The organism is Aquitalea sp. ASV15, from assembly GCF_016429115.1.
Lineage (GTDB): Bacteria > Pseudomonadota > Gammaproteobacteria > Burkholderiales > Chromobacteriaceae > Aquitalea > Aquitalea magnusonii.
Genome location: NZ_JAELTZ010000035.1, coordinates 1 through 43845 on the forward strand (window position 1 = coordinate 1; position 43845 = coordinate 43845).

38 protein-coding genes, 5 tRNA genes and 1 pseudogene are annotated in these 43845 nt (G+C 59.9%); 23 read left to right on the plus strand and 21 right to left on the minus strand.

Annotation, left to right across the window (positions count from 1 at the left end; genetic code table 11):
• The 3 genes and pseudogenes from JHD64_RS14845 to tgt all read right to left on the minus strand — a co-directional run.
• Window positions 1–397: pseudogene (locus JHD64_RS14845) on the minus strand (protein translocase subunit SecD); the annotation flags it as partial.
• A 67-nt stretch (window positions 398–464) separates the two neighbouring features.
• Window positions 465–788 carry a preprotein translocase subunit YajC gene (yajC, locus tag JHD64_RS14850; RefSeq protein WP_059285961.1) on the minus strand — a complete coding sequence of 108 codons (324 nt, stop codon included), beginning with the start codon at window positions 786–788 and terminating at the stop codon, window positions 465–467.
• A gap of 130 nt (window positions 789–918) precedes the next feature.
• Complete coding sequence (tgt, locus tag JHD64_RS14855; RefSeq protein ID WP_199053829.1) at window positions 919–2034, minus strand: tRNA guanosine(34) transglycosylase Tgt; 1116 nt, start codon at window positions 2032–2034, stop codon at window positions 919–921.
• A gap of 122 nt (window positions 2035–2156) precedes the next feature.
• Between tgt and JHD64_RS14860 the strand changes: the two genes are divergently transcribed.
• The 11 genes from JHD64_RS14860 to JHD64_RS14910 all read left to right on the plus strand — a co-directional run bounded on the left by JHD64_RS14860 (window position 2157) and on the right by JHD64_RS14910 (window position 12119).
• Window positions 2157–2233 (plus strand) — tRNA-Val (locus JHD64_RS14860).
• A gap of 165 nt (window positions 2234–2398) precedes the next feature.
• Window positions 2399–4300: a threonine--tRNA ligase gene (thrS, locus tag JHD64_RS14865; RefSeq protein ID WP_199053831.1), complete on the plus strand. Its 1902-nt coding sequence runs from the start codon at window positions 2399–2401 to the stop codon at window positions 4298–4300.
• Window positions 4301–4338: 38 nt separating this feature from the next.
• On the plus strand, window positions 4339–4863 hold the full coding sequence (infC, locus tag JHD64_RS14870) for a translation initiation factor IF-3 (protein ID WP_082693440.1): 525 nt from the start codon (window positions 4339–4341) through the stop codon (window positions 4861–4863).
• A 156-nt stretch (window positions 4864–5019) separates the two neighbouring features.
• A complete protein-coding gene (gene rpmI, locus JHD64_RS14875; protein ID WP_045845173.1) occupies window positions 5020–5217 on the plus strand; it encodes a 50S ribosomal protein L35 in 198 nt (65 codons plus the stop codon).
• Window positions 5218–5229: 12 nt separating this feature from the next.
• A complete protein-coding gene (gene rplT / locus JHD64_RS14880) occupies window positions 5230–5586 on the plus strand; it encodes a 50S ribosomal protein L20 (RefSeq protein ID WP_059285958.1) in 357 nt (118 codons plus the stop codon).
• Window positions 5587–5796: 210 nt separating this feature from the next.
• Complete coding sequence (gene pheS / locus JHD64_RS14885; RefSeq protein WP_181835896.1) at window positions 5797–6780, plus strand: phenylalanine--tRNA ligase subunit alpha; 984 nt, start codon at window positions 5797–5799, stop codon at window positions 6778–6780.
• Window positions 6781–6800: 20 nt separating this feature from the next.
• On the plus strand, window positions 6801–9173 hold the full coding sequence (gene pheT, locus JHD64_RS14890; RefSeq protein ID WP_199053833.1) for a phenylalanine--tRNA ligase subunit beta: 2373 nt from the start codon (window positions 6801–6803) through the stop codon (window positions 9171–9173).
• Window positions 9174–9242: 69 nt separating this feature from the next.
• Window positions 9243–9545, plus strand: coding sequence for an integration host factor subunit alpha (locus JHD64_RS14895; protein ID WP_045845169.1), 303 nt, complete (start codon window positions 9243–9245; stop codon window positions 9543–9545).
• Window positions 9526–9879 carry a MerR family transcriptional regulator gene (locus tag JHD64_RS14900; RefSeq protein WP_059285955.1) on the plus strand — a complete coding sequence of 118 codons (354 nt, stop codon included), beginning with the start codon at window positions 9526–9528 and terminating at the stop codon, window positions 9877–9879. The genes JHD64_RS14895 and JHD64_RS14900 overlap by 20 nt, the downstream gene beginning before the upstream one ends.
• 30 nt (window positions 9880–9909) lie before the next feature.
• Window positions 9910–9986 (plus strand) — tRNA-Pro (locus JHD64_RS14905).
• 504 nt (window positions 9987–10490) lie between these two features.
• Complete coding sequence (locus tag JHD64_RS14910) at window positions 10491–12119, plus strand: methyl-accepting chemotaxis protein (RefSeq protein ID WP_199053835.1); 1629 nt, start codon at window positions 10491–10493, stop codon at window positions 12117–12119.
• Window positions 12120–12221: 102 nt separating this feature from the next.
• Here the strand turns inward: JHD64_RS14910 and JHD64_RS14915 are convergent, their stop codons facing one another.
• Both JHD64_RS14915 and JHD64_RS14920 read right to left on the minus strand, forming a co-directional pair.
• Entirely contained in the window at window positions 12222–12548 is a 327-nt protein-coding gene (locus JHD64_RS14915) for an HdeA/HdeB family chaperone (RefSeq protein WP_059285952.1), read from the minus strand.
• 418 nt (window positions 12549–12966) lie between these two features.
• Window positions 12967–13620, minus strand: a complete 654-nt coding sequence (locus tag JHD64_RS14920; RefSeq protein ID WP_233170517.1) for a response regulator transcription factor — start codon at window positions 13618–13620, stop codon at window positions 12967–12969.
• Window positions 13621–13940: 320 nt separating this feature from the next.
• On the opposite strand from JHD64_RS14920, the gene nosP reads away from it, so the two are divergent.
• The 4 genes from nosP to JHD64_RS14940 all read left to right on the plus strand — a co-directional run bounded on the left by nosP (window position 13941) and on the right by JHD64_RS14940 (window position 19971).
• On the plus strand, window positions 13941–15107 hold the full coding sequence (nosP, locus tag JHD64_RS14925) for a nitric oxide-sensing protein NosP (RefSeq protein WP_233170518.1): 1167 nt from the start codon (window positions 13941–13943) through the stop codon (window positions 15105–15107).
• The gene (locus JHD64_RS14930; RefSeq protein ID WP_233170519.1) at window positions 15104–17707 is read left to right on the plus strand and encodes a PAS domain-containing hybrid sensor histidine kinase/response regulator; all 2604 of its coding nucleotides are present in this window, start codon (window positions 15104–15106) and stop codon (window positions 17705–17707) included. Before nosP ends, JHD64_RS14930 begins: the two co-directional genes overlap by 4 nt.
• A 188-nt stretch (window positions 17708–17895) precedes the next feature.
• Entirely contained in the window at window positions 17896–19416 is a 1521-nt protein-coding gene (gene adh, locus JHD64_RS14935) for an aldehyde dehydrogenase (RefSeq protein ID WP_199053839.1), read from the plus strand.
• Between the two features lie 198 nt (window positions 19417–19614).
• Complete coding sequence (locus JHD64_RS14940; protein ID WP_233170520.1) at window positions 19615–19971, plus strand: DUF779 domain-containing protein; 357 nt, start codon at window positions 19615–19617, stop codon at window positions 19969–19971.
• Window positions 19972–20117: 146 nt separating this feature from the next.
• Here the strand turns inward: JHD64_RS14940 and JHD64_RS14945 are convergent, their stop codons facing one another.
• Complete coding sequence (locus tag JHD64_RS14945; RefSeq protein WP_059286011.1) at window positions 20118–20366, minus strand: hypothetical protein; 249 nt, start codon at window positions 20364–20366, stop codon at window positions 20118–20120.
• A 96-nt stretch (window positions 20367–20462) separates the two neighbouring features.
• Here JHD64_RS14945 and JHD64_RS14950 point away from each other — a divergent pair, with 96 nt between their 5' ends.
• From JHD64_RS14950 to JHD64_RS14960, 3 genes are all read left to right on the plus strand, one after another.
• A complete protein-coding gene (locus tag JHD64_RS14950) occupies window positions 20463–20858 on the plus strand; it encodes a DUF1289 domain-containing protein (protein WP_059286012.1) in 396 nt (131 codons plus the stop codon).
• An 18-nt stretch (window positions 20859–20876) separates the two neighbouring features.
• Window positions 20877–21488, plus strand: coding sequence for a methyltransferase domain-containing protein (locus JHD64_RS14955; protein ID WP_110313505.1), 612 nt, complete (start codon window positions 20877–20879; stop codon window positions 21486–21488).
• Window positions 21489–21767: 279 nt separating this feature from the next.
• Window positions 21768–23486 (plus strand): methyl-accepting chemotaxis protein, encoded by a 1719-nt coding sequence (locus JHD64_RS14960; RefSeq protein ID WP_233170521.1) that lies wholly within the window; start codon window positions 21768–21770, stop codon window positions 23484–23486.
• Between the two features lie 71 nt (window positions 23487–23557).
• Here JHD64_RS14960 and mscL read toward each other — a convergent pair whose 3' ends face one another.
• The 4 genes from mscL to JHD64_RS14980 form a co-directional block, all read right to left on the minus strand.
• Window positions 23558–24019 carry a large conductance mechanosensitive channel protein MscL gene (gene mscL / locus JHD64_RS14965; protein WP_199053841.1) on the minus strand — a complete coding sequence of 154 codons (462 nt, stop codon included), beginning with the start codon at window positions 24017–24019 and terminating at the stop codon, window positions 23558–23560.
• Between the two features lie 164 nt (window positions 24020–24183).
• A tRNA-Asn gene (locus tag JHD64_RS14970) sits at window positions 24184–24259 on the minus strand.
• Between the two features lie 25 nt (window positions 24260–24284).
• Window positions 24285–24360: transfer RNA gene (locus JHD64_RS14975), tRNA-Asn, on the minus strand.
• Between the two features lie 33 nt (window positions 24361–24393).
• Window positions 24394–24469 (minus strand) — tRNA-Asn (locus tag JHD64_RS14980).
• Window positions 24470–24699: 230 nt separating this feature from the next.
• Between JHD64_RS14980 and JHD64_RS14985 the strand changes: the two genes are divergently transcribed.
• The 3 genes from JHD64_RS14985 to JHD64_RS14995 all read left to right on the plus strand — a co-directional run bounded on the left by JHD64_RS14985 (window position 24700) and on the right by JHD64_RS14995 (window position 28041).
• Window positions 24700–25728 (plus strand): folate-binding protein YgfZ, encoded by a 1029-nt coding sequence (locus tag JHD64_RS14985; RefSeq protein WP_199053843.1) that lies wholly within the window; start codon window positions 24700–24702, stop codon window positions 25726–25728.
• A gap of 106 nt (window positions 25729–25834) precedes the next feature.
• Window positions 25835–26143 (plus strand): H-NS family nucleoid-associated regulatory protein, encoded by a 309-nt coding sequence (locus JHD64_RS14990; RefSeq protein ID WP_059286015.1) that lies wholly within the window; start codon window positions 25835–25837, stop codon window positions 26141–26143.
• 218 nt (window positions 26144–26361) lie between these two features.
• Complete coding sequence (locus JHD64_RS14995) at window positions 26362–28041, plus strand: hypothetical protein (protein ID WP_233170522.1); 1680 nt, start codon at window positions 26362–26364, stop codon at window positions 28039–28041.
• A 67-nt stretch (window positions 28042–28108) separates the two neighbouring features.
• On the opposite strand, the gene JHD64_RS15000 is transcribed toward JHD64_RS14995, so the two are convergent.
• A complete protein-coding gene (locus JHD64_RS15000; RefSeq protein WP_059286017.1) occupies window positions 28109–29236 on the minus strand; it encodes a M14-type cytosolic carboxypeptidase in 1128 nt (375 codons plus the stop codon).
• Between the two features lie 124 nt (window positions 29237–29360).
• Window positions 29361–29906, minus strand: coding sequence for a phasin family protein (locus JHD64_RS15005; RefSeq protein ID WP_059286018.1), 546 nt, complete (start codon window positions 29904–29906; stop codon window positions 29361–29363).
• Window positions 29907–30115: 209 nt separating this feature from the next.
• On the opposite strand from JHD64_RS15005, the gene phaR reads away from it, so the two are divergent.
• The gene (gene phaR, locus JHD64_RS15010; protein ID WP_059286019.1) at window positions 30116–30682 is read left to right on the plus strand and encodes a polyhydroxyalkanoate synthesis repressor PhaR; all 567 of its coding nucleotides are present in this window, start codon (window positions 30116–30118) and stop codon (window positions 30680–30682) included.
• Between the two features lie 225 nt (window positions 30683–30907).
• Here phaR and JHD64_RS15015 read toward each other — a convergent pair whose 3' ends face one another.
• The 4 genes from JHD64_RS15015 to JHD64_RS15030 all read right to left on the minus strand — a co-directional run bounded on the left by JHD64_RS15015 (window position 30908) and on the right by JHD64_RS15030 (window position 35810).
• A complete protein-coding gene (locus JHD64_RS15015; protein ID WP_199053847.1) occupies window positions 30908–32200 on the minus strand; it encodes an MFS transporter in 1293 nt (430 codons plus the stop codon).
• A 68-nt stretch (window positions 32201–32268) separates the two neighbouring features.
• A complete protein-coding gene (gene tcuB, locus JHD64_RS15020) occupies window positions 32269–33402 on the minus strand; it encodes a tricarballylate utilization 4Fe-4S protein TcuB (RefSeq protein WP_199053855.1) in 1134 nt (377 codons plus the stop codon).
• A gap of 1 nt (window position 33403) precedes the next feature.
• On the minus strand, window positions 33404–34804 hold the full coding sequence (gene tcuA, locus JHD64_RS15025; protein ID WP_199053857.1) for an FAD-dependent tricarballylate dehydrogenase TcuA: 1401 nt from the start codon (window positions 34802–34804) through the stop codon (window positions 33404–33406).
• Window positions 34805–34883: 79 nt separating this feature from the next.
• Window positions 34884–35810 (minus strand): LysR substrate-binding domain-containing protein, encoded by a 927-nt coding sequence (locus JHD64_RS15030; RefSeq protein WP_199053859.1) that lies wholly within the window; start codon window positions 35808–35810, stop codon window positions 34884–34886.
• A gap of 323 nt (window positions 35811–36133) precedes the next feature.
• On the opposite strand from JHD64_RS15030, the gene rimO reads away from it, so the two are divergent.
• A complete protein-coding gene (gene rimO / locus JHD64_RS15035; protein ID WP_199053861.1) occupies window positions 36134–37456 on the plus strand; it encodes a 30S ribosomal protein S12 methylthiotransferase RimO in 1323 nt (440 codons plus the stop codon).
• Between the two features lie 68 nt (window positions 37457–37524).
• On the opposite strand, the gene JHD64_RS15040 is transcribed toward rimO, so the two are convergent.
• The 5 genes from JHD64_RS15040 to hypE all read right to left on the minus strand — a co-directional run.
• Window positions 37525–38886 carry a sensor histidine kinase gene (locus JHD64_RS15040; protein ID WP_199053863.1) on the minus strand — a complete coding sequence of 454 codons (1362 nt, stop codon included), beginning with the start codon at window positions 38884–38886 and terminating at the stop codon, window positions 37525–37527.
• Window positions 38862–40301: a nickel-dependent hydrogenase large subunit gene (locus JHD64_RS15045; protein ID WP_199053864.1), complete on the minus strand. Its 1440-nt coding sequence runs from the start codon at window positions 40299–40301 to the stop codon at window positions 38862–38864. Before JHD64_RS15045 ends, JHD64_RS15040 begins: the two co-directional genes overlap by 25 nt.
• Entirely contained in the window at window positions 40298–41299 is a 1002-nt protein-coding gene (locus tag JHD64_RS15050) for a hypothetical protein (RefSeq protein WP_199053866.1), read from the minus strand. The genes JHD64_RS15045 and JHD64_RS15050 overlap by 4 nt, the downstream gene beginning before the upstream one ends.
• A complete protein-coding gene (locus JHD64_RS15055; protein WP_110313510.1) occupies window positions 41283–42722 on the minus strand; it encodes a sigma-54 dependent transcriptional regulator in 1440 nt (479 codons plus the stop codon). The genes JHD64_RS15050 and JHD64_RS15055 overlap by 17 nt, the downstream gene beginning before the upstream one ends.
• Window positions 42723–42818: 96 nt before the next feature.
• Window positions 42819–43845: hydrogenase expression/formation protein HypE (gene hypE / locus JHD64_RS15060; protein ID WP_233170523.1), on the minus strand; the 1027-nt coding region annotated here is incomplete at its 5' end.

The following is a 43845-nucleotide window of genomic DNA, read 5'->3' on the forward strand; positions in this document are numbered from 1 at the left end:
AGTGCACGCCACCGCGCAAGTCCAGACCCAGGAACATGGGGTAGGCTTTCAGGTCGGCCAGCCACTGCGGCGAGGCCGGCAGCAGGTTGAGCGCAATGATGTAGCTGTCACCCAGCGCATGCTGGATGGCGTCGCGGGCCTTGATCTGGGTGTCGGCATCCTTGAAGCGGATTTTCAGGCTGCTGCCGTCCAGATAAAGACCGTCCGGGCTGATGTTCTGGGTTTTCAGAGCCTCTTCCACGCGGCCCATCAGGGCGGTGTCCACCGGAATGGACTGGCGGGTGCTGGAGACCTGTACCGCGGGAGTCTCGCCGTAGAAGTTGGGTAGCGTGTAGATCGTGGCAATGATCAGTGCTACCACAATGACGAGGTATTTCCAGAGAGGATAGCGGTTCATGAGTGATATCGGAGGTAGGAAACGAAACTGACCGCCCGGCTTGCAGGCCGGGCGGCCGTCCTGGGGATTACAGGGACTTCAGCGTGCCCTTTTCCACCTTGCCGGTAACGGCCGGGCGCTGCACATTGATTTCCACGCCATTGGCGATTTCTACGGTCAGGAACTGTTCGCCGGTCTTGACGACGCGGCCCAGAATGCCACCCTGGGTAATGACTTCATCGCCCTTCTGGATTTCCGACAACATCTTCTGGTGCTCTTTCATTTTCTTCTGCTGCGGGCGAACCATCAGGAACCAGAACAGCACGAAAATGACGATCATCGGCAGGAAAGACATGATGTCAAAACCGCCCGGTGCGGCGCCAGCGGCGAAAGCCTTGTCAATAAAGGGCATGGATTTGCTCCCTTGTTATAGTGTTGATGGTGAAACAAACGGGCCATTGTAGCCACGCTGCGTGTCTTTTCCAACCTTCCGGCCTGAACGCAGGCTCAGACCGGCCGGCCAGCTGGCAGGTTCCCGCGCTTTACGACACGCCGCGTGCGCGCTTGTCGGCAAACTCCAGGCGGAAGTCCTCGAAGCGGTCTTCCTCGATGGCCTTGCGCATTTCACGCATCAGCTCCTGGTAGTAGTGCAGGTTGTGGATGGTGTTCAGGCGCGCACCCAGGATCTCGCCCACGCGATGCAGGTGATGCAGATAGGCACGGCTGAAGTTGCGGCAGGCATAGCAGCTGCATTCTTCGTCCAGTGGCTTCTTGTCATCCTTGTAGCGCGCATTCTTGATCTTGATGTCGCCATGCTGGGTGAAAATCCAGCCATTGCGCGCATTGCGGGTGGGCATCACGCAGTCGAACATGTCGATGCCGTTGGCCACGCCGTGCACCAGGTCTTCCGGTGTGCCCACGCCCATCAGGTAGTGCGGCTTGTCGGCCGGCAGCATGCCATTCAGCTCGTTCAGCATGCGGTACATTTCCGGCTTGGGCTCACCCACCGACAGGCCGCCAATGGCGTAACCGTCAAAGCCCACCTGCAACAGCCCCTCCAGGGATTCCTGGCGCAGATCGGTATACAGATTGCCCTGCACGATGCCAAACAGCGCATTGGGGTTTTTCAGGTCGTCAAAGGCGCGGCGCGAGCGTTCGGCCCAGCGCAGGCTCATCTGTAGCGACTTTTGCGCGGTGTTGTGGTCTACCTGGCCCGGCGTGCATTCATCCAGCTGCATCACGATGTCCGAATTGAGCACGGTCTGGATTTTCATCGAGATTTCCGGGCTCAGAAACAGCTTGTCGCCGTTGATCGGGCTCTGGAAAGTGCAGCCTTCCTCGGTCAGCTTGCGCATGTCGGACAGGCTGAATACCTGGAAGCCGCCGGAGTCGGTCAGGATGGGTTTGTCCCAGCCGATGAAATCATGCAGGCCGCCGAATTGTTCGATGACCTCCAGGCCGGGGCGCAGCCACAGGTGAAAGGTGTTGCCCAGAATGATCTGGGCGCCGATATCGTTGAGCTCCACCGGGCTCATGGCCTTGACCGAGCCATAGGTGCCCACCGGCTGGAAAACCGGGGTTTCCACGGTGCCGTGGTTGAGCTGCAGAGTCCCGCGGCGGGCACCGCCGGAGGTTTTGTGTACGGTAAACTTCAGCATGGAGTGTATTTGTTATGCAAAATCAGCGCGCTAGTATACAGCAAGCGGGTCGCTGCGGTGTTTTTACGAAAAATGGCCTTGCATTTTCAGGATGTGTACTTTAGTATTGCCAACTCGACGACAGGCACGTAGCTCAGCTGGTTAGAGCACCACCTTGACATGGTGGGGGTCGTTGGTTCGAGTCCAATCGTGCCTACCAATACTTAGCATGGAGTTATCCCAGGTGAAACACTGGCGAACTACCACAACCCGACATTCTCACGCTAGCTGAGCCTTGCGGGTTGTCCCATGCAAAAAAAGAGCGGCTCAGGCCGCTCTTTTTTTTTACCCTTCGCAATGAAATTTCGCCCTGTTTGGAGTTGACATGCCTGACATTCGCCTGCCTGACGGCTCGGTTCGATCCTTCGACAAGCCGGTAACGGTTCATGAAGTGGCTGCGTCCATCGGTACCGGTCTGGCGCGTGCTGCGCTGGCGGGTCGCGTTGACGGCGTGCTGGTGGATACCTCGTACAGCATCGACCGCGATGCTGATCTGGCCATTGTGACCGACAAGGATGCCGATGGCCTTGGCATCATTCGTCACTCGACTGCCCACTTGCTGGCTTATGCAGTGAAAGAGCTGTTTCCGGAAGCCCAGGTCACCATCGGCCCGGAAATCGAAAACGGCTTCTATTACGACTTCGCCTACAAGCGCCCGTTTACGCCGGAAGACCTGACTGCCATCGAAAAGAAGATGAGCGAACTGGCCAAGAAGGATATTCCGGTCGAGCGTTACGAGCTGCCGCGCGATGAGGCCATTGCCTACTTCAAGAACATCGGCGAAGCCTACAAGGCCGAAATCATCGAATCCATTCCGCAAGGCGAGGTGCTGAGCCTGTACCGCGAGGGTGAATTCACCGACCTGTGTCGTGGTCCGCACGTGCCGTCCACCGGCAAGCTGAAAGTGTTCAAGCTGATGAAGGTGGCTGGTGCTTACTGGCGCGGCGACAGCAAGAACGAAATGCTGCAGCGCATTTACGGCACGGCCTGGGCCAAGAAAGAGGAGCTGGAAGCCTACCTCTACATGCTGGAAGAGGCGGAAAAGCGCGACCACCGCAAGCTGGGCGTGCAGCTGGACCTGTTCCACCTGCAGGACGAGGCGCCGGGCATGGTGTTCTGGCATCCCAAGGGCTGGCAGCTGTGGCAGAACGTCGAGCAATACATGCGCGGCAAACTGGTGAAAGAGGGTTATCAGGAAGTCCGCACGCCGATGATGATGGATGTGGAATTGTGGAAGAAGTCGGGTCACTGGCAGAACTACAAGGAAAACATGTTCATCACCGAATCGGAAAAGCGCGACTATGCCGTCAAGCCGATGAACTGTCCGGGGCATATCCAGATTTTCAACAGCGGCCTGCGTTCCTACCGTGACCTGCCGCTGCGCTATGCCGAGTTTGGCTCCTGTCACCGTAACGAGCCGGGCGGTGCGCTGCACGGCATCATGCGCGTGCGTGGCTTTGTGCAGGATGACGGTCATATTTTCTGCACCGAAGACCAGATCAACCAGGAAGCCAAGGCTTTCCATCGTCTGGTGATGGAAGTGTATGAACGCTTCGGTTTTGACAAGGTGTCGATCAAGCTGGCACTGCGTCCGGAAAAACGCCTGGGTGCGGAAGAAACCTGGGACAAGGCCGAGCAGGGCATGCGCGAAGCGCTGCAGGCTTGTGGCGTCGCCTGGGAAGAGCTGCCGGGCGAGGGGGCTTTTTATGGTCCCAAGATCGAATACCACGTCAAGGATGCGCTGGGTCGCTCCTGGCAGTGTGGTACCCTGCAGCTCGACTTCATGCTGCCGGAAAGTCTGGGTGCTGAATACGTGGCCGATGACAACAGCCGCAAGCGTCCGGTGATGCTGCACCGCGCAGCGCTGGGTTCGCTGGAGCGCTTCCTGGGCATTCTGATTGAAAACCATGCCGGGGCCTTCCCGCTGTGGCTGGCGCCGGTGCAGATGGTGGTGATGAATATCACCGAAGCACAGGCCGATTATGCTGCGGAAATTGCAGGAGCTTTGCAGAAACAAGGCTTCCGCGTTGATCTTGACTTGAGAAACGAGAAGATCGGCTATAAAATCCGCGAGCATAGCCTGCAAAAGCTGCCGTACCAGATTATCGTGGGCGACAAGGAAAAAGCAGGTGAACTGGTTGCCGTGCGCGCCCGGGGTGAAGATCTCGGTCAGCTCACGCTGGATGCATTCATTGCCCGCCTCAAGGCTGAGATGCCCGAGGCCTGATCCGGCAACGGCAGGCATTTGATAGATTAATAGGAGATTTGGCTATAGCTCAGGAACGCGAAGCACGGATCAACGGCGAGATTACCGCTCGCGAGATTCGTCTGGTAGGCATGGAAGGTGAGCAGATCGGTGTTGTCGGTCTGCGTGAGGCAATGGCTCTGGCCGAGGAAAATGATGTGGATCTGGTGGAAATTTCGCCGACCGCACAACCCCCGGTGTGCAAGCTGATGGACTACGGCAAGTTCAAGTACGAACAGTCGAAGAAACGTCACGAAGCCAAGCAGAAGCAGAAGCAGGTCCAGATCAAGGAAATCAAGTTCCGTCCGGGCACTGACGATGGCGATTACAACGTGAAACTGCGTAATCTGGCCCGCTTCCTCAATGATGGCGACAAGGCCAAGATCACCCTGCGTTTCCGTGGTCGTGAAATGGCTCACCAGGACATCGGCCTGGCCCTGCTCAAGCGTGTCGAGGCCGATCTGGCTGAAATTGCGACAGTCGAGCAGTTCCCCAAGCTGGAAGGTCGCCAAATGGTGATGATGATTGCCCCGAAAAAGAAATAATCGGGTATAATCGTTTCCTCAATACGGCAGGGTCATCCCTGCCGTGTTGATTTTGTGGGGTGGCAACACCCCGCGCAAAAGCGTGACGCAGTGGTATCAAGCGCCTTCGGGCCACCCTGTGTCTAATCTAACTCAGAAATTCTGCAGGAGTTTTCCATGCCGAAAATGAAGACCAAGTCGAGCGCGAAAAAGCGTCTCAACGTGCTGGGCAATGGCGGTGTAAAGCGCTCTTATGCGTTCAAGCGTCACATCCTGACCAAGAAAACCACCAAGAACAAGCGCCAGTTGCGCGGTACCACCATGGTACACGCCACCAACATGGCTTCTGTTCGCGCCATGATGCCCTACGCATAAGGAGACTGAATAATGCCACGCGTTAAACGCGGTGTAACCGCACGTGCTCGTCACAAGAAAATCCTTGCCCTGGCGAAAGGCTATCGCGGCCGTCGCAAGAACGTCTATCGCATCGCCAAACAGGCGGTGATGAAAGCCGGTCAATATGCCTACCGCGACCGTCGTCAGAAAAAGCGTCAGTTCCGCCAGCTGTGGATTGCCCGTATCAACGCCGCTGCGCGTGAAAACGGTCTGCCGTACAGCAAGTTCATGAACGGCCTGAAAAAAGCTGCCATCGAAATCGACCGTAAGGTCCTGGCCGACCTGGCCGTGTTCGACAAGCCGGCTTTTGCTCAGATCGTTGAAAAGGCGAAAGCTAGCCTCGCTTGATAGCAAGACTGTAAAAGGGGAGGCTGATGCCTCCCTTTTTTTTCATTTGCCTGTGGTAGTGAAGTAGCAAGAGCGCTGACCAGACTGCCATGAGTGTGGTCAGCCTTTTTGTTTCGACCAGCCGGTCGATGCAGGATGCCGATGTTGTGATGCAGCGGCTGTCGCATCGCCTGCCGGGTGGCCGGAAAGACGCATACGGTGTGAGACCCAATGACTAACGTTGACGCGATTCTCCAAGCTGGTCTGGCTGCCATCGAGGCCGCCGCCGACCTGATCGAACTGGAGCAGGTCAAGGCGCGCTATCTCGGCAAGAGTGGCGAGCTGACCGAACTCCTCAAGCAACTGGGCAAGCTCCCGCCGGAGGAGCGCAAGGCTGCCGGTGCCACCATCAATGTGGCCAAGCAGGCTTTTGAAACCGCCCATAACACCCGCCGTGACCTGATCAATGCCCAGAAGCTGGAAGCCCAGCTGGCAGCCGAGTCGCTGGATGTCACCCTGCCGGGTCGTGGCCTGTCCACCGGCGGCCTGCATCCGGTGGCGCTGACGCTGGAGCGCATTGCCACCCTGTTCCGCTCCATGGGTTTCCAGGTGGCGGATGGTCCGGAAATCGAAACCGATTTCCACAATTTCCAGGCGCTCAATATCCCGGAAAATCACCCGGCGCGTGCCATGGCCGACACTTTCTATGTAGAAGGTGGCGATGTGCTGCGTACCCATACCAGTCCGATCCAGGTGCGCTACATGTTGAACAACGAGCCGCCGATCAAGATCGTGGCACCGGGGCGCGTGTACCGTGTGGATTCTGATGCTACCCACTCGCCGATGTTCCACCAGATGGAAGGCCTGTGGGTGGAAGAGGGCGTGTCCTTTGCCGACCTCAAGGCCGTGGTGACCGACTTCCTGCGCCGCTTCTTCGAGCGCGATGACCTGCAAGTGCGTTTCCGTCCGTCCTTCTTCCCCTTCACCGAGCCATCTGCCGAAATCGACGTGCTGGGCGAGCGTGGCTGGCTGGAAGTGGGTGGCTGCGGCATGGTGCACCCGAATGTGCTGCGCAATGTGAATATCGATCCGGAAAAGTACAGCGGCTTTGCCTTCGGCATCGGTCTGGACCGTTTCGCCATGCTGCGCTATGGCGTGAATGACCTGCGACTGTTCTTCGAGAACGATCTCAATTTCCTCAAACAGTTCAATTGATCGCAGGCAGGGGATAAACAATGCAATTTTCCGAACAGTGGCTGAGAAGCTGGGTTAATCCTTCCCTTTCCAGCGAGGAATTGTCCAATCTGCTGACCATGGCAGGTCTGGAAGTGGAAGAAACCACCGCGGCGGCGCCGGCCTTTACTGGCGTGGTGATTGGCGAAGTCAAGGAATGCGTCAAGCACGAAAACGCCGACCGCCTGCGCGTGACCAAGGTGGATGTCGGTACCGGTGAGCTGGTACAAATTGTCTGTGGTGCCCCGAACGTGGCCGTAGGTGTGCGCGTACCGTGCGCGCTGCCAGGCGCGGTATTGCCGGGCGACTTCAAGATCAAGCCCACCAAGATGCGTGGCGTGGAATCCGGCGGCATGCTGTGTTCCGGCAAGGAACTGGGCGTACCGGAAGATGTGGATGGCCTGATGCTGCTGCCGGCTGATGCCCCTGTTGGCCAGAACATCCGCGATTATCTGGGTCTGGACGATCAGTTGTTCACGCTGAAAATCACCCCCAATCGTGCCGACTGCCTGTCGATCAAGGGCATTGCCCGCGAAGTGGCCGCGCTGACTGGTGCTGCGCTGCAGCCGCAAGCCATTACCGCCGTCGCCCCGCAAATCGACGATGTGGTGCCGGTGGCCATCGCTGCCCCGCAAGCCTGCGGTCGCTATATCGGCCGTGTCATCCGCAATGTCAATGCCGCTGCGCCGACCCCGGACTGGATGAAACGTCGTCTGGAGCGTTCCGGTCTGCGCTCTATCTCGGCCATCGTTGATGTCACCAATTATGTGCTGCTGGAACAAGGGCAGCCGATGCACGCCTTTGATCTGGCCAAGCTGGATGGCGGCATCACCGTGCGCATGGCCAAGGCAGGCGAGCAGCTGCTGTGCCTGAATGAAAAAACCGTCACCCTCAGCGACGAGCATCTGGTGATCGCCGATGATGCCAAGGTGCTGGCCATCGCCGGCATCATGGGTGGTGAAGAAAGCGGTGTCACAACCGCCAGCACCGACATCATGCTGGAAAGCGCCTTTTTCGCTCCGGCAGCGATTGCCGGCAAGGCCCGTGCCTGGGGTTTCGGTTCTGACTCTTCCTTCCGCTTTGAGCGCGGGGTGGATTTCCAGCTGCAAAGCGAAGCCATGGAGCGTGCTACCGAGCTGGTGCTGTCCATCTGTGGTGGCGAAGCCGGCCCGCTGAACGAAAAGGTGGCCGAACTGCCGGCGCGCGGTGGTGTCAAGCTGCGTACCGCCCGTGTGGCGCGCCTGTTGGGTATCAGCCTGACTGCCGAACAGATTGCCACCATTCTGGCTCGCCTGAGCTTGTCCTTCGATACGCTGGAAGACGGCTTCCTGGTACATGCACCGTCCTTCCGCTACGACATCGAAATCGAAGAAGACCTGATCGAGGAAGTAGCCCGCGTACATGGTTACGATGCCATCCCTTACGCCGCCCCGGCTGCCCGCCTGCGCATGCTGGCGCTGCCGGAAGAGCGTCGCCCGCGTGAAGACATCCGCCATTTCCTGGCAGGCCGCGACTATCAGGAAGTGGTCAGCTACGCCTTTGTCGAAGAAGCCTGGGAACGTGATTTCGCCGGCAATACCGACCCGGTACGCCTGATCAACCCGATTGCCTCGCAAATGAGTGTGATGCGTTCGTCGCTGATCGGTGGGCTGGTGAACGTGCTGCAAGGCAACCTCAACCGCAAGCAGCCGCGCGTGCGTGTATTCGAAGTAGCCCGCGTATTTGGCAAGAACGCTGCTGGTGTGGCCGATGAAAGCACCCAGCCGGAAAAAGTGGCTGGTCTCGCCTGGGGCCCGCGTGTCGCCGAGCAGTGGGGTGCCAAGGCCGAGCGCATCGATTTTTACGATGTGAAAGCCGATGTGGAAGCCCTGTTGCTGCCGGCACAAGCCAGCTTTGCCAAGGCGGCACACCCGGCCTTCCATCCAGGCCGTTGCGCCGAGATCAGCCTGAACGGCAAGGTGATTGGCGTGATGGGTGAGCTGCACCCCAAGTGGGCGCAGCAGTATGGCCTGCCAACGCCGCCGGTGCTGTTTGAACTGGACCTGGCTGCTGTTGAACAACGCGCTGCCATCAAGGCCCAGCCGGTCAGCAAATTGCAGCCGGTACGCCGTGATCTGGCGCTGGTGGTTGACGAGCAGGTAACGGTTGCTGCTATGCTGGATACCTTCAGCAGCAAGGCAACGTCCTTGGTCAAGGAAGTGGCCTTGTTCGACGTGTATCGTGGCAAGGGTGTGGAAGAGGGCAAGAAGAGCCTGGCCTTCCGCGTGGTGCTGCAGGATGAGGCGCGCACCCTGACCGATGAAGATGTCGAGCCGGTGATTCAGGCCTTGCTGGATGGCGTTGCTGCCGCCCATGCCGCACAATTGCGTCTGTAAGACTTTTGCCGGAGGGCGTGGCTGCAGGCCCGTCCTCCATGTTTCAGTTCAAGAAGTTAAGGGGTAGTCATGACTTTGACCAAAGCTGAGTTGGCCGACCTGCTGTTTGACCAGGTTGGTCTGAACAAGCGTGAAGCCAAGGACATGGTTGAAACGTTTTTCGAGGAAATCCGTATCGCGCTGGAGGCTGGTGATTCGGTAAAACTGTCCGGTTTCGGCAATTTCCAGCTGCGTGACAAACCGCAACGTCCGGGTCGCAATCCCAAGACCGGGGAAGAAATCCCCATCACGGCACGCCGGGTGGTCACCTTCCATGCCAGTCAGAAACTCAAAGGAATGGTTGAGCAATACCATGCTAACAAGCAAGGCTGATCTGCCGGCAATCCCGTCCAAGCGCTACTTCACCATTAGCGAAGTCAGCGAGCTGACCGGGGTCAAGCCGCACGTGCTGCGATACTGGGAGCAGGAATTCTCCCAGTTGCGCCTGGTCAAGCGCCGTGGCAATCGTCGCTACTACCAGCACCACGAAGTGCTGCTGGTGCGGCGCATTCGTGGTTTGCTGTATGACGACGGTTTCACCATTCATGGTGCGCGTCAGCGCCTTGGTGCCGGCGGTGAGATGGAGCGCCCGATTACTGCGCAGGAAGTTCGCGCAGAATTGGAAACGATTCTGGCCTGGCTGGATTCAGGTATTGGCAAATCGTAAATAAACAGTTACAATGCGTTTCTCTTGAGTCGGGGTGTAGCGCAGCCTGGTAGCGCACCTGCATGGGGTGCAGGGGGTCGGAAGTTCGAATCTTCTCACCCCGACCACAAGACCACAGCAATACCAACATTAAGCCATCCTGCGGGGTGGCTTTTTTGTTTTCTATCCATTCATTGACAGATGCTGCAGCGGTTTTATTCCGGGCATCTGCAGCTCAGTTGCTCTGTCGTTTCTATTCTCTCCTCGCTTGTTTGTCTCTATCAAATTCATTTCGCCGGGCGCCTGCGGCAATCGCTGGCGTCACTGACTCGGCACATCGGCCATAGTGCTGGCTTTGCCGATTCTTATTCCGCGCTCGGCAAAAAAGCCTGTAAGCCAAGCTCTGCATCAGTTTTGGCTAAAGTGCAAAAACCATACAGTTATTATTGTTTTTGTTCTGAATCAGTGTCTCTTTACATTTGCTCTGGTTTAATCAGCTTATTATTCGCCATCGTCCGATTGCAATAGGGCTCGATCTCTTGTACGCCAGAAAGTCTGCCGGATGAGCGGGCGATACTCTTCTGATTGCAGCATGACTTTTCCCTGATAAAAACCAAATAAAACAAAAAGATATGAGAAATAATCAACCCGTTAACCAGCAGGAAACCATCGTTCCGGATGGCGTGTTCATTTATTCGCGTACTGATACCCAGGGCAATATCGTCGAGGCTAATAAAGCCTTTGCCCAGATCAGTGGCTTTGAGCAGGAGGAAATGATTGGCCAGCCGCATAATATGATCCGGCACCCGGACATGCCGGTCGAGGCATTTGCCGATATGTGGCGCAATCTGAAGGAGGGGCGGCCATGGCGTGGGCTGGTGAAAAACCGGCGCAAGGATGGCGGTTTTTATTGGGTAAGAGCCAATGCCTCGCCGGTGCGTGAGCATGGGCAGATCGTCGGCTACCAGTCGGTACGGACGCCTCCCGGTCGCGATGAGGTGGCTGCCGCCGAACTGCTATACCGCCGCATCCGCCAGGGCGACCGTTCCCTGGTCATCGAAAATGGCCGTGTGGTAAAAAAACGCTCGCAACTGCTGCAAGCGTTGAGCGGTTTTGTTTTCCAGCTTTACGCGGTGCAGGTGCTGGCCGCATTCGCCTTGTTGCTGGGCCTGGTGGCCAGCAGCCAGAGCAGCTTCATGCCCTGGTTTCAGGGGGCCGCGGTGCTGGCCTTGCTGTCCTGCGTGTTGGCTGTGGTGTTCATCCTGCCGGGTGTGGTCGGTAGGCTGGGCCGCATCCACCAGTTTTTGCTGGACTTGCTGAAGACAGGCAATCTGCGTGCCAATCTGCAACCCACGCACAATGATTTGATCAGCAAGATTGCGGCGGCGCTGGACAATCAGACTGCGGCGGTCAGCGCCACCATCCAGGTGATGATGAATTCGGCCAATAATGTGCAGGATACCTCGGGCAATCTCAACCAAAGCGTGGTGTCGCTGGTTTCCTCCGCATCATTGCAAACCGAAAAGACCACGGCTTCGGCGGCTACCATCGAGCAGCTGGCGGCATCGATAGGCTTGATCGCTCAGCACGCGCATGACACCGAAACCGTGACGCGGGATGTCGGCAGCAAGGCCGGCGAGGCGGCACGCTTGTCGGAGCGGGCCAGTGAGACCATACGCGAGCTGGCGGCTACGGTTGCCAGCTCGGCGGAAACCGTGGAGAAGCTGGGGCAGCGTACCGAAGACATCGGCAAGGTGGCCAGTGTGATCAAGGATATTGCCGATCAGACCAATCTGCTGGCGCTCAATGCCGCGATCGAGGCCGCCCGCGCCGGTGAAACCGGGCGTGGCTTTGCCGTGGTGGCCGATGAAGTACGCAAGCTGGCGGAGCGCACGGCCAATGCCACTCAGGAAATCGACAAGATGATTTCGCGCATCCAGGCCGATACCGTGGGCTCGGTCAGCGGCATGCGCCAGAGTGCGGCGCAAGTCGGGACCAGTGTCGAGCTGGTGCATCAGGCGCATGCGGTGCTGGACGAAATCAGCGTGCAAATGGACAGGGCAGTCAGCATGGTGGCGGAAATCAGTCACTCTGCCGATGAACAGAAAACGGGCATGGACCTGATGGGCCAGGGACTGGAGTCGGTGGCCGCGCTGACTGGCAAAAACCTGGAAGTGGCACATGCCACCGAAGCCGCATCGACCCGTTTGCAGCTTAATGTGGAGCGCATGGGCAAGGCGGTGGCACAGTATCAGGTCTGATCGTGCCGGATGCATGAACATGGCCCCGTCGCATGCGGATGCGACGGGGCCTTGTCATTTACCACGAGCCCAGGCTGAGTGGAGGCGGTTTAATGCGCCGGCTCAGAGCACGCTCTTGATCTTTTGCCACATGGTTTTTTCTTTGTGCACCTTGCAGTATTCATCAATCTCCGGGCGAACTTTTTCGACATCAGCAATGATTTCGGTGGCGCTTACCTTGCCACTTTTGTGCTTGCTGATTTCGTAGCCAAGGATGATGGGCTTGTCTGTTTCCTTGAGAATGAGATAGTCGTTACACGTGATGGCGTATTTGGCACTCGATTTGTTGCCGGAAGCATTCTGTTTGCCAGTGTTGCTGCTGGCAGCAGCGGCAAAGGCAGAGCTGCCGAGCAATGTGATCAGGACCATGATTTTCAGTTTTGCAGACATGCTTGGATTCCTTTGTGAAGGTAATTGCCGAAACAAAACGCAAGTGCTTCGGGTGTTGCCATCCTCCAATTCTGCATTTTTCTGGTCAAGGCAAGCTGCTGTCGATATTTCCGTTCGGTTTTGTGAATTTTCTCTATAGGTAGGGATTATTCAGCGCTGAATAAGAGGAAATATCTATGTGTCTGAATTTATTATCATTATTTACTGCGTGTGCCAGCGCGCGTTTTGGCTCGGTGAGCAGGCCTGGATAGCGGACTCGCGGTGTTTTCCGGGCTGAACAGGGTGCCGCCGGCGCCAGGCCCGGATGGGCCCGCTTCATGTCCTGCGACCAGGACTGGCTCACGCAACTGCGCCGCTGCCCCGGATAGGATGCACCGATGACTGCAGGCGACTGCAAGGTCGGTGCTGCGGGCCGGGCTTAGCCCGCCAGGAGCGGACCGGCCTTGATTACCGCCTGGGTGCGGCTGCTGACTTCCAGTTTGCGCAGGATGGCGGAAACATGCGCCTTGACCGTGCTCTCGGCAATATTCAGTTCGTGCGCCACAATCTTGTTGGGTTTGCCGGCGACGATGGCTTCCAGCACGCAACGTTCCTGACGGGTCAGGCTGCCAAGCCGGGTTTGCATGGCTTGTTGTTCCGCCGTGAGCGGGAGGGGTGTCGGGCTATTGGTATCGTGGCCGGCGAGGGTGGGGGGCTGATAGATTTCGCCGTCGGCGCTGATGCGGCGTACCGCTTCGGCCATTTGCTGGCGCGGGGTGGATTTGGGAATGAAACCGCAGACGCCCAGTGCCAGCGCGGCCTGCACCACTTCGCTGCGCTCGTCGGCCGACACCACCACCAGCGGCACGACCGGTGCGCTGCGGCGCAGGCTGGCGACGCCGTTCAGACCCTGCATGCCTGGCATGTTGAGGTCGAGCAGTGCCAGTTCCAGGCTGTCGTCGTGGATGGCAGCGCTGACTTCCGCCAGCGTGGTGCATTCGATCAGGCGGATGTCCGGGCCAAACACTTCCCGCACCACGTCCTTCAAGGCTTCGCGAAATAGCGGGTGGTCGTCGGCAATCAGTACACTCATTTCCATATCGATTCAGTCTCGCAAAAATGGCGCGGCCGGCAGCGGCGGCGTCCAAGACTATAGCTTGAATCGGCCAATGCTGGCAGCATGTCCGCTGCATGGCAGCTCCCCCATTTTGCCACCTGCGGCAGATTGAGCGCGGGCATGGGCGATCTGGCCGGCTGCTCACGCTAGAATGAAGCTGCCTGTCAGTCGCTGTCATGCCTCAGCCCCGTCTGGTGCATGGCAGCGGCCGGGGCATGGTCCAAGCCGGCAACAGACCGGCCAATAGCATGACAAGGTCGCCGCCCGCCGTGGCGCGGCGGCAAGGTGGAGACAAGATGGACAATAACCTGGTGTTGCTGGGCAGTACCCAGCAGCAGGATCCCGCACTGGCTGCCGCCGAGCTGTTTCAGCAGCTGCATCAGCCAGATCTCGCACTGGTATTGCTGTTCATTTCGCCGGCCTACGATCTGGCCCGCCTCGGCCCCTGCCTGCACCGGCATTTTGGCGATGCGCTGGTGGTGGGGTGTACCACGGCGGGCGAAATCGGCTGCCATGGCTACCAGCAAGGCAGCATCAGCGGGGTGAGTTTTGCCGAGCCCGACTTTTTTGCCGTGGCGGCGCGGCTGGACAATCTGCACACATTCGAACTGGCCGATGCCTTCGAGGCGGTGATGAGCTCGCGCCATGAGCTGGCGCGCAAGAGCGGCCAGGCCATCGACCGCAACAGCTTTGCCCTGATGCTGATCGACGGGCTGGCGGCCTGCGAGGAACGGGTGGCCAGCCGGCTGTCGTCGGCGCTGGGGCATATTCCCTTGCTGGGCGGATCCGCCGGCGACAATATGCGTTTCGAAAACACCGCCATCCTGCTGGGCGGGCGCTTTCACAGCAATAGCGCGGCTTTTGTGATGGTGGCCAGCCGTCATCCCTTCGAGATGTTCAAGTCCGAGCATGCCGCCCGCAGTGGCGAGCGCATGGTGATTACCGAAGCCGATGCCGACAGCCGGCTGGTGACCGAGATCAATGCCGAACCGGCGGCGGCGGAATACTGCCGGCTGCTGGGGCTGGATCCCGATCAGCTGGACCCGCACACCTTTGCCGCCCACCCGCTGGTCTTGCAAGTGGGCGGCGTGCCTTATGCGCGCTCCATCCAGCGCGTCAACGATGACTTGTCGCTATCCTTTTTCTGCAGTGTGGACGAGGGCGTGGTGCTGTCCGGGACCGAAGCGCAGGATCTGGTCGCCAGCCTGGCCCACACTTTTTCCCAGGTCCGTGACAAGCTGGGCCGCTTGCAGCTGGTGCTGGGCTGTGACTGCATCTTGCGGCGCATCATGATCAGCAATACCGCCGCGCAGAGCCGTCTGTCCGCTTTGCTGGTGCAAAACCGGGTCGTGGGTTTCAACACCTATGGCGAGCAGTTCAATGCCATGCATGTCAACCAGACCTTCACCGGCATTGCCATCGGCTATGCCGCCGGGCCGTCTGCAACACACGGAGCGGGATGATGGAGCAGGAGATCGATTTAGCCCTGGCCGACCGATCACAGCTGCTGCAGCACATTGCCCGGCTGGAAAAGGACAATGCCAAGCTGCGCAAGATCAACAAGGCGCTGATCTACCGCGTGGAAAGCGGCATGGCCGACAATGGCAATTCCTTTACCATCTTCCAGGTATCGGCCGAGCTGGAAAAACGCATACAGGAGCGTACCCACGCACTGGAGCGGGCCATGAATGACCTTAAAACCAGCAATATTGCACTGGAAGAAGCCCGGCTGGCGGCCGAGCAAGCCAATAACCGGCTGGTGGTGGCGGTGGATACCATCGCCGACGGCTTTGCCCAGTGGGACCAGCACGACCGGCTGGTGCGTTTCAACCAGCGTTTTGTCGAGCTGCAGCCGGCATTGCGGCGGCATGTGCGCAGCGGCATGCAGTTTGCCGAATACCTCGACCATCTGGCCGATTCCGGCAGCGCGCTGGAGGCGCTGGGTCAGGTCGACCGCTGGCGCGAGCAGCGTATCCAGCTGCACCGCGACAGCAGTGGCAGCTATCTGGAGGCGCTCAGCGACGGCCGCTATTTGCGCATCAGCGAACGCCAGACTGCCGACGGTGGCCGGGTGGCCATTTATACCGATATCAGCGAAATCAAACGGCAGGAGCAGCGCCTGCGCCAGCAGGATCAGGCGGCTCACCGCCAGTTGCTGGAGGCCACCGTCAACAGCCTGCGCCAGGGTATTGCGGTGTTTGATCACCATTCTTTGCTGCTGGCCTGGAATCACCGTTTTTGCGAGCTGGCCGGGCTGCCGCCGGCAGCCTTGCGCGTGGGGCAGGCCTTGCCGGCCAGCGCGGAAATACCGCTGCTCTGCCCGGTCAATGGCAGCTACGAGGTGGAAACCGCCAGCGGCCTGGTGCTGGAAATCGAATCCTGCCCCATGCCCAATGCCGGCTTTGTGATTACCTGCAGCGATGTCACGGCCCGCAAGCGTGACGAGCTGGCCCTGCGCGAAAGCGAGTCCAAGCTGCGGCTGATTACCGATGCGCTGCCGGCACTGATTTCCTATGTCGATAAAGACCAAGTTTACCGCTTCACCAACAAGGGTTACGAGGACTGGTTTGGCCTGCCGGTGCAGGAAATCAATGGCCGTACCCTGCGCGAGGTGCTGGGGCCGGACTTGTACGATCCGCGCCGGCATTTTGTCGAACGTGCGCTGGCCGGGGTGTCGTCGGTATTCGAACTGAAAATGCCGGCTCCCAAGCGGGCGGTGGAGTACGCCCAGGCGGCCTTTATTCCGCATATTGGCGAAGATGGCGTGGTACATGGCTTCTACGCGCTGATCCAGGACATTACCCAGACCCGCCGTGCCGAGCAGCTGCTGACGCAGGCCAAGCAGGAACTGGAGCTGCGGGTCACCGCCCGCACAAGCGAACTGCGCCGTGCCAATAGCCGCTTGCAGGAGGCCATTGTTGCCGCCGAAGAAGCCAACCGCAGCAAGACGCGCTTTTTTGCCGCCGCCAGCCACGACCTGCTGCAGCCACTGAATGCCGCGCGGCTGTTTGTGGCCAGCCTGGCCGAACGCGAGGTCAGCAGTGAGAACATGCGGCTGGTGCAGCATGCGGCCACTTCGCTGGAGGCAGTGGATGATCTGATCAACACCTTGCTGGAATTGTCACGCATCGATGCCGGTGCCATCGAGGTGGAGCGCAGCCACTTTCATATCGACCAGCTGCTGCGTCAGCTCAGCATCGAATTCAGCCCGCTGGTGGCCGAGCGCGGGCTGAGCCTGCGCAGTCATCTGTGTGCTGCCGTGGTGTACAGCGATTGGGTCTTGCTCAGCCGCATCCTGCGTAATTTTCTCAGCAATGCCTTGCGCTACAGCGAGCATGGTCGCTTATTGCTGGCCGCCCGCCGTACCGCCGAAGGTGTGCTGGTTGGCGTGTGGGACCAGGGGCAGGGCATTCCGGCCGACAAGCTGGCGCAGGTTTTTGAGGAATTCCAGCGCCTGCCCGAGCACCGCGCCATGTGCAGCAAGGGCCTGGGGCTGGGGCTGGCCATCGTCAAGCGGCTGGCCACACGCTTGCAACACCGGTTGGTGGTGCGCTCACAGCATGGGCGCGGTTCTTTTTTCGGCATTGTCCTGCCCTATGGCGAGCAGGCGGCTGCCAGCGCCATGCCACGACAGCAGGAAGGGATCAGTACCGTGCTGCCATCGGAATTGCAGGGCCTGACCATCTTGCTGATCGACAACGAAGCGGCGATCCTGGCCGGCATGACCACCTTGCTCTCCGGCTGGGGTTGCCTGCCGCTGGCGGCGGCTGGCCTGGACGAGGCTCGGGCCTTGCTCGCGCAGCTGAGTCGCCCGCCAGATGTGATTCTGGCCGACTACCACCTGGATCATGGCGTCAGTGGGCCGCAAGTCATCCTGGCCTTATGTCGCCAGCTGCAGCTGAAGATTCCCGCCGCCATCATCACGGCCGACCGCAGCCCGGAAGTGGCTGCCGAAATCGCAGGCGAAGGCTGGTCCTTGCTTAGCAAACCGGTACGGCCGGCCAGGCTGCGTGCGCTGATCGGCCATCTGGGCAAGCTGGCGGTGCCACAGCGTGCGGGCTGAGCGGGCGGGCGCCAGTCACCGCTGCGCAGTGCGGCGACGTGATCACGCCGTTTCGGCGCAAGGCTGCCGGCTAGGTGCCGCGTCTAAGACCAAAGTCGAATAGAGGAGGGCAGGGTAATTTCGCACAATGACCTGGCTGCCGGTTGCAATTGCCGGCGCTCCGATTCTAATAGCCAGGAGGCAACGTCATGTATCAGCAAGCACTCGCCGCACTCAGCAAGAAGATCCCGCTGAAGTCCCGTTATGAAAATTTTATCGGTGGCCGCTGGGTGGCGCCGGTACAAGGGCAGTATTTCACCAATATCAGCCCGATAGACGGCAAGCCGCTGTGCGACATTGCCCGTTCCACCGCGGCAGACATCGAACTGGCACTGGATGCCGCCCATGCCGCGGCTGACCGCTGGGGGCGCACTGCTCCCGCCGTGCGTGCCAATGTGCTGCTGAAAATTGCCGACCGCATGGAGGAATACCTGCCTTTCCTCGCGCTGGTGGAAACACTGGACAATGGCAAGCCCATTCGCGAAACCAACGCGGCCGACCTGCCGCTGGCTGTTGATCACTTCCGCTACTTTGCCGCCTGCCTGCGTGCCCAGGAAGGCTCGCTGTCCGAGCTGGACGAAGACACCGTGGCCTATCACTACCACGAACCGCTGGGCGTGGTGGGGCAGATCATTCCCTGGAACTTCCCGCTGCTGATGGCCGCCTGGAAGCTGGCACCGGCCTTGGCTGCCGGCAACTGCATCGTGCTCAAGCCGGCCGAGCAGACCCCGATGGCGATTCTGGTGCTGATGGAGGTGATTGCCGACTTGCTGCCGGACGGCGTGCTCAATGTGGTGAACGGTTTTGGTGTGGAAGCCGGCAAGCCGCTGGCTACCAACCCGCGCATTGCCAAGGTAGCCTTTACCGGTGAAACCGGCACCGGCCGCCTGATCATGCAGTACGCCGCCGAAAACATCATCCCGGTAACGCTGGAGCTGGGTGGCAAGTCGCCCAATATCTTCTTCGAAGACGTGATGCGTGAGGACGACGATTACTTCGACAAGGCGCTGGAAGGCTTCGCCATGTTTGCCCTCAATCAGGGGGAAGTATGTACCTGCCCGTCGCGCGTGCTGGTGCAGGAATCCATCTACGAGGCCTTCATGGAACGCGCCGTGGCCCGTGTCAAGGCCATCAGGCAGGGCAATCCGCTGGACATGGCCACCATGATCGGTGCCCAGGCTTCGCGCGAGCAGCTGGACAAGATTCTGTCCTACATCGACATTGGCCGCGCCGAAGGCGCCCAGGTGCTGACCGGTGGTGGTCAGGCCCATCTGGGTGGTCAGCTGGCCGAGGGCTTCTATGTGCAGCCCACCATCCTGGCCGGCCACAACAAGATGCGCGTGTTCCAGGAGGAGATCTTCGGGCCGGTGGTGGCTGTCACCACCTTCAAGGACAAGGAAGAAGCCCTGCATATTGCCAATGACAGCGCCTTCGGCCTGGGGGCCGGTGTGTGGACGCGTGATGGCAATACCGCCTACCGCATGGGTCGCGAGATCAAGGCGGGCCGTGTCTGGACCAACTGCTACCACCTGTATCCGGCGCATGCAGCCTTTGGTGGTTACAAGAAGTCCGGTATCGGTCGTGAAACCCACAAGATGATGCTCGACCACTACCAGCAAACCAAGAACCTGCTGGTGAGCTACAGCCCGAAAGCCCTGGGCTTCTTCTAAGCAGCTCTTGTCGGCCGCTGAGCGCTGGCGCGGCCGGATGCGCGCCAGCAGCTTGCCGGCAGCGGTTTTTTACGGTCATGCCCGCGGGCGCATGGCCGCTTGCAAGCAGCGGTCCTCCTTGGGGGTGGCGTGAGCCGCTCTCGCTTTGGCGCCGCCGGTATCTCGCAAAAAAGGGGTGACATGATTTCCCGAGTCAACATGACAGAGCGTGCTGCGGAACTATTGTCGGTGTTGTGCCAGCGCCATGGTTCCTTGCTGTTCCACCAGTCTGGTGGATGTTGCGACGGCAGTGCGCCACTGTGTTTTACCCAGCAGGAATTCCGTGTTGGCGATCATGACATCCTGTTGGGAGAAATCGGCGGCTGCCCTTTTTACATCAGCGAATTTCTGTATGGCTATTGGCAGAACTGCGTCCTGACCATCGATGCCTTGCCGGGGCGTGGCAGTGGCTTTTCCCTGGAGTCGGCCGAAGGGATGCGCTTTGTCACGCTGTCGCGCTTGCTAAGCGAGGAGGAACTGGCTGCGGATGGGCAACAATGCAGCGCACCGCCCTGACTGGCGGTTACAATACGGCCATCCTTGTGATGACCGGGTAGGAATGTGCAGGCCACTTGTCCATGAGCCGAAAAACCCCGCTAGCCGGGGTTTTTGCTTTGTATCGCACTGGTGGGCTGAGTTGGCCCGCGAGCGGCCAGGCTGGTTCAGGATGCGTCCAGATAGTCGTAGCCGGCCCAGTCCAGTGCATAGCCATTGATCCGGCGCAGATTGACCGGTTTGAGCAGGCCATGCTGCTGCATGTGGCGCAGATGCTCATGGATGGTCTGGTCGTTGAACTCATCACCCGTTTCGCGGCGAATGGCGGCGATCAGCTGGCGCTCGTCCAGATATTGCACCTGTTTCAGCCGCAAAATGCGTAGTATCCGGAACACCAATAGTTCGTTGCGTGGCATTTGTGTCTTTATTGTTGCAGCGACCTTTCATTTATCTGACAGTTTTATTGAGAAAGTCAAGAAATATGACAGAAGTGTTTCAGGCAGGAGTGGCGCATGGCGCTTGAGCGTCCCGATTCCCCTTGCATTGCCCGCTGCACGACTGCCGTGGGAGACAATGTCTGCCGCGGCTGCGGTCGCAGCTTTGCCGAAATATCCAACTGGTGCTTCATGGATGAATCCGCACGCGAACAGGTATGGCAGCAGTTGCCACAGCGGCAAGCTTTGCTGGATATCGCAGAGCGGCTGGGGGTACTGCTCGACCTGCAGCTGCTGGATGGCGAAGAGTGGGGGACCTTGTCGCTGAATGGGCGGCCACTGTTCATCCGCATGCAGTCCGCCACCGTGCAGCTGCGCTTGCCCGATGGCCGCTCGCTGCCACTGGATGTGCAGCAAGGCGTGGATGGCGTTGCGGCGCAATTGCGTCAGTATGTGGCGCTGATCAATCAGTAGTTAATGGAGAACTGAAATATGGCGCAGGACAGTTCCTTGCCCGACTTCTGGGATGTGCGCTACCAGCAGGGCGTCACCCCATGGGAGGGGGCGCAGCCGGATGTGCTGATGCAGCGTTTCATCGCCAGCCTGCCGCCGGGAAGCCGGGTCTTGCTACCGGGCTGTGGCTCGGCGGCAGATGTGCGCTGGCTGTTGCAGGCCGGCATGCAGGTGGATGCCATCGATTTCAGCCACGAAGCGATCAGGCGGGCGGCGGCCGCACTGCAGGATAGTCCGGTGCGCTTGTGGCAGGCCGACTTCTTTGCCCTGGATGCCGCAGCGCACTACGACCTGGTATTTGAACGAGCCTTCTTGTGCGCCTTGCCGCCGAGGCGGTGGAAGGACTATACCCAGAAGATGATGCAACTGATTCCTAGTGGCGCATATCTGGCCGGGGTGTTCTTTCTGGCGGATAAAGCCAAAGGTCCCCCTTTTGGCACGAGCCGCGAGGCCTTGCAGCAACTGTTGGCCGAGGGCTTTGAATTGATGGATTGCCAGCCGGCTGGCGCGACTTTGCCGGTGTTTGCCGGGCAGGAGTTCTGGATGGTATGGCAGCGCAAGCCTGCTGCTGACGGCAGGCCCGCGGAATAATCTTTCATATTCTGTCGTGACTGTTTGTGCTTGCTGTGAAATGGCTGAGTGAGGAGCTTGATAATGGTCATTTTTATTGCAATTGGGATTGGTTATTTCACAGATTTCAGGTAAAAATGTAGCGCCCGCTTTAAACATATAACAAGCAATATCAGCAGGTCGTAAGGAGAGAGCATGGATTGGTTCTGGCGCGTATATGCCTTGGTCGAAAAAACGTTTTTCAATACCCTGACCAGGAAATTGTGCAGTTTCTTTTGTTTGAGCCTGTTCCAGTTGATCATGCTGGCTTATTCATATCTGGTGTTGACCGACATTCGTGGCCAGCTGAATAATCCGGCGGTCCCCAGTACCGTCTCCACCCACATCCTGTCCAGTATCGACAGCGCCATTTTCTGGGGCAGCTGTCTGTGGGTGCTGGGTTTGGCCTTTACCAGCTTCATGGTCTGGTATCTGCGCTACCTTATCGTGCGGCCGCTGAAAATGATTATCGGCATCTTCAATGAGATTGGCGCCGGCGAGGGGGATCTGTCACGCGATATCCCGGCCATCACCTATGATGAAATCCGCGATGTTTCCGTCTCCTATAATCGCTTCCAACTGAAAATGCGCGAAATCATCAGCAATGTGCGGCTGATGACCGTGCGTATCGCCATGGATTCCGCGCGTACGCGCAAGAATGTCAGTGAATCCCTGGGGAGTGCGGTACGCCAGGATGAATTCGCCACCCGCGTGCGCGATGCCAGCGATCAGACCACCACCGGCATCAATCAGGTCACCGGTCAGACGCAAAGCATTTCCGTGTCCACCCTGTCCAATCTGGACGTGGCACGCGAGTCTTACGATGAGCTGAAAACGGTGGCCGACCGCATCTATGACATCAGCCAGAAAGTCGGTCACTTCAACGAAACGGTAGAGGACCTGAGTCAGCGCTCGGCCAGCATCAAGACCATTGTCGATCTGATCAAGGATATTTCCGACCAGACCAATCTATTGGCACTGAATGCGGCCATCGAAGCAGCACGGGCCGGCGAGAGCGGTCGTGGTTTTGCGGTGGTGGCCGACGAAGTGCGCAAGCTGGCGGAAAAGGTGAAAAAGGCTACCGACGAAATATCCAGCAATATCGACGGCATGCTCGGGCTGGTGTCGGATACCCAGGTGGAAACCAACGAAATCACGGCCGGAACCCATCAGGCGCGCGAAGTGGTATCGCGTGCCTCGCAGCACTTTGGCCGCATGATGGGTGATTTCGAAGCCACGGCCAGCAGTCTGACGCAAATCGCCGGCACCATGGAAGATTTCGCCGAAACCAATCGCCAGGTAAACCGCCATGTATCGGAAATTCACGATCTGGGCCAGCAGGTAACCGAACGCCTCAACCATACCGAGCAGGTTGCCGACGAATTGTCCGGCGTGGCCGAGCAGGTGCAGGAAATGGTATCGCGCTTCGTGATTGGCGAAGGTGAGTTTGACCGCATGATAGGCTTGGCGCGCAATATGCGCGATCAGTTGCAGGGCGTGTTGCAGCAGCAGCAAAAAGCCGGCGTCAATGTGTTTGATCAGCGCTACCAGCCCATCCCCGGCAGCAAACCCAGCAAATACCATACGGCCTATGACGAGAAGCTGGCCGGTCTGGTACAGCCGCATTACGACAGTCTGGTGCGGGATGTGGTGGGAGGGCGCTTCTGCCTGCTGGTCGACAACAATGGCTATGCGCCTACCCATAACAGCTGGTATAGCCAGCCCCTGACTGGTGATGAGCAAAAAGATCTGGTCAACAGTCGTGACAAGCGCATTTTTGCTGATCCGGCCGGCCTCAAGTCGGCGCGCAATACCGAGCCCTTCCTGCTGCATACCTATATGCGCGATACCGGCGAGATTTTGTCTGAACTGACGCTGCCGGTGTTTATCGATGGCAGGCACTGGGGTGCGCTGCGCCTGGGCTTTGATCCCGGCAGTCTGCTGGAGGCAGCAGGTCTGGAGAAAAAAGGCCGGCGCTAAAGCCAGTCAGGCAGTAAATAAAAAAGAGGCCATACGGCCTCTTTTTTTTTATCGGAACCTGCACCAGTGCATCAATCCAGCTGCGAGGTGCAGCAAGGGCAGCGGCTGGCCTTCTCCGGCACGGAGGACAGGCAGTAGCGGCATTCCTTGGTGGCTGCTGCCGGGGCTGCTTCAACCGGCGCCTCGCGCTTGAGCTTGTTGATGGCCTTCACCAGCATGAAGATGGCGAAGGCCACAATGGTAAAGCTGACCAGCGAATTGATGAAAAGGCCGATATTCATGGTCACCGCACCTGCCTGCTTGGCAGCGGCCACCGAAGCGTAAGGCCCGGCTTGCTTGGCGCCTTCCTTTAATACAAAGAACAGGTTGGCAAAATCGACATTGCCGACCAGCAGACCAATGGGGGGCATGATGACATCGTCGACTAGCGATTTGACGATGGAGCCGAACGCACCGCCAATGACCACACCGACGGCCAGATCGATGACATTGCCTTTAACAGCAAATTCCTTGAATTCCTTCAGAATGGACATGGCTGATCCTATGGTTATTGTTTAATACAGAGTTAATCAATGCTTATTTTAGCACGAATAAACCGCTGTGATAGTCAGACGATTCTTTGCGAGAAAGCGAGGTCTTGTCAAAAGGAAGCGGCAATGGCAATGCAAAAAGCCCGCTATCAAAGCGGGCTTTTGTCTGGCTCCCCGAGCAGGGCTCGAACCTGCGACCTGCGGATTAACAGTCCGTCGCTCTACCGACTGAGCTATCAGGGAATAAACTGGCTTGGCATTGTAGGAGTGGCTCCCCGAGCAGGGCTCGAACCTGCGACCTGCGGATTAACAGTCCGTCGCTCTACCGACTGAGCTATCAGGGAATAACCGGCAATGCACAACAAATTGTAGGGTCTTGGCTCCCCGAGCAGGGCTCGAACCTGCGACCTGCGGATTAACAGTCCGTCGCTCTACCGACTGAGCTATCAGGGAACATCCAAGAGAGTGCGAACTATACCGATGGTAATCAGGCCTGTCAACGCTTTGCCCATGGAAAATGCCAGCTTTTTAAACCGCTGCAGAGCGTGTGTTGGTTAAGTGCATGAGGCAAAAAGAATATCACCGCAGCATGTATTCCCGGCATGTGGTGGTGCTGGCAGTAATCAGCTGAAAAAAGTAAAATTCTTGACTAATTTAGTGTGCTTAATCACAGGTATCGCAACATGAACCAGCTGTGGCAGTCGTGGGTAGACAAGAATCAGGGACAGATCGACCAGGAAGGGCGGCTGTCGTTTTCCGATTTTCTGGCGCAAGTCGCTGCCGTGCGTACCGGCAATGCGCTTGCACTGCTGGATAACCTGGCAATCATCCGGGTGACGGGCGAGGATGCGCAAAGCTTTCTGCAGGGGCAGTTTTCTGCCGATATCCGGGACGTGACGGCAAGCCATGCGCAATTCAGCACCTATTCCACCGCCAAGGGCCGCATGCTGGCCAGCTTTCTTATCTGGCAGCATGAGGACAGTTATTTCCTGCTGCTGTCGGCGGATATTGCTGCTGCCATTGCCAAGCGTCTGACCATGTTTGTCATGCGTTCCAAAGTAAAAGTCGCTTTGCTGGATGCACCAGAGGTGCAAGTGGCTGGTGTGCGCGGGGCAAGGCTGGAGCAAGTAGTGGAAGCCCATTTCACGCTGCGACAGCCGCAGCCGCTCACGGTGATGCAGCAGGGTGGAGATATTGCGATAGCCTTGCCGGAGGGTGGTTATCTTGTCTATCCGGTGATTGATTCAACATTGCCGGCATTGCTGCAGGCGGTGGATGCGGTTGCCGTGTCTGCTGCTGCCTGGGCGATTCGGGATATTGATGCGGGCATTGCCTGGGTGACGCTGGCCACCCAAGAACAGTTCGTGCCGCAAATGGCAAATATGGAAGTCATTGGCGCCGTCAGCTTTAAAAAGGGCTGTTATCCAGGCCAGGAAATTGTGGCGCGTACCCAATATCTGGGTAAGCTCAAGCGGCGCTTATACAAAGCCCGGCTGGCCCGATTTGCTGCGGTTGGCAGCAAGTTATTCAGCCCGGAGCTGCCTGAACAGTCCATCGGGATGGTGGCGGCTATTTGTCAGGTGGCAGAGTGCGAGTATGAGGCTTTGGTCGTGGTGCAGTCGGCATGCTGGGATAAGGGTATTTATCTGGAGGCTGAATATATCAATGCGCTGGAGCCTCTGGCATTGCCATATCCTACTCAGGATGAATAAACTGTTGCCTTGTTTGCTGAAATTTAACCACATTGCCTTGACTAGTCGATGGGCTTTTGGCTAAATTGAATCAGTGGTTCTCCAACTGAATAATAAGGGCGGCAAAATGGATATCAGCAATCTGAGTTTTACTGAACTGGTAGCATTGAAAGGCGACGTTGAAAACGAAATCAAGCGTCGTGAATCTGAAGAAAAATCCAAGGCTAAGAAGCAGATCATCGAGCTGGCAAAAGCTTATGGTCTGAGCGTGGAAGAGGTGCTGGGCAAGGTGGGTGCCACCGTACGCAAGCCGGTTGAAGCCAAGTATCGTCATCCGGAAAATGCCGAACTGACCTGGACTGGTCGCGGCCGCAAGCCGGTTTGGGTACAAGAACTGCTGAATGCTGGCAAAACGCTTGAAGATCTCGCTATCTGATGTGACACTGTCTTCCAAGTGCCTGACAAAAAGCGCCTGCACGGGCGCTTTTTGTTTTGTGGCACAAGTTCTTCTTGCTGATTTGCCGGCTTGTATAAATACTGGTAGGGCCGACTAGCGCAAGCTCCGGGTTCGCCTTGATCCCGTCATGATGACAGACTGAAAGTTACGCCATGTTGGACTTTTTCTCCCGAGGCTCAAAGAACAAGTCAGATCCTTTGGCCAATGCTGCTGCTGCCAAGGTTTATGCCGATACTCTCAAGCAAGAGTATGGCGCGGCTGCGCACGAGAGAATTACCGAGATGCTGGCCGAGGTCAATGCGCTGTCTCCCCATGTGACGGCGGATTTGCTGGATGCCGTGTTGACGCTCAATCTGGAAATCCAGCCGCTGCATGAAAACCTGTGCACGCAATATTTCATGAATTCCCGTATGCCCAAGGTGCTGGAAGGGCAGTTGCGTTCGCAGATACTGGCTTATGGCAAGCAGTTTCTCGAGTTTTATCAGCGGGCCTTGTCGGTTGATACCGACATGCAGCAAGAAGAGCGGATCCGTGCCATGCTGCCCCTGGTATTGGTACGCATGATGCATTTTTTTGGTGAGTTCGCCCGTTGGCAATACCTGCGGCATTTCACTCCGGATGATGTTTTCTGGCTGAATGTAAATCAGCTTTATCGCCTGGCAGAGCAGCGACGTATTGACTCGACTCCGGTGTTTTTATTCGGAGAGGACAGCCCCGGTACGACGGTGCAGGATCAATACCTCATCATGCTGATGTTGTCCTTGTTAAGTAGTGGCAATCTCAGCCTGCGCCAATTCAATTTCTCCTACCAGTTGTTATGCCTGGTTTCCAATCGCATGTCGCTGCATCCGCAATATGATGAAGAGGCCAGCTTTGCCGTGACACTGGCCGAGGCCAAACCAGCCGCACGTGCCAATCCCAGCTTTGTCAGTGATTCTGCCCGTTTCTGGAGTACCGCCAATATGGTGGAAATCATCCATAGCTGGGCCACGGTGATGGAAGGCGGGCGGGTACCACCGGAACTCAAGCCATTGATCGAGCCTGGCATTGATGCCGGTTTGCTGCACATGCTGTGTCGTGAATGGTCGGCCAAGCCGATGCGCTTCGAGCGGGCCGAGCGGGTTGCCGTGACAAACCGCAATCTGGAAGTGGCGCATCGCCTGTCAACCCTGCACCGGCTGATTCGCCAGCCGGATGAGGCCATACAGGCGCAGGCGCGGCATACCGATAACGACAGTTTTGATGATGCCGCCAATATTCGCATCTATGGCTTTGTCACCAGCCGCAAGCGTGATCGCAGCACGCTGGCGCTGGCTCCGCTGACCATGACCGGTGATGCGACGCCGGCGGCACAACCCTTGCGCGACGAGTTCCTGCGCTGGTCGGTCGAGAATGTCAGCCAGAGCGGCCTTGGCGTGACGCTGGACTCGCTGGGCAATGAGTGGGTGACACTGGGCAGCCTGGTAGGCTATCGCGATGTGGACAGTGCCAACTGGAGCCTGGGGCTGGTGCGCCGGGTCAAACGGGCCAATCAGCGGGAGCGCATCTATCTGGGGGTGGAGACCCTGTGTACCCGACCGGTGGCGGCCTCCATTCGCCCAACCGACAGCAAGCTGATCGATCCCACCTTGCCCCCCGACATGGTGTGGCTGGCCGGGCATATCGCCTTGTTTGTGCCTTTTGATCGCGGAGGGCGGCACATCAATGCCCTGATCATGCCGATTTCGGTGTATACCCTGGGCCGGCAGTATTACATGACGGCACGCGGCAAACACTTTCAGATTGCGCTGGGCAAGGTGCTGGAAAAAGGCAGCGACTGGTGTCTGGCCGAAATCGAACTGGTGAAGGCGCTGGAAAGATTGCCACTGGCCATGTGAGTGCTGCAGGCAGAGAAAACAAAAAAGCCGGAATCGCGATTCCGGCTTTTTGCTGGCTGCAGGGTGATCAGCGCAGTTCGTTGATCACCGCGTAGATCGGGGTCAGTGCCGCTTCGCCCATGCGCAGGCTGCGCTGGCCATTCCAGCCATAGTCGTCATCCGGCAGGTTGGCATTGTCCTTGAACGGCATTTCCAGGGTAAAGGCCAGGCATTTGAAGTTTTCACCGACCCAGTTGGTGGCCAGGCTCAGATTGGCCGATCCCGGCGCATCCTTGTCGTAGCCAAATTCATCCTGGAAGTCCGGATTGGCCACCATCAGGTAGTGCTTGAACTTGTCTTCCAGCTGGCGGATGCGTTCGTTGTAAGAAGGAACGCCTTCTGTTCCGGCGACAAACACATAGGGCAGTTTTTCATCGCCGTGGATGTCGAGGAACAGGTCAACGCCGGTCTCCAGCATTTTGTTGCGCACGACCAGTACTTCCGGACTGGTTTCCTGCGATGGTGCCAGCCATTCGCGATTGAGATTGGCCCCGGCGGCATTGGTGCGCAGATTGCCCAGGATGGAGCCATCCGGGTTCATATTGGGCACCACGTAGAAGGTGGCCTTGTCCAGCAGGGCGCGCGAAGTGGCATCCAGCGGATCGAGCAGGCGGTTAAGGAAACCTTCGACAAACCACTCGGCCATGGTTTCACCGGGGTGCTGGCGCGCGGTTACCCAGATTTTCAGATCAGACTCGACTTCATGGCCAATGGTCAGCAAATTGATGTCGCGGCCCTGTACGGTAAAGCCCAGGTCATGAATCTGGCACAGGCCCGATCCTTGCGCCTGCCCCAGCAGATTCAGGTGCTGCTCGTGGGAGTAGGGCTCGAAATAGGCGTAATACACGCTATTGGCCAGCGGCACATGTTCAACCGTCATGACCTGGCCGTCAAAATGAGCAGGTACGCGGAACCAGTTGATGCGGTCGTACGATGCCATCAGCTCGTAATCAGTCCATCCTTCCGGATAGGCGCATTCGCCGGCATTGAGAAAGCGCAGCGTACAAGCCTGATAGGCGGCGCCCTGTAGCCGGAAATAAAACCATTGAGCAAAGTCCGCGGCATTGTCATGGGGAATCCGCAGCTGGATGTCGTCGAAACTCTCCATGGAAACGATTTCGATGCTGCCTGCGTCAAAGTTGCTGCTGATTTTCATGCGTTGAACCCGTGGTCTTTGCTGGAACTCAAAGAAAGAATTGTAAACCTGCGCCGGCCAGCTTGCATCATGCAAAACAAAAAACCCCGCCAAAGCGGGGTTTTGCAGCAGGCGAAGCCGTGAATCAGGCGCGCTTGGTGGCGGTCTTCACTGCATCGGCAGTGGCGCTGCTGGCAGCCTTGATGCTGCTGTCAGTGAATTCGGCAACTTGCTGGGCAGCCTTGCTGAAGCTGTTAACGGCAGCAGCGGCAGCAGCCAGCGAGGTCTTGACGGCGTTCAGTGCATTGTCGGAACCTGCCGGGGCGTTCTTGGCAGCACCTTCCAGTGCGGTGATCAGGTTCTTGTTGAAGCTGCCGAGGTTTTCTTCAGCCAGCTTGGACAGTTCGCTTTGCGCGGCGGATACGATTTCGTATACGTTGCGGGAGTTGGCAACAGCCTTGTCCACGGATTGGCTGGCCAGTTGGTTGAACTGGTTCAGGGCTTCCTGGGCATCGCCAGCACCGGCCAGAGCCTTGGCGACCTTGACGTTTTCTTCCAGGGTTTGCTTGGAGGCTTCCAGGTTCAGCTTGACCAGGCGCTCGGCGCTGTCCAGGGAGATCTGGGCAACACGCAGGGCGGCTTCAAAGCCGGACAGGGAGATTTTGCTGATTTGATCGTTGGTATTGAACATGTTTTTAACCCTCATCATTGGATTTCGTAGAAAAGACCGACAAGCTCTGTGTTGACTGTGATTTTTTTTCTTGTTTTATATTGCACTGCACAATAAGTGCGAAATGTAGCATGCACTGCGCGAGGGGGATAGAAGTTTTGCTCTAGCTTGTTGTATTTATGATAAATTGCGGGTGCACAACACCAACGACAATAATCCGGGAGTGTTACATGAGTGTTGAAAAAAGGGTCATCAAGAAGTACCCGAACCGCCGCCTGTATGACACGGCGACAAGTTCCTACATCACATTGGGAGACGTGAAACAACTGGTGCTCGAGAACGTGGATATCCAGGTTGTCGATGCCAAATCACAGGATGACATCACCCGCAGCGTGCTGCTGCAGATCATCCTGGAGGAGGAGAATGGCGGCATGCCGATGTTCAGCTACGAAGTGCTGACACAGTTCATCCGCTTTTATGGTCAGGCCATGCAGGGCATGATGGGGCCCTTCCTGGAGAAGAACCTGCAGCTGTTCGGGCAGATGCAGCAGAAGCTGCAGGAGCAAACCCGCGCCATGTATGGCGACAAGGCAGTGTTCAACACCACCATGTGGGGCGAATTCATGAAGCTGCAGGGGCCGGCGATCCAGAATGTCATGTCCAGTTATATGGAACAGAGCACCGGCATGTTCCTGGAAATGCAGAATCGCATGCAGGAACAAACCAAACAGTTGTTCAGTGGTTTCACTTTCCCGGGCTATGTGCCGCCCGGCAAGGATGATGCAGGCAAATCCTGATCGACCCAGCATGCTGAAAAAGCCCGTTACCAGACGGGCTTTTTCTTTTGTAGCCTGCGGTTTGCAGTCGCGGCCCGCGCTTCCTATCCTGGCGCCCGCTGCGGATACCGCAGACCCCAGGGCAGCGCCTCCAGCATTCTGGGCCGTGTAAGGTGCCGCAGTGGCGCTCTGGGAAATGGGTGGGCGCAAGCCAGGCCCTGCCTGGCTTGCGTCTGGGATGCCCAGTCAGTCCGCAGGCTGATGCCGCCGCGGCGCAAACAGCAGCAGCGTGGCCACGCAGGCCGAGAGCGCAGCAAACAGCAGCCACCAGGCCGGTGAACTCTTGCTGTGGGTCATTTCCACCAGCGCGGTGGATACCGCCGGGGTCAGGCCACCGAAAATGGCGGTGGCCAGGCTGAAGGCCAGCGAAAAGCCCACGGTGCGCACATACACCGGCATCACCTCGGTCAGTGCCGCCACCATGGCACCGTTATACATGCCGAAGAAAAACGAGAACCACAGCAGCACGGCCAGCAACCGGATAAAGCTGGGCCCATCCGCCAGCCAGGCCATGGCCGGGTAGGCGGTCAGCAAGGCCAGTAGCGAAATGCCCAGCAGCAAGGGCTTGCGGCCAATGCGGTCGGACAGGGCACCGCCGATGGGCAGCCAGCAAAAATTGGACAGGCCCACGCACAGGGTGACGATCAGGCTGTCCTGCGCGCTCAGGTGCAGCACGCTTTTGCCAAAAGTGGGGGTGTAGACGGTGATGAAGTAAAACAGCGTGGTGGTGAGCGAAACCAGAAACATGCCCGCCACAATGGTGCGCCAGTGCAGGCCGATGGTGGCAAAGATTTCACGCAGGCTGGGGCGGTGATGACGCGCCAGGAAGGCATCGGTTTCCTGCAGCGAGCCGCGCAGCAGGAAAATCAGCGGGATGATCAGGCAGCCGATGAAAAACGGCACGCGCCAGCCCCAGGCGGCAATCTGCGCCGGGCTCAGCCATTGCTGGATGCCATAGCCGATGGCCGCCGCCACCACAATGGCCACTTGCTGGCTGGCCGACTGCCAGCTGGTATAAAAGCCCTTGTGGCCCGGCGTGGCAATCTCGGACAGGTATACCGACACCCCTCCCAGCTCCACCCCGGCGGAAAAGCCCTGCAGCAGTCGGCCCAGCAGCACCAGCAAGGGCGCGGCCAGCCCGATCTGGCTGTAGTCCGGCACAAAGGCAATCAGCACCGTGCCACAGGCCATGATGCCCAGCGTGACAATCAGCCCCTGCCGCCGGCCGATGCGGTCCACATAGCTGCCCAGCACGATGGCACCTAGCGGGCGCATCAGGAAACCGGCACCGAAGACAGCAAAAGTCAGCATCAGCGAGGCGAACTCGCTGCTGGTGGGGAAAAATGCCTTGCCGATATACGTGGCATAAAAACCGAACAGAAAGAAATCGAACTGTTCGAGAAAATTGCCACTGGTCACGCGCAGTACCGCACCCAGTCGGGACTGGGCGGGGTGCTGGCGCTCTGGCGCTTGTTGCATGCGTACTCTCCTTTGTTGCATCTGTTGCGTTGTATTTATTGCTTTTCTGAATGTTTACTGATGGACGGTCAGCGGCGTTGACGCTTCTCGATGGCCCATTTCAGCAAGGCCGCGCTGCGGAAAATGCCGTGGGCGAACTTGCCATAGGGCAGGGTGACAAACAGCGCCATCACCACGCCCAGATGCACGGCCAGCAGGCTGCCCAGCACATGGCTGTGGCGGGCAAACGGCAACAGCAGGCCGCTGGCACTGGTCAGCAGCAACAGGGCAATGAAGCCGCGGTCCATCGGGCGTTGTTGTATGTCGCCATGCTGCGGGTCGCGCTGCAGGTTCAGCCACAGCAGACCGGCCGGGCCAATCAGCAGTCCGATACCACCCGCAATACCCAGCAGCACCGGCAGGCTGTTCAGTGCATAAGGGGCTGGCAGACCCAGCAGATAGTGGTAGCCGGTGGCGGTGATGGTGGCTGCAAAGCAGGACAGGAAGCCGTAGAAGGTGAAGTGGTGAAAGCGCCGCCGCCACAGGGTGGTGGCATCGTCGGCGTTATTGCAGCCCTGGCCGTGGCCACCATCCAGATACTTCAGCGTGGCCACCGCATGTCCGGCATCCAGCACCGCCGGTACATCCGGCGCTTGCGGGCTGATGTCACGCCAGAAGCGGCGCACACCCATGCCCAGCGCCAGCACGGCAAAGCCGAATACCGGGCCGAACAGCCCGGCCAGCAGATGGTGCGGGAAGTAGTCGTAGAAATTGCCGCTGTTCACTGCCGGGGCCAGTGCCTGCAATAGCAGCAGGAATAGCGCGAGGCCGCCAGCCAGTGCCAGTGCCACGGTCAGCCCGGCATGCTGATACAGCCGCCCCAGCGCGCCCGGCCAGGCAAAGCGGGTATAGCTTTGCTGGCGCACCTGGGCCATGGCTTTGGGAATGTTGACGGCAAATTCATGCGGCGGTGCGTACTGGCAGGCATGCAGACAGGCGCCGCAGTTGTGGCAGAGATTGGCCAGGTAATGGATGTCAGCCTGGCCGAATTCCAGCCGTTGGGTCATGGCGGGAAACACTGCGCAAAACCCCTCGCAATAGCGGCAGGCATTACAGATTTGCAGGTCGCGTGCCACTTCGGCTTCGGCACTGTTCAGCAGTGAAGCTGGCTGGCCGGCGGCCAGTTGTTGCGCCTCGTCAATCAGGCGGGTGAGTTGTTGCATGTCAGATTCCTTTTGCAGCAGCCGCGGCAGCCTGGGCGGCACGGCTGCCGGCAATACGACCAAAAGCAGTACCGATGGCCATGCCGATACCGGCCACATAACCCTTGCCCAGCACATTGCCGGCCATCATTTCACCGGCCACAAACAGGTTGGGGCTAGGCTGGCCGGCAAAGTGCACGGCGGCATCGGCATTGGTTTTCAGGCCCAGATAGGTAAAGGTGATGCCGGGGCGCAGCGCGTAGCCGTAGTAAGGCGGGGTATCCAGCGGCAGCGCCCAGTGGCTTTTGGGCGGGGTGAGATCTTTGGTGTGGCAGTTGTCCAGCACGGTGTGGTCGAACTGCCCGGCCTGGCAGGCGGCGTTGTAGCGCTGGATGGTGTCGACAAAACGCGCCTCGTCCAGCCCCAGCTGGCGTGCCAGCTCCGGCAGGGTATTGGCCTTGTTGCCGGGGAATACCGGCGGCATGAAACGGCCAATGGCCTTGGAGTCGATGATGGAATAGCCGATCTGCTGCGGCTGTTGTGCCACCAGCCGCCCCCAGATGGCATAGCGCTTGGGCCAGAAGTCCTCGCCCTCATCATAAAAGCGCTCGGCGTTGCGGTTGAGCATGATGCCCAGCGACACGCAGTCCACCCGGGTGCAGATGCCGCCATCGTACAGCGGCGCGCGGGCGTCAATCGCCACACAGTGCGATTGTGACGGATCGCCCACCATGTCAGCTCCGGCCTGCTGCATGAACTTGAGCAGCACGCCCTGATTGAAACGGGTGCCACGGATGAGGAAGTTGTCCGCTGGCCAGTCACCTTGCTCGTTCTGGCCCCAGGCGCTGCGCAGCCATTCGCGGTTGGACTCGAAACCGCCAGCCGCCAGCACACAGCTGCGCGCGCTGATGCGCTCGCCGCCAGCCAGCTCGGCAGCAACAAAGCGGCCATCCTGCAATTCCAGCCGCTCCACCGCGCTGTCGTAGCGAATCACCACGCCCAGTTTTTCCGCGCTGCGATAGTAGGCATTCACCAGTGCCTTGCCGCCGCCCATGAAAAAGGCATTGGTGCGAGCCGTATGCAGCGCGCCGGACAGCGAGGGTTGGAAGTGCACACCGTGACGACGCATCCAGTCGCGACAGCTGCCACTGGCACGAATCACCAGCCTGGCCAGCGCTTCGTCGGTCTGGCCGCCGGTCACGCGCAGCAGGTCCTGCCAGTATTCTTCTTCCGGATAAGCCTCCACCAGCACGTCTTGCGGGGCATCGTGCATGCAGCGCAGGTTACGGGTGTGCTGCGAATTGCCGCCGCGCCAGGCGCGCGGGGCGGACTCCAGCAGCAGCACCGAGGCCCCGGCTTCGCGGGCCATCAGTGCGGCGCAGAGTGCGGCGTTGCCGCCGCCGATGATCAGAACATCAAACATGGGTACAGCCTCCCTGAGACAAGCGGAGACTGTAAAAAGCCCTCAGCCCGGCCGCCAGAGCGGATCGGGCAACAGGTGTTTAGCGTTTGTAAACAGTGGCTCCCGGCCACTGGCCGCTGCTGGCCAGTTCGCTGGCCACCTGTTGCAGCACCACGCGGGTGGCCAGCCCGGCCGGGGACAGCTCGTCATCGGACAGGCTCACCAGCAGATTGGGGCGGCTGACGCTGGCGTCGGTGATGTCGATCAGGCGGAATTCCTCTGGCGGCAGGCGGGCAATGGCGGCACCGGGCTGGATGGTTGCGCCGTAACCGGCCCTTACTGCATCCATCAACAGCGAGAGGCCGTCGATTTCCGCGCTGATGTTCAACGCGTGTGCGCCCTGGTGGCTGGCATTGTTGAGCAGGGCGCGCAAACCATGCGGGCCGCTGGGCATGATCAGCGGAATGTCGCCCAGCTCCGCCAGGCTGATGTGGTCCTGCGTGGGTGCTGCGGGCAGGTCGCGGCGGCAGATCAGGAACAGCTTTTCCTCCAGCAGCGGCAGCACGCTCCAGCGCCGGGTGCGCTCTTCCTGGAACAGTACCGCCAGATCAAGCTGGCGTGCGCCCAGCATGGTGGCCAGATTGCCGGACAGGTTTTCTACCAGATGCAGGCGGATGTCCGGGTAACGCTGGCGCATGGCCGCCATGAAGGGCAGGCCCAGCACGCCGGTGGTGCTGGGGGCCATGCCCACGCTGACATGGCCGGACAGCCGCGCCAGCTGGGCGGCGCGCATGGCGTCGTCGGCATGGCGGATGGCCAGCTGCGCCTGCCGCCAGAACGCGAGGCCAGCATCGGTAGGCAGCACGCCGCTGGAGGTGCGCTGCAATAGCCGGGTGGACAATTCGCCCTCCAGCCGGCTGATCTGCTGGCTCAGTGCCGAGGTGCCCACCCCCAGTTCCAGCGCAGCGCGCCCCATGCTGCCTTGTGCCACCACGCTGACGAAATAGCGTAATTGTCTCAGTTCCATGCTGCGTCCTCTTGCCGTGCTGACACGGCTATCTGTATCGCGTCAGTTTACTGGATACGCTGCGGCCTGCCGGGTGCATCAGGCAGAAACCGTGGTTTTGTTGTGCCAGCGGTGGGGCGGGCAGGGTGCCGGCGGGGGCGGAATGATGGCTGCGCAAGGTGCGGCGGTGGCGCAGCTTGCCGGGAAATCCCGGCGCAATGGCGGCGGAAGCGGGTGATGATGCCAGGCTGTGCCCTGTTGCCATTTCCCGCATAAGCATGCTTGGGTATCAAGTGGCAAATGGCTGTATAATCTGGCGTTTTTCATTTTTTGCACTACGCCACATGTCCAAAGCTCCTCGTATCGGTATGGTTTCGCTTGGCTGCCCCAAGGCCCAGAGCGATTCCGAACAGATTCTCACCCGCCTGCGCGCGGAAGGTTATGAAATTTCCTCCTCCTACGATGGTGCCGACCTGGTGGTGGTGAATACCTGTGGTTTTATCGATTCGGCGGTGACCGAATCGCTGGATGCCATTGGTGAAGCCCTGAGCGAAAACGGCAAGGTGATTGTCACCGGTTGTCTGGGTGCCAAGGATGGCGTGGTGCAGAATGCCCACCCCTCGGTGCTGGCGGTAACCGGCCCGCATGCCACCGACGAGGTGATGACGGCGGTGCACAACTACCTGCCCAAGCCGCACGACCCCTTTGTCGATCTGGTGCCGGATGTCGGCGTGCGCCTCACCCCCAAGCACTACGCTTACCTGAAGATTTCCGAAGGCTGCAATCACCGCTGCACCTTCTGCATCATTCCGTCCATGCGTGGTGATCTGGAAAGCCGCCCGGTACACGATGTACTGCGCGAAGCCGCCAGCCTGGCGCGTGCCGGCGTCAAGGAACTGCTGGTGATTTCGCAGGACACCTCGGCCTATGGCGTGGATGTGAAGTACAAGCTGGGCTTCCATGATGGCCGCCCGGTGAAGACCCGCATGACCGAGCTGTGCGAGGAACTGGGCAAGCACGGCATCTGGGTGCGCCTGCACTATGTTTACCCGTATCCGCATGTGGACGAAGTGATCCCGCTGATGCGCGACGGCAAGATCCTGCCTTATCTGGACATTCCCTTCCAGCATGCCAGCCAGAAAGTGCTGAAGCTGATGAAGCGTCCGGCCAATAGCGACAATGTGCTGGCCCGTATCAAGAAATGGCGCGAAATCTGCCCGCAGCTGGTGATCCGCTCCACCTTCATCGTCGGCTTCCCCGGTGAAACCGAAGAAGACTTCGAAGAACTGCTGCAATTCCTGCGCGAAGCCCAGCTGGACCGCGTGGGCTGCTTCACTTACTCCGCTGTCGAGGGCGCTACCGCCAACGACTTGCCCGACCAGGTGCCGGAAGACGTCAAGGAAGCGCGCAAGGAACGCTTTATGGAAGTGCAGGCCGAAATCAGCGCACGCAAGCTGGAAGCCCGCATCGGCCAGCGCCTGACCGTGCTGGTGGACGAAATCGACGACGAAGGCACGGCGATTTGCCGCAGCTATGCCGATGCGCCGGAAATCGACGGCCTGGTGTTTGTCGATGATGCGGTCGGCCTGGAAGCCGGCCAGTTTGTCGAGGTGGACATCGTCGATTGCAGCGAACACGATTTGTGGGGTGAACGCGTGTCTGCCTGATGTGCTACACGCCGCTCAAGTAAAACGGTCTGCCTGCGGGCAGGCCGTTTTTCATGGCGCGGACTGATTCAGTGGCGGTAGGCCGGCAGCTGCAAGGTAAAGCAGGCACCGCCACCCAGCGGGCTGTCGGCGCTCAGCGTGCCGCCATGACGCTCGACGATGCCATAGCTGATGGACAGGCCCAGCCCGGTGCCCTTGCCGATGGGCTTGGTGGTGAAGAAGGGGTCGAAAATCAGCGGCAACGCCTCTTCGCTGATGCCGGGGCCATTGTCCAGCAAGACCAGTTCCACCCTGTCGCCAAGCTGTTCCAGCCGTAGCTGCAGCGTGGGTTGCGGGGTTTTCTCGATGGCATCGAAGGCATTCTGGATCAGGTTGACCAATACCTGTTGCAACTGGTTGGCCGAGCCGCACACCCAGGCCGGCTGATCCAGCCCGCTGCTGCTGACCTCGACCCGGAAGGGCGCGGCCCGGCTGACCCAGTGCACGGCGCGCTGGGTGAGGTCGGCCAGATCCACCCGCTGGCGGGTGTTTTCTTCCACGGCGGAAAAGCGCTTCAGCGCATCCACGATATGGCCGCTGCGCTCGGCACCTTCCATCAGCCCGGCGCTGAGCGAGGGCAGGTCGGCCAGCAGGCGGTCGATTTTCAGCTCGATGCGCAGCGCCTGGGTCTCGCTGCCCAGGTCATGGGCGTGGATGGCATTGAGATAGCGGGTGAGCTTGCCGGCATAGCGCTGCATGGCGTGGGCATTGCCCAGGATAAAGCTGATGGGGTTGTTCAGCTCGTGCGCCACCCCGGCCACCAGCCGGCCGAGCGAGGCCATTTTTTCTGCCTGCACCAGCTGGGCCTGGGCGGATTTCAGTGCCTGATGCGCCGCTTGCAGCTGGGCATAGGCACGCTTGAGTTCGCCGATGGGGCGGCCCACGGCGACAAAGCCGCTGTAACGGCCTTCGCCATCGTAGAGCGGGCTGACATTCCAGGTGACCGGCACCGGCTCACCCTGCTGGCGGGGCAGGGCGATTTCCACATCCTGCACATCGCTGCGGCCTGCCGCCAGCAGGGTGGCGATCTGGCTGCGTGCCTGCTGGTCTTCCACCAGTTCGGCCAGTTCGCGCCCCACCAGCTGGTCTTCCGCATGGCCGGTCAGCTGCAGCATGGCACGGTTGACCTGGCGCACCTTGCCCACCGTATCGCACACCACCAGCACATCGGTCATGGCGGCCAGCACGCCCTCGGTGAAGTGATGGGCTTCGGCCAGCTCGCGGTGCTTGGTTTCCAGCGTTTCCTGCGAGGCCACCAGCTCGCTGTATACCTCGTCCATGCGCTGGATGACATCGATCCAGGCCGCTTCGGCCAGCTCCTGACCGGCCGCCGCTGTCTGGTCATCCGGCAAGCTGACCGGCGCGTTCAGTGCGTGGTGCAGACCTGGCATGGATCGAAACTCCTGACAATGTGCTGGACTTGCAAGGCTTGCGGGTCGCTGGCGTCCACGCCTTCCAGCGCTTTTTCCAGTGGGCCGGGCAGCTCCTTGCTGTCGCGTGGGGAAAAATTCCAGGTGGTGGGGGCGATGATCTGGTAGCGGCTGATGCGGCCGGCATCCAGCGTCACCCAGTGCCCCAGCATGCCGCGGGCGGCTTCGGTCAGGCCGACGGCGCTGCTGTGTTGCGGGCTGGCCGGGCAGGGCTGCTGGAAGGGCTGTTCCAGCTGCAGTGCCGCCAGCCAGTGTTCCATCAGCGGCACGATGCGCGCCACTTCGGTGAGGCGTGCCACCACCCGGCTCAGTACATTGCCGCCGGCACTGGCCACCAGTTCGCTCAGCAGCGGCTCGCCGCGCAGCAGGCCGCGCGCCAGGGCACCGGTTTCGGCGGCGAGGCCAGCCACGCGCGGAGCCTTGCTCCAGCTATAGCCTTCGGCCTTGTCCGGCAGCGGTACGGTGTCGGTGTGCAGCGGGGCGCTCGGGCCATCGCCAGCCAGCCAGCTGCGGTGGTTGTCTTCGCTGATCTGCTCCAGCGGCAGCGGCTGGCTCACGCCCTGTTGCCACAGCCCGGCCGGGCTCCAGGGGCCGTCCGGGCCGGCATAGGCTGCCGCCGCGATGAAGTGGTCGTAGCTGCGGCCCAGCTGGTGTAATTGCAGCTGCGCGGCAAGGTGCAGGAAATGGGCGAAGTCGGCGGCTGGTGTCTCTAAGCGGTAGTGTTCCAGCGCTGCCTGGCTATCCAGTGCGGCGATGGCTTCCAGCGGCTGGCCAAAAGTGCGCTGCTCCAGAAAGCGGCGGAAGCTGCGCAGCCATTGTTGCAGCCGCACCCGCTCGGCGGCGCTGACCACCTTGGTTACCCCGCCCGGTTGCAGGCACAGGGTATGTGGCCAGTGGCCGGCCAGGCTGCCCATGAAGCGCATCAGGATGGCGCGTGCTTCCAGCATGGGGGCGACGGCGCTGCCGCGCTGGGCCTGGAAGCGGGCCAGGGTTTCGCCGTGCCAGGCATGTGACTGGTAGTCGGCGCGGGCAAAGTCCGGCATGAAAAACAAATAGAAATGACTGAGGTGATCGGCGATGTTTTCCACCGCGTGGATCAGGTTCAGCACCCGCTGGCCATTGGCCGGTGGCGTGATGCCGTACAGCTGGGACAGCGCATGCGCCGCCGCCACCGATTGCGATACCGAGCAGATGCCGCAGATGCGCGGCACGATGGCCAGCGCGTCCAGTGGCTCGCGCCCCAGCAAGATCCGCTCGAAGCCACGAAACAGCGGTGCGGTGACGCGGGCGGCACTGACCTTGCCATCGGCAAAATCGAGCGTGATGTTCAAATCCCCTTCCACACGGTTAAAGGGGCCAAGAATGCGGCGGCTCATGCCTTGCCCTTTTTCGGTAGCGAGGGGGGGACGGTCAGGCGGTCGCGGGTGGCATTCTGCCGTACCCGTGCCGGCGTGGCCGATTTGGACAGGGTGGACAGCGCGACAAACCAGGCCTTGGGCATGTCGGTGGGCAGGCCCACCGGGAAACCGGCTACCTGTGGTGTGCTGAAGAAGCCATGGCCGGGGTCGGCAAAATCCGGTGCCGTGCAGTTGATGCAGGGGTAGCCGCCGGTCAGGCAGGAGCCTTCGCCATTCCAGCCGCGGCTATTGCAGTCGGCATGGGCCTGGGTGCCCTTGCAGCCCACGTATTCCATCAGGCAGCCCATCTGGCCGGGCGAGGTGGCGCTGGCCTTGAATTCGTAAAACTCGTTTTTGTCGCAGCCGTGGTGGACCAGCTTGTCGGCGTAAAAGCGTGGCCGGCCCAGGGGGTCGAGGTCGCTGGCCTGCAGGCTGTCGGCCGCCAGCAAGGCCAGGGTTTCCAGCACCCAGCCCGGATGGGTGGGGCAGCCGGAGATATTCACCACCGGCAGGCCGCCGGCGGCATGGAAATTCCCACCCAGCAGGCCGCCGGGATGATTGCCGGCATAGTCCAGCCCCACTGCACCGGTGAGGTTGTCGCCGGCGGCGCTGATGCCGCCATAGGCGGCGCAAGTGCCCACGGCGATGACCTGGCCGGCGCGGCGGGCCAGCTGTTCGATCAGCGTGCTCATGCTTTGCCCGTCCGGCAGCAGGTGGAAACGGCCGGCGGCACCGGTCATCACCGAACCTTCCAGGCAGAGCATGTCCAGCGCTTCGCGGCCATCCGCCAGCCGCTGCAACAGTTGCATGGCTTCATCCAGGCTTTGCTCGGCAAAGCTGGGGTGCCAGACCAGCTCGATGCCGATGTCGGCCAGCGTGGTGAACAGGCTGGGGGCATCGGTATTGAGCAGCGACAGGGTGCAGCCACCGCAGCCGCCGGATTGCAGCCACAGCAGGCGTTTATTTTTCGAGGCCATAGCGGGTCAGCTTGTTACGCAGGCCGACGCGGGACAGCCCCAGCTCGGCGGCGGCGCGGGTCTTGTTCCAGCGCTGGCGGGTGAGGGTTTCGCGCAGGATCTGTTTTTCCAGCTCGTCCATGCGGGTTTTCAGATCGCCGGGCAGGCCCGTGAGAAAAGCCAGCTCGGCCACCTGTTCTTCGGCGGCGGCTTGCAGCACTTCGGCCGACAGCAGTTCGGCGCCCAGCAGGTCGTCGTCGCTCAGCACCAGCATGCGGTTGATCTCGTTGCGCAGCTGGCGCACATTGCCCGGCCAGCGGTAATCGCGCAGTGCCTGCAGCGTGTCCTCGCCAAAGCGGGCCGCCGGGCGCTGATAGTGATGGCGGGCTTCTTCCAGCAGGGCCTGGGCGATCAGCGGAATGTCCTGCGGCCGTTCGCGCAGCGGCGGCACGCTGACGGTAAACGCCGACAGCCGGTAGTAGAGGTCTTCGCGAAACTGGCCGGCGCGCACCAGTTCCGGCAGCAGCTTGTTGGTGGCCGATACCACGCGCACATTCACTTTCAGCGGGCGCGGGCTGCCCACCGGGCGGATTTCGCCCTCCTGCAGCACCCGTAGCAGCTTGGCCTGGAAGGCGGGCGAGGTTTCGCCGATTTCATCCAGGAAAATGGTGCCGCCATCGGCTTGCTGAAACAGGCCGATGCGGTCCTGATAGGCACCGGTGAAGGCGCCGCGCTTGTGACCGAACAGCTCGCTTTCCAGCAGCTGTTCCGGCATGGCGGCGCAGTTTTCCACCACGAAGGGGCGGTCGCGGCGGTGGCTGGCGTAGTGCAGGGCGCGTGCCAGCAATTCCTTGCCCACGCCGGATTCGCCCTCGATCAGCACCGAGATGTCAAACGGCGACACCCGTGCCAGCAGCGCGCAGATCTTGCTCATGCTGCTGTCCGGTGCCCGCACGATATTGTCCATGGCCGAGCGTTCGCGCATCTGTTCGCGCTTGCTGTCCACCTTGACCTTGAGCCAGGGTTCGGAGGCTTTCAGCTCGATATTGAGCAGCTCGTTTTCCTGCTGCAGGCGAAACAGCTCCACCGCGCCCTGCACGGTCAGCAGCAGCGATTCCGGCCGCCACGGCTTGAGCAGGTACTGGTAGATGCCGGCGTCGTTGACGGCGGCGATGATGTCGGCGTTGTCGGTGTAGCCGGACAGGATGATGCGGATGACCTGCGGGCAGCGCTCGCGTACCTGCTTGAGGAATTCCACCCCGCTCATGTCCGGCATGCGCTGGTCGCTGACCACCACCTGGATGAATTCCGATTCCAGAATGGCCAGTGCTTCCGCGCCTCCCTGCGCGGTAAACAGGGTGAAGTCGTCTTCCAGCGTCCGTTCCAGTGCTTCCAGCGAGCGGATTTCGTCATCCACCAGCAAAATGGCGGGTTTTGCGCGCATTGTTCTTATCCCAGTCAAGCGTTGTTATTGTCTGTGCGCCCGGACTGTGTCGCCCGGGTCGGTGGCTGCGGCCATGGCCGCAGCCGCTGTGTCAGCCTAGCAAATGCGTGGCAGCATTTCGCCGCTGAGCCAGTCCAGCAGGCGTTCGCCGCCAAAGTCGGTGGCTACGCGGACAAACTGGTGGGCGTCATTCACCACTTCGCCGATGATGGCCGCCCGCTGCCCCAGCGGGTGGGCTTGCAGCGCCGCCAGAGCGGCGGCGGCCTGTTCTGGCGGACAGATGGCCACCAGTTTACCCTCGTTGGCGATGTAAAGCGGGTCCAGTCCGAGAAATTCACAGGCAGCGCGCACGCTGGCCTGTACCGGAATGGCGTTTTCCTGCAGGCGCATGCCCACACCGGACTGCTGGGCGATTTCATTCAGCGTGGTGGCCAGCCCGCCGCGGGTGGGGTCGCGCATCAGGCGCAGGCCGGGGCAGGCGGCCATCAGGCTAGCGGCCAGGGTGTGCAGCGCCGCGCTGTCGGACAGGATGGGGCTGGCAAAGCCCAGCCCTTCACGCTGTGACATCACCGCCATGCCGTGATCGCCCAGGGTGCCGGACAGCAGGATCACATCGCCGGGGCGAGCCTGATCGCCGGACAGCTTCACCCCGTCCGCCACCACGCCCACGCCGGTGGTGGTAATGAACACGCCATCGCCCTTGCCGCGTTCCACCACCTTGGTATCGCCAGTGACAATGGCCACCCCGGCATCGCGTGCGGCGGCAGCCATGGAGCGCACGATGCGCGCCAGATCGGCCAGCGGCAGGCCCTCTTCCAGAATGAAACCGGCACTCAGATACAGCGGCGTGGCCCCGCCCATGGCCAGGTCGTTCACCGTGCCATGCACCGCCAGGCTGCCGATGTCGCCACCGGGGAAGAACAGCGGCGAAATGACATGGCTGTCGGTGGCCATGGCAATGCGTGCGCCCGGTGGCGGCAGGATGGCCTGGTCATTGCCCTGGGCCAGCCAGTCGTTGGCAAATTCAGCGGCAAACAGCTCGCTCACCAGCTGGGCCATGGCACGGCCGCCGCTGCCGTGGGTCAGGTTGACCAGACCGTGCTTGAGATCGAGCGGACGGGTG

Coding starts and splice junctions, on each gene's coding strand:
- yajC (WP_059285961.1), bottom strand. CDS start 788: ATGCCCTTTATTGACAAGGCTTTCGCCGCTGGCGCCGCACCGGGCGGT.
- tgt (WP_199053829.1), bottom strand. CDS start 2,034: ATGCTGAAGTTTACCGTACACAAAACCTCCGGCGGTGCCCGCCGCGGG.
- thrS (WP_199053831.1), top strand. CDS start 2,399: ATGCCTGACATTCGCCTGCCTGACGGCTCGGTTCGATCCTTCGACAAG.
- rpmI (WP_045845173.1), top strand. CDS start 5,020: ATGCCGAAAATGAAGACCAAGTCGAGCGCGAAAAAGCGTCTCAACGTG.
- rplT (WP_059285958.1), top strand. CDS start 5,230: ATGCCACGCGTTAAACGCGGTGTAACCGCACGTGCTCGTCACAAGAAA.
- pheS (WP_181835896.1), top strand. CDS start 5,797: ATGACTAACGTTGACGCGATTCTCCAAGCTGGTCTGGCTGCCATCGAG.
- pheT (WP_199053833.1), top strand. CDS start 6,801: ATGCAATTTTCCGAACAGTGGCTGAGAAGCTGGGTTAATCCTTCCCTT.
- JHD64_RS14895 (WP_045845169.1), top strand. CDS start 9,243: ATGACTTTGACCAAAGCTGAGTTGGCCGACCTGCTGTTTGACCAGGTT.
- JHD64_RS14900 (WP_059285955.1), top strand. CDS start 9,526: ATGCTAACAAGCAAGGCTGATCTGCCGGCAATCCCGTCCAAGCGCTAC.
- JHD64_RS14910 (WP_199053835.1), top strand. CDS start 10,491: ATGAGAAATAATCAACCCGTTAACCAGCAGGAAACCATCGTTCCGGAT.
- JHD64_RS14915 (WP_059285952.1), bottom strand. CDS start 12,548: ATGTCTGCAAAACTGAAAATCATGGTCCTGATCACATTGCTCGGCAGC.
- JHD64_RS14920 (WP_233170517.1), bottom strand. CDS start 13,620: ATGAGTGTACTGATTGCCGACGACCACCCGCTATTTCGCGAAGCCTTG.
- nosP (WP_233170518.1), top strand. CDS start 13,941: ATGGACAATAACCTGGTGTTGCTGGGCAGTACCCAGCAGCAGGATCCC.
- JHD64_RS14930 (WP_233170519.1), top strand. CDS start 15,104: ATGATGGAGCAGGAGATCGATTTAGCCCTGGCCGACCGATCACAGCTG.
- adh (WP_199053839.1), top strand. CDS start 17,896: ATGTATCAGCAAGCACTCGCCGCACTCAGCAAGAAGATCCCGCTGAAG.
- JHD64_RS14940 (WP_233170520.1), top strand. CDS start 19,615: ATGACAGAGCGTGCTGCGGAACTATTGTCGGTGTTGTGCCAGCGCCAT.
- JHD64_RS14945 (WP_059286011.1), bottom strand. CDS start 20,366: ATGCCACGCAACGAACTATTGGTGTTCCGGATACTACGCATTTTGCGG.
- JHD64_RS14950 (WP_059286012.1), top strand. CDS start 20,463: ATGGCGCTTGAGCGTCCCGATTCCCCTTGCATTGCCCGCTGCACGACT.
- JHD64_RS14955 (WP_110313505.1), top strand. CDS start 20,877: ATGGCGCAGGACAGTTCCTTGCCCGACTTCTGGGATGTGCGCTACCAG.
- JHD64_RS14960 (WP_233170521.1), top strand. CDS start 21,768: ATGCTGGCTTATTCATATCTGGTGTTGACCGACATTCGTGGCCAGCTG.
- mscL (WP_199053841.1), bottom strand. CDS start 24,019: ATGTCCATTCTGAAGGAATTCAAGGAATTTGCTGTTAAAGGCAATGTC.
- JHD64_RS14985 (WP_199053843.1), top strand. CDS start 24,700: ATGAACCAGCTGTGGCAGTCGTGGGTAGACAAGAATCAGGGACAGATC.
- JHD64_RS14990 (WP_059286015.1), top strand. CDS start 25,835: ATGGATATCAGCAATCTGAGTTTTACTGAACTGGTAGCATTGAAAGGC.
- JHD64_RS15000 (WP_059286017.1), bottom strand. CDS start 29,236: ATGAAAATCAGCAGCAACTTTGACGCAGGCAGCATCGAAATCGTTTCC.
- JHD64_RS15005 (WP_059286018.1), bottom strand. CDS start 29,906: ATGTTCAATACCAACGATCAAATCAGCAAAATCTCCCTGTCCGGCTTT.
- phaR (WP_059286019.1), top strand. CDS start 30,116: ATGAGTGTTGAAAAAAGGGTCATCAAGAAGTACCCGAACCGCCGCCTG.
- JHD64_RS15015 (WP_199053847.1), bottom strand. CDS start 32,200: ATGCAACAAGCGCCAGAGCGCCAGCACCCCGCCCAGTCCCGACTGGGT.
- tcuB (WP_199053855.1), bottom strand. CDS start 33,402: ATGCAACAACTCACCCGCCTGATTGACGAGGCGCAACAACTGGCCGCC.
- tcuA (WP_199053857.1), bottom strand. CDS start 34,804: ATGTTTGATGTTCTGATCATCGGCGGCGGCAACGCCGCACTCTGCGCC.
- JHD64_RS15030 (WP_199053859.1), bottom strand. CDS start 35,810: ATGGAACTGAGACAATTACGCTATTTCGTCAGCGTGGTGGCACAAGGC.
- rimO (WP_199053861.1), top strand. CDS start 36,134: ATGTCCAAAGCTCCTCGTATCGGTATGGTTTCGCTTGGCTGCCCCAAG.
- JHD64_RS15040 (WP_199053863.1), bottom strand. CDS start 38,886: ATGCCAGGTCTGCACCACGCACTGAACGCGCCGGTCAGCTTGCCGGAT.
- JHD64_RS15045 (WP_199053864.1), bottom strand. CDS start 40,301: ATGAGCCGCCGCATTCTTGGCCCCTTTAACCGTGTGGAAGGGGATTTG.
- JHD64_RS15050 (WP_199053866.1), bottom strand. CDS start 41,299: ATGGCCTCGAAAAATAAACGCCTGCTGTGGCTGCAATCCGGCGGCTGC.
- JHD64_RS15055 (WP_110313510.1), bottom strand. CDS start 42,722: ATGCGCGCAAAACCCGCCATTTTGCTGGTGGATGACGAAATCCGCTCG.